Source organism: Acidimicrobiales bacterium (assembly GCA_040219085.1).
Taxonomy (GTDB): domain Bacteria; phylum Actinomycetota; class Acidimicrobiia; order Acidimicrobiales; family JAVJTC01; genus JAVJTC01.
Genome location: JAVJTC010000014.1, coordinates 1 through 43,058 on the forward strand (window position 1 = coordinate 1; position 43,058 = coordinate 43,058).

The 43,058-nt window shown below is 70.2% G+C and carries 47 protein-coding genes; 21 read left to right on the plus strand and 26 right to left on the minus strand.

The genetic code is table 11. From position 1 onward, the window contains the following. Positions 1-200 (plus strand): oxidoreductase (locus tag RIE08_06115; GenBank protein MEQ8717167.1); only part of this gene is annotated, 200 nt, incomplete at its 5' end. Between the two features lie 36 nt (positions 201-236). Here RIE08_06115 and RIE08_06120 read toward each other — a convergent pair. After that, positions 237-632, minus strand: coding sequence for a hypothetical protein (locus RIE08_06120; GenBank protein MEQ8717168.1), 396 nt, complete (start codon positions 630-632; stop codon positions 237-239). A gap of 59 nt (positions 633-691) precedes the next feature. Further along, entirely contained in the window at positions 692-1,363 is a 672-nt protein-coding gene (locus tag RIE08_06125; protein MEQ8717169.1) for a uracil-DNA glycosylase, read from the minus strand. A 27-nt stretch (positions 1,364-1,390) separates the two neighbouring features. On the opposite strand from RIE08_06125, the gene RIE08_06130 reads away from it, so the two are divergent. The 4 genes from RIE08_06130 to RIE08_06145 are packed head-to-tail and all read left to right on the plus strand — an operon-like array spanning position 1,391 to position 4,284. Further along, positions 1,391-2,047 (plus strand): MSMEG_4193 family putative phosphomutase, encoded by a 657-nt coding sequence (locus RIE08_06130; protein ID MEQ8717170.1) that lies wholly within the window; start codon positions 1,391-1,393, stop codon positions 2,045-2,047. Positions 2,048-2,081: 34 nt separating this feature from the next. Beyond that, a complete protein-coding gene (locus RIE08_06135) occupies positions 2,082-2,561 on the plus strand; it encodes a DUF3090 family protein (protein MEQ8717171.1) in 480 nt (159 codons plus the stop codon). 8 nt (positions 2,562-2,569) lie between these two features. After that, positions 2,570-3,307, plus strand: a complete 738-nt coding sequence (locus RIE08_06140) for an SCO1664 family protein (GenBank protein MEQ8717172.1) — start codon at positions 2,570-2,572, stop codon at positions 3,305-3,307. Continuing rightward, entirely contained in the window at positions 3,304-4,284 is a 981-nt protein-coding gene (locus tag RIE08_06145; protein ID MEQ8717173.1) for a hypothetical protein, read from the plus strand. The genes RIE08_06140 and RIE08_06145 overlap by 4 nt, the downstream gene beginning before the upstream one ends. A gap of 41 nt (positions 4,285-4,325) precedes the next feature. Here RIE08_06145 and RIE08_06150 read toward each other — a convergent pair whose 3' ends face one another. The 3 genes from RIE08_06150 to RIE08_06160 all read right to left on the minus strand — a co-directional run bounded on the left by RIE08_06150 (position 4,326) and on the right by RIE08_06160 (position 6,422). Continuing rightward, the gene (locus RIE08_06150; protein MEQ8717174.1) at positions 4,326-4,595 is read right to left on the minus strand and encodes a hypothetical protein; all 270 of its coding nucleotides are present in this window, start codon (positions 4,593-4,595) and stop codon (positions 4,326-4,328) included. Between the two features lie 73 nt (positions 4,596-4,668). Continuing rightward, positions 4,669-5,634, minus strand: coding sequence for an electron transfer flavoprotein subunit alpha/FixB family protein (locus RIE08_06155; GenBank protein MEQ8717175.1), 966 nt, complete (start codon positions 5,632-5,634; stop codon positions 4,669-4,671). Positions 5,635-5,642: 8 nt separating this feature from the next. Continuing rightward, the gene (locus RIE08_06160; protein MEQ8717176.1) at positions 5,643-6,422 is read right to left on the minus strand and encodes an electron transfer flavoprotein subunit beta/FixA family protein; all 780 of its coding nucleotides are present in this window, start codon (positions 6,420-6,422) and stop codon (positions 5,643-5,645) included. 63 nt (positions 6,423-6,485) lie between these two features. Between RIE08_06160 and RIE08_06165 the strand changes: the two genes are divergently transcribed. Next, positions 6,486-7,436 (plus strand): diacylglycerol kinase family protein, encoded by a 951-nt coding sequence (locus tag RIE08_06165; GenBank protein ID MEQ8717177.1) that lies wholly within the window; start codon positions 6,486-6,488, stop codon positions 7,434-7,436. A gap of 21 nt (positions 7,437-7,457) precedes the next feature. Here RIE08_06165 and RIE08_06170 read toward each other — a convergent pair whose 3' ends face one another. Continuing rightward, positions 7,458-8,147, minus strand: coding sequence for a glycerophosphodiester phosphodiesterase (locus tag RIE08_06170; protein MEQ8717178.1), 690 nt, complete (start codon positions 8,145-8,147; stop codon positions 7,458-7,460). A gap of 182 nt (positions 8,148-8,329) precedes the next feature. Between RIE08_06170 and RIE08_06175 the strand changes: the two genes are divergently transcribed. Beyond that, the gene (locus RIE08_06175) at positions 8,330-8,620 is read left to right on the plus strand and encodes a WhiB family transcriptional regulator (GenBank protein MEQ8717179.1); all 291 of its coding nucleotides are present in this window, start codon (positions 8,330-8,332) and stop codon (positions 8,618-8,620) included. 19 nt (positions 8,621-8,639) lie between these two features. Here the strand turns inward: RIE08_06175 and RIE08_06180 are convergent, their stop codons facing one another. From RIE08_06180 to RIE08_06195, 4 genes are read right to left on the minus strand one after another with little or no spacing between them, the layout of a single operon-like run. After that, positions 8,640-9,806 (minus strand): ArsA-related P-loop ATPase, encoded by a 1,167-nt coding sequence (locus tag RIE08_06180; protein ID MEQ8717180.1) that lies wholly within the window; start codon positions 9,804-9,806, stop codon positions 8,640-8,642. A gap of 25 nt (positions 9,807-9,831) precedes the next feature. Continuing rightward, positions 9,832-10,782 carry an ArsA-related P-loop ATPase gene (locus RIE08_06185; protein ID MEQ8717181.1) on the minus strand — a complete coding sequence of 317 codons (951 nt, stop codon included), beginning with the start codon at positions 10,780-10,782 and terminating at the stop codon, positions 9,832-9,834. A 42-nt stretch (positions 10,783-10,824) separates the two neighbouring features. Then, on the minus strand, positions 10,825-11,061 hold the full coding sequence (locus RIE08_06190) for a DUF3107 domain-containing protein (GenBank protein MEQ8717182.1): 237 nt from the start codon (positions 11,059-11,061) through the stop codon (positions 10,825-10,827). Positions 11,062-11,081: 20 nt separating this feature from the next. Further along, on the minus strand, positions 11,082-12,224 hold the full coding sequence (locus tag RIE08_06195) for an Mrp/NBP35 family ATP-binding protein (protein ID MEQ8717183.1): 1,143 nt from the start codon (positions 12,222-12,224) through the stop codon (positions 11,082-11,084). 49 nt (positions 12,225-12,273) lie between these two features. Here RIE08_06195 and RIE08_06200 point away from each other — a divergent pair, with 49 nt between their 5' ends. The 3 genes from RIE08_06200 to RIE08_06210 all read left to right on the plus strand — a co-directional run bounded on the left by RIE08_06200 (position 12,274) and on the right by RIE08_06210 (position 14,658). Then, positions 12,274-12,987: a helix-turn-helix domain-containing protein gene (locus RIE08_06200; protein MEQ8717184.1), complete on the plus strand. Its 714-nt coding sequence runs from the start codon at positions 12,274-12,276 to the stop codon at positions 12,985-12,987. Between the two features lie 6 nt (positions 12,988-12,993). Further along, positions 12,994-14,112: a cysteine desulfurase family protein gene (locus tag RIE08_06205; GenBank protein ID MEQ8717185.1), complete on the plus strand. Its 1,119-nt coding sequence runs from the start codon at positions 12,994-12,996 to the stop codon at positions 14,110-14,112. Between the two features lie 63 nt (positions 14,113-14,175). Further along, positions 14,176-14,658, plus strand: coding sequence for a phosphoglycerate mutase family protein (locus tag RIE08_06210; GenBank protein ID MEQ8717186.1), 483 nt, complete (start codon positions 14,176-14,178; stop codon positions 14,656-14,658). A gap of 10 nt (positions 14,659-14,668) precedes the next feature. Here RIE08_06210 and RIE08_06215 read toward each other — a convergent pair whose 3' ends face one another. The 9 genes from RIE08_06215 to ccmA are packed head-to-tail and all read right to left on the minus strand — an operon-like array spanning position 14,669 to position 21,987. Next, entirely contained in the window at positions 14,669-15,832 is a 1,164-nt protein-coding gene (locus tag RIE08_06215; GenBank protein MEQ8717187.1) for a tetratricopeptide repeat protein, read from the minus strand. Beyond that, positions 15,819-16,316, minus strand: coding sequence for a cytochrome c-type biogenesis protein CcmH (locus tag RIE08_06220; protein MEQ8717188.1), 498 nt, complete (start codon positions 16,314-16,316; stop codon positions 15,819-15,821). The genes RIE08_06215 and RIE08_06220 overlap by 14 nt, the downstream gene beginning before the upstream one ends. Continuing rightward, a complete protein-coding gene (locus tag RIE08_06225) occupies positions 16,313-16,867 on the minus strand; it encodes a TlpA disulfide reductase family protein (protein ID MEQ8717189.1) in 555 nt (184 codons plus the stop codon). Before RIE08_06225 ends, RIE08_06220 begins: the two co-directional genes overlap by 4 nt. 54 nt (positions 16,868-16,921) lie before the next feature. Further along, positions 16,922-18,979 carry a heme lyase CcmF/NrfE family subunit gene (locus RIE08_06230; protein MEQ8717190.1) on the minus strand — a complete coding sequence of 686 codons (2,058 nt, stop codon included), beginning with the start codon at positions 18,977-18,979 and terminating at the stop codon, positions 16,922-16,924. Beyond that, complete coding sequence (locus tag RIE08_06235) at positions 18,976-19,566, minus strand: cytochrome c maturation protein CcmE (protein ID MEQ8717191.1); 591 nt, start codon at positions 19,564-19,566, stop codon at positions 18,976-18,978. Before RIE08_06235 ends, RIE08_06230 begins: the two co-directional genes overlap by 4 nt. A 22-nt stretch (positions 19,567-19,588) precedes the next feature. Continuing rightward, positions 19,589-19,759, minus strand: a complete 171-nt coding sequence (locus RIE08_06240) for a hypothetical protein (protein ID MEQ8717192.1) — start codon at positions 19,757-19,759, stop codon at positions 19,589-19,591. Next, positions 19,756-20,592 carry a cytochrome c biogenesis protein CcsA gene (ccsA, locus tag RIE08_06245; GenBank protein ID MEQ8717193.1) on the minus strand — a complete coding sequence of 279 codons (837 nt, stop codon included), beginning with the start codon at positions 20,590-20,592 and terminating at the stop codon, positions 19,756-19,758. Before ccsA ends, RIE08_06240 begins: the two co-directional genes overlap by 4 nt. Beyond that, a complete protein-coding gene (locus RIE08_06250; protein ID MEQ8717194.1) occupies positions 20,589-21,254 on the minus strand; it encodes a heme exporter protein CcmB in 666 nt (221 codons plus the stop codon). Before RIE08_06250 ends, ccsA begins: the two co-directional genes overlap by 4 nt. After that, entirely contained in the window at positions 21,247-21,987 is a 741-nt protein-coding gene (gene ccmA, locus RIE08_06255) for a heme ABC exporter ATP-binding protein CcmA (protein MEQ8717195.1), read from the minus strand. The genes RIE08_06250 and ccmA overlap by 8 nt, the downstream gene beginning before the upstream one ends. Before the next feature lie 95 nt (positions 21,988-22,082). Here ccmA and RIE08_06260 point away from each other — a divergent pair, with 95 nt between their 5' ends. Next, on the plus strand, positions 22,083-23,342 hold the full coding sequence (locus RIE08_06260) for a sortase (GenBank protein MEQ8717196.1): 1,260 nt from the start codon (positions 22,083-22,085) through the stop codon (positions 23,340-23,342). Positions 23,343-23,393: 51 nt separating this feature from the next. Beyond that, a complete protein-coding gene (locus tag RIE08_06265) occupies positions 23,394-24,014 on the plus strand; it encodes a septum formation family protein (GenBank protein MEQ8717197.1) in 621 nt (206 codons plus the stop codon). Positions 24,015-24,018: 4 nt separating this feature from the next. On the opposite strand, the gene RIE08_06270 is transcribed toward RIE08_06265, so the two are convergent. Next, positions 24,019-25,185 (minus strand): hypothetical protein, encoded by a 1,167-nt coding sequence (locus RIE08_06270; GenBank protein MEQ8717198.1) that lies wholly within the window; start codon positions 25,183-25,185, stop codon positions 24,019-24,021. Between the two features lie 15 nt (positions 25,186-25,200). Here RIE08_06270 and RIE08_06275 point away from each other — a divergent pair, with 15 nt between their 5' ends. From RIE08_06275 to RIE08_06285, 3 genes are read left to right on the plus strand one after another with little or no spacing between them, the layout of a single operon-like run. Next, positions 25,201-26,229, plus strand: a complete 1,029-nt coding sequence (locus tag RIE08_06275; protein ID MEQ8717199.1) for a glycosyltransferase family 4 protein — start codon at positions 25,201-25,203, stop codon at positions 26,227-26,229. Beyond that, positions 26,226-26,555 carry a hypothetical protein gene (locus tag RIE08_06280; GenBank protein ID MEQ8717200.1) on the plus strand — a complete coding sequence of 110 codons (330 nt, stop codon included), beginning with the start codon at positions 26,226-26,228 and terminating at the stop codon, positions 26,553-26,555. Before RIE08_06275 ends, RIE08_06280 begins: the two co-directional genes overlap by 4 nt. Further along, positions 26,552-27,139 (plus strand): TetR/AcrR family transcriptional regulator, encoded by a 588-nt coding sequence (locus tag RIE08_06285; protein MEQ8717201.1) that lies wholly within the window; start codon positions 26,552-26,554, stop codon positions 27,137-27,139. The genes RIE08_06280 and RIE08_06285 overlap by 4 nt, the downstream gene beginning before the upstream one ends. Positions 27,140-27,142: 3 nt before the next feature. On the opposite strand, the gene RIE08_06290 is transcribed toward RIE08_06285, so the two are convergent. The 4 genes from RIE08_06290 to pgi all read right to left on the minus strand — a co-directional run bounded on the left by RIE08_06290 (position 27,143) and on the right by pgi (position 34,277). Next, positions 27,143-27,691, minus strand: a complete 549-nt coding sequence (locus tag RIE08_06290) for an NUDIX domain-containing protein (GenBank protein MEQ8717202.1) — start codon at positions 27,689-27,691, stop codon at positions 27,143-27,145. Between the two features lie 999 nt (positions 27,692-28,690). Further along, positions 28,691-31,213: a glycoside hydrolase family 3 C-terminal domain-containing protein gene (locus RIE08_06295; protein MEQ8717203.1), complete on the minus strand. Its 2,523-nt coding sequence runs from the start codon at positions 31,211-31,213 to the stop codon at positions 28,691-28,693. Between the two features lie 47 nt (positions 31,214-31,260). Then, entirely contained in the window at positions 31,261-32,670 is a 1,410-nt protein-coding gene (locus tag RIE08_06300) for a class I adenylate-forming enzyme family protein (protein ID MEQ8717204.1), read from the minus strand. Continuing rightward, positions 32,667-34,277, minus strand: coding sequence for a glucose-6-phosphate isomerase (pgi, locus tag RIE08_06305; GenBank protein ID MEQ8717205.1), 1,611 nt, complete (start codon positions 34,275-34,277; stop codon positions 32,667-32,669). Before pgi ends, RIE08_06300 begins: the two co-directional genes overlap by 4 nt. 152 nt (positions 34,278-34,429) lie before the next feature. Here pgi and gnd point away from each other — a divergent pair, with 152 nt between their 5' ends. The 4 genes from gnd to pgl are packed head-to-tail and all read left to right on the plus strand — an operon-like array spanning position 34,430 to position 38,473. Next, positions 34,430-35,461, plus strand: a complete 1,032-nt coding sequence (gene gnd, locus RIE08_06310) for a decarboxylating 6-phosphogluconate dehydrogenase (GenBank protein MEQ8717206.1) — start codon at positions 34,430-34,432, stop codon at positions 35,459-35,461. Beyond that, complete coding sequence (gene zwf, locus RIE08_06315; GenBank protein MEQ8717207.1) at positions 35,458-36,846, plus strand: glucose-6-phosphate dehydrogenase; 1,389 nt, start codon at positions 35,458-35,460, stop codon at positions 36,844-36,846. Before gnd ends, zwf begins: the two co-directional genes overlap by 4 nt. Further along, positions 36,837-37,742: an ROK family protein gene (locus tag RIE08_06320; protein MEQ8717208.1), complete on the plus strand. Its 906-nt coding sequence runs from the start codon at positions 36,837-36,839 to the stop codon at positions 37,740-37,742. The genes zwf and RIE08_06320 overlap by 10 nt, the downstream gene beginning before the upstream one ends. After that, on the plus strand, positions 37,739-38,473 hold the full coding sequence (gene pgl / locus RIE08_06325) for a 6-phosphogluconolactonase (protein ID MEQ8717209.1): 735 nt from the start codon (positions 37,739-37,741) through the stop codon (positions 38,471-38,473). Before RIE08_06320 ends, pgl begins: the two co-directional genes overlap by 4 nt. Here the strand turns inward: pgl and RIE08_06330 are convergent, their stop codons facing one another. After that, on the minus strand, positions 38,474-39,121 hold the full coding sequence (locus tag RIE08_06330; GenBank protein ID MEQ8717210.1) for a DUF1684 domain-containing protein: 648 nt from the start codon (positions 39,119-39,121) through the stop codon (positions 38,474-38,476). Positions 39,122-39,210: 89 nt separating this feature from the next. On the opposite strand from RIE08_06330, the gene RIE08_06335 reads away from it, so the two are divergent. After that, positions 39,211-40,398, plus strand: coding sequence for an AI-2E family transporter (locus RIE08_06335; GenBank protein MEQ8717211.1), 1,188 nt, complete (start codon positions 39,211-39,213; stop codon positions 40,396-40,398). Positions 40,399-40,418: 20 nt separating this feature from the next. On the opposite strand, the gene RIE08_06340 is transcribed toward RIE08_06335, so the two are convergent. Next, positions 40,419-41,087: a metal-dependent transcriptional regulator gene (locus RIE08_06340; GenBank protein MEQ8717212.1), complete on the minus strand. Its 669-nt coding sequence runs from the start codon at positions 41,085-41,087 to the stop codon at positions 40,419-40,421. Between the two features lie 72 nt (positions 41,088-41,159). Between RIE08_06340 and valS the strand changes: the two genes are divergently transcribed. Continuing rightward, the coding region (gene valS / locus RIE08_06345) for a valine--tRNA ligase (protein MEQ8717213.1) at positions 41,160-43,058 on the plus strand (1,899 nt) is incomplete at its 3' end.

Below are 43,058 nucleotides of genomic sequence, written 5' to 3' on the forward strand. Positions count from 1 at the left end.
CCCTCACCATCGTGAGGACCGAGCTGGGTCGCCAGATCATCATCGCCATGCTCGAAGAGGGCGTGATCGAGGGCAAGCCCGGGGACTCCGATCCCGGCGCCATCGCTCTCATGCAGCGCCTCGCGAAGAAGAGCCGCGAGCGTTGGCCCACGTGGGCCTCACCCGAGGCGCGCATCGGCCTTCCGACGAAGAAGAAGTAGGGACCGGCCCGGCTGGGCCACCACCGGGTGGGCGGTCTAACTCGAGGCGACCTGCTGGATACAGGTCCGCACGGCCGTCTGGACGATCTCACCTGTGCGGGACCCGTCGAGGCTGTTGATGTCCTCGCGGAGCTCGTCGTCGAGCTGCTCGAACTCCTCGAAGGTGATGGTCTCGGCCGCGGGCACGTCCGGGTCGGCGCCGGTGAAGCGGTCGTAGGCACACTCACAGACGGCGTTGGCGGCGGCCGCGATGACCTCGTCGTCGGCATCGGCCAGTTCCACCTTGCAGCCGTCGACGAAGTTGCGCTCGGCGAGGCTCTGACCGTCCTCGACCTGGTCGTCGAAGGACTTGGGGTCGCCGCTCGAGCCGCACGCGGCGGCGACGATCACGATGACCAACAGGGCGGGGAGAAGGCGAATCATCTTGCTCATGGCGCCGCCAACGCTATCGGGCCACGGCGCCGGCGGTGGACCATCCGCACCGGAGAACCTCAGGCGGCGAGCTCGCGTGCCCGGGTGAACACGGCGTCGAGCATCTCGGAGGTGAGGCGACCGGTGAAGGTGTTCTGCTGACTGACGTGGTACGAGCCGATCACCGTCCGGGCGACCCCGTCGTCGTCCACGTCGAACTCCGCCCCGTGGCCGAACTTCGGTCGGGGGCTCACCGCGAAGTGGCGGGCCAACTCGTCGAACGCGAGCTTGCCGAGTGCCACGAGTACGCGCGCCGTCTCGAGAACGGCCAGTTCGCGACGCAGGAACGGTCGGCAGGCGTCACGCTCGGCCGCGGTCGGCTTGTTGGCAGGCGGCGCACACTTGACCGGCGACGTGATGAAGACCCCGTCGAGTTCGAGTCCGTCGTCACGGTCCACCGACTCGGGCTGGTTCGCGTAGCCCGCCCGCCACAACGCCCGGTACAGCCAGTCCCCGGATCGGTCACCGGTGAACATGCGCCCCGTGCGGTTCGCGCCGTGCGCGGCCGGTGCCAGTCCGACGACGACCACACGCGCCCTACGATCCCCGAAGCCCGGGACCGGCCGACCCCAGTACGTCTGGTCCGCGTAGGCGGCACGGCGCGTCACAGCCACCTCCTCACGCCATTCGACGAGGCGGGGGCAGAGCCGACAGTCGACGACTTCGGCGGCGATACGGTCCAGTGAATCCACGGCACCAACGCTAGGTTGACCTCCGCCATGGCCTCCAAGCGAAACTCCCCGCCGAAGCCCACGACGGTCCTGTGGGTCCGTCACGGCAAGACCCCCACCACCGGTGCCGTGCTGCCCGGCCGGGCGAAGGGTCTGCACCTCGCGCCCGAAGGCGTCGCACAGGCCGAACGGGCCGGTCGACGCATCGCCGGGATCGGCGAGAAGAAGATCACCGCCGTCTACGCGTCGCCGATGGAACGCACCCGGGAAACGGCCAAGCCGATCGCACGGGCCCTGGGACTCAGGGTCCGGACCGCAAAGGGCCTCATCGAATGTGACTTCGGCGAGTGGACCGGCGCCAAGCTGTCCGACCTGCGCAAGCTGAAGGAGTGGTCCCAGGTCCAGCAGTACCCCAGCGGGTTCCGCTTCCCCGGTGGCGAGTCGTTCAGCGAGATGCAGGGCCGAGTCGTCGACCAGGCCGCCCGTCTCGTCGCGGCCCACCCGGGCGAGACGATCGTCGCCGTCTCGCACGCCGACACGATCAAGGCGGCCGTCGCGCACGCCAACGGTACCCACCTCGACCTGTTCCAGCGCACCGTCGTGTCGCCGTGCTCGATCACCGCGATCACCTACACCTTCGACGGACCGTACGTCCTCACCGTCAACTCGACCGGCGACGACCTGTCGACGCTGTCACTGTCATGACCGGTCCTCGGAACGCCACCGGAGTCCGGAACCCGTGAACGAGTTCGACCATCTCGACGCCTTCACGACCGGGACCGAGGGCCCACCCGGACAGAGGATCTTCTACCTGCAGGCCCGGATCGGCGAGTCGTTGTTGTCGCTGCGGCTCGAGAAACAGCAGGTGGCCGCGCTGGCCGACTACATCGACGACATGCTGTCGAAGTTGACGGCGGCGACGACGGTGATGCCCGACGACCACGAACTCGAGATCGTCGCGCCCGTGATGCCGGCGTGGATCGTGGGCTCACTCGGTGTCGTCTACTCCGAGAGCGACGACCGCGTCGTGATGTGGGCGGAGGAACTCGCCGACGAGGAGGACGAACGCTCTCCCGAGACCGCCCGCTTCCGCCTCACACGGGGGCAGGCGACGGCTTTCGTCCAGAGGGCCCGGGCGGTCGTCGAAGCCGGCCGTCCACCGTGCCCGTACTGCGGGCGCCCCCTCGACGATGCCGATTTCTGCCCCTGTTACAACTGAGCGATCCGGTGTCCGACACCCCTATCCGCGACCGGCCGCCCATCTCCGCCGACGACGCCCTGCCCGTTCTGCGGGAGGCACCGATGGAGGTCCTCGGGCGGATGCCGTGGAGTTCGAACGCCACGTTCCTCGTGGACCTCGACGACGCCGACCACGACCTGCAGGCCGTCTACAAGCCCGTGCAGGGCGAGCGGCCGCTGTGGGACTTCCCCACCGGCCTGGCGCGGCGCGAGGTCGCGGCCTTCGAACTCTCGCACCACCTGGGTTGGGACCTCGTCCCGCCGACGGTCCTGCGGACCGAGGGTCCCCTCGGCGTCGGGTCGCTGCAACTCTTCGTTCCGGCGGACTTCGAGCAGCACTACTTCACGATCCGTGACGACCCGGCCCACGAGCCCACACTGCAGCGTCTGTGCGCCTTCGACATCATCGCCAACTCGACGGACCGCAAGGGCGGCCACTGCCTGTTCGACTCCAACGGGGAGATCTGGGCGATCGACAACGGTCTGTCGTTCCACACCGACTTCAAGCTCCGGACCGTCATCTGGGACTACGCGGGCGAGACGATCCCCGCGGACATCGTGGCTGAGGTGGCCTCGTTCATCGAGGGCGGGCCGCCAGAGTCGTTCGCGGACCTGCTCGACGACGACGAGGTGGACGCCGCCATGCGACGGGCCTCCGCCCTGATAACCGACGGCTGCTTCCCGGTGGATCACACCGGCCGTCGCTGGCCCTGGCCGATGGTGTGAACGACAACTCCCGTCTGGTCGACGGAGGCGACCTCGACGCCCTCGTTCGCCGCGTGGACGATCTGTGCGCCACACGAGACTGGGACGCTCTGGCCGACCTGCATCGCCGGTGCCGTGCCGCCCTCGACACCGGACGCCAACTGTGGCCGGTCGCGGTCCTCGCTGCGCACAGACTCGCGCTGGGCGCTCCGCCGGCCATCGCGGTGCAGGCCCTCGAGGATCCCGGCACGTTCGGGATCGGACCGTTGACCGAGGTGTTGGCCTCCCGGGCCACATGGGCCGAACTCGAGCCCCACCTGCCGCCCGGAGCGGCGCGGGCGCTCGTGGCGCACGAACGAGTCGCCCGGGGCGAGGACCTCACCGGTGCCGACATCGGCCACGACCCGCTCGACGGCCTGGCGCTACGGCCCCACCCGTGGGAGCCCGGCTGGCCCGTGGCGACCTACACCGACGATGCGGTGACCGTCCCCGAACCGGCGCCGGTCGCCGGAACCCCGCTCGACCTGCCGGAAGCGGAATCCGACCTCGGACCCGACGCGACCACCGCCGCTCTGCGCGGATGTGTCGAGCACTGGGCGTCGGCGTCCAACGGCCGGGTGGAGGTCGTGGCGGTGCGCGGGACGGCCCGCACCGCGATCGCGTCACTCGGGGTGCGCACTGCCGCCGGGTCCGACATCGACACGGCCGACGCGCTCGGTCGACTCGCGTGGGCGTCGGCGTCCGGGGCGGCCCACGCCCGCCGGCGCGGCGCCGCCCGCGGGCGTTTCGACGCCTGGTGGTTCGCCGCATGCGCCCTGGGCCTCGACGACGACTGGCCGCTGGATCCCGACGAACTGGCTCCCGGTGTGGGCGAACTGCGCGCCGTGGCCTGGCGGCCCCGCACCCCCCCGTCGGGCTGGGAACTCCACCTCGCGGTCGAGGATCCCGTCGAGGGCGTCGCCTGGGCGATCAGCGCGACCGACGAACGCCTCACCTGAGAGGCTTCACGCCCCGACTGCGGCGACGAGACCGGTCCCGCTCAGAAGAACGCCGGGTCGACGCCGGTCCCCTCACATCGCTCGCAGGGCCGCAGTTCGCCGCGGCCCACGGATGCGCCCACGCCGTCACAACGGCGGCAAGGGGCCTCACTGTCACGGTCGTGGTCACGATCGTGCGCGGCCACGTCGACGGTGCCGTCGGGGGCGTGCGGTCCGCTCCGGCGGTGGAACCAGCCCGAGAACCAGACCATCCCCACCCAGACGAACGCGATCACCAGCACGAGGGCGAGGAGGTTCACGGCGAGAGCCATCGGTACGAGCCTAGTCAGCGCGCGCCACCCGCCTCACGGCGAGCGGCAGGTTCACCCGCCGATCACAGTGGACTCAGCGCGCTTCGAGCGCCTCGATGAGCTTGGGCAGGACCTTGTGGACGTCGCCGACGATGCCGAGGTCGGCGACCGCGAAGATCGGCGCCTCCTCGTCCTTGTTGATGGCGATGATCGTCTTCGAGCCCTTCATGCCGACGAGGTGCTGGGTGGCACCCGAGATGGCGGCAGCGATGTAGACGTCGGGCTTGACGACCTTGCCGGTCTGACCGACCTGGTAGCTGTAGGGCACCCACCCGGCGTCGACGATCGCCCGAGACGCTCCGGGTGCGCCCTTGAGCTGCTTGGCCAGCTTCTCGATCATCTCGAAGTTGGCGGCCTCACCGAGACCGCGCCCGCCGGCGACGACGACAGCCGCCTCGTCGAGCTTGGGACCGTCGGACTCCTCGACGAAACGGTCCGTGACCCGGGCCGTTCCGGTCGCCCCGAGATCCGGTACTGCGAGGGGCTTGACCTCGGCGGAACCGCCGCCGGACGCTTCGGCCATGAAGGACTTGGGACGCACGAGGAAGATCTGCGTACCGGTGCCGGTGAACGTGGTCTTGACGTTGGTCGTGCCACCGAACACGGGCTCGGTGCCCACCACCGAGCCGCCGTCGTCGGCGAGGTCCACCACGTTGGTGATGACGCCGACACCGAGCTTGGCGGACAGACGCCCGGCGACGTCACGGCCGTCGTAGGTGGTGCCACACAGCACCACGTCGGGGCCGGTACCAGCCTCCACCGCCGCCGCGACGGCAGCAGCGACGGCCGGGCCCGCGAGCCCACCACCGAGGTCACCGGTCGCATGGACAGCGGTCGCGCCGTGCGCACCCAGCGTCTCGGCGAGACCGTCTCCGTCGACGCCACAGAAGGCCTCGACCGTGTCACCCAGCTCGCGCGCCTTGGCGAGCATCTCCAAGGTGATGCTCGCGACAGCGCCGTTGGACTCCTCGGCGAACACCCAGATCGTTCCGACACCCATGACGCCTCCTAGAGGACCTTCAACTCGTCGAGGAAGGCCACGATTCGCTCGTGGGCGTCTCCCTCGTCGACGACGATCTCGCCGGCCTCACGCGTGGGCGCAGGCGAGATGTCCACGATCTGTTGACCACCGCCGGCCCAGCCGACGTCGTCGGCGGTGAGGCCGAGATCGGCGACGCCGAGCACGTCCAGTGGCTTGTTCTTCGCCGCCATGATGCCCTTGAACGACGGGTAGCGGGGTTCGACGACACCAGCGGTGACCGATACGAGCGCCGGCAGCGGAACCTGGACCTCGTCGTAGCCGGACTCGGTCTGGCGTCGGATCGTCGCGGAGCCGCCGTCGATCTCGATGGCCTTGGCGAACGTCACCGACGGGAGCCCGAGGAGTTCGGCCAACTGCTCGGGAACGGTGCCCGTGTAGCCGTCGCTCGACTCCGTCGCCGCCATCACCAGATCGGGCTGCGTGCGCCCGATGGCGGCGGCGAGCACCTTCGCCGTGCCGAGCGCATCGGTGCCGGCCAGCGCGTCGTCGGTGATGAGGATCGCCGAGTCCGCGCCCATCGCGAGAGCGGTACGAAGGCCGTTCGTCTCCTCGTGGGGAGCCATCGAGACGAGGATGACATCGCCCTCGCCCGCATCGTCACGCAACTGGAGCGCCATCTCGACACCGTACGAGTCGGACTCGTCGAGAATCAGCTTCATGTCACGCTTCAGCGTCTTGGTTTCGGGATCGAGCACACCCGGATCGGCTGGATCCGGGATCTGCTTCACACAGACGACGACGTTCATGAAGATGAATGATGGGTCACGGAGGCCGGTGCGGCAAAATCACCCCGGCACCGATCTCACCGAATGATCGCAGGTGACGCCGTGAAGGTCCTTCTCATCGTGAACCCGATGGCCTCCTCGGTCACCCCGCGCGCCGAGGTCGTCATCCGACGGATCCTCGCGAGTGACCACGATGTGGATCTCGCCCACACGGTCCGCCGGGGCCACGCCACCCGACTCGCCGCCACCTCCATCGCGAAGGGGACCGAGGTGGTCGTCGTCTTCGGCGGCGACGGGACCGTGAACGAGGTCGCGAACGGCCTCGTCGACTCCGACACCGCGCTGGCGTGCCTACCGGGGGGCTCGACGAACGTCTTCTCCCGGACGCTCGGCATCCCCGACGATCCCGTCGACGGCGCCGAGGTCCTGTTGAACGCGATCCACGGGAACCGGATACCCCGCATCGGGGTCGGCGACGTGAACGGACGCGTCTTCCTGTTCCACGTGGGCGTGGGTTTCGATGCCGCCGTGGTCGAGCAGGTCGAACGGCGGGGCGAACTCAAGCGCTGGCTGAGTCACCCCCTGTTCGCGCTGGCCGCCGTCGACACGTGGTTCCGTGGTTCGCAGCGGTGGCGACACTCGTTCACCGTCGACTTCGACGTGGGCGACCCGGTGGTCGACGGACGATTCGCCGTCGTGTTGAACTCGAACCCCTACACGTACCTCGGCTCGCGCCCCTTCGACATCGCGCCGGAGGCGACCCTCGACAGGGCCCTCGTCGCGGTCACCGTGACCGACATGCACGCCCGGGCGATCGTCGGCATGGCCGCCACCGCGCTGCGGGGCCGCACGAGCCTCGCCGACCACCCGGCCGTCGACTACCGCACCGACCTCGACGGCCTCACGATCACCGCCGACGTCGGCCTACCCCACCAGGTGGACGGGGACTTCCTCGGCCGGGTGACCGAACTGCGGTTCCGTCACCGACCGGCGGCCCTGCGTCTCGTCCACCCCGGCGCCGCTCCCGTCATCTGAAGTCTCACCGGCGCCACAGCTTCAGCGGGCCTCGTCGACGACACGACGCGCGATGTCGGGATGGTCGGTGATGAGCGCGTCGACCCCCAGCGCGACGAGTTCGGCCATGGTCGCCTCGTCGTTGACCGTCCATGCGCCGACAGTCAGCCCGGCGGCGTGCGCGGTGGAAACCAGACCCGGCCCCACGAGCCCGAAGTACGGGTAGATCCCGCTGTGTCCGAGGCCTGCGGCGCGTGCGACCCACTGGGGGGCCGAGACCGGGTCGTAGAAGAGCACGACAGTGGCCAGACGGTCGTCGATCGCCCGGATCCGGTTCAGGGTCTCCACGTTGAACGACGACACGAGCGCCTCGTCGTAGGGGCGGTAGGCCGCGATGAGGCCGGCGACCGCCACCGAGATCTGGTGCTTCTCGTCGTAGTCGGGGTCGGCCGGGTCGTTCTTGATCTCGACGTTGACCCCCATCCCGGCGGCCGCCTCGAAGGCCTCGGCGAGCGTCGGGACGTCGTCACCGAGTTCAGCCGCCGGTGTCCGGGCGACGATCCGCCCGTCGGCGGTATGGGCATCGTGGTGGACCACCAACACGTCATCCGCGCTGCGGCGAACGTCGAGCTCGACCCAGTCGGCGCCGAGTTTCCCCGCCAGCGAAAAGGCCTCGAGCGTGTTCTCCGGGGCCGCGCCGGAGGCACCCCTGTGTGCGACGACGATCGTCATGGCCTCCCCCACCCCTGTGTGGACATCATCTCTGATCACCCTTGCGACGAGCCCGAACCCGCTGTAGTGTCGCCGTGCTCCGGTTCCGCCTCAGGGCACAGCAACGACCGGACATGTGAATTCGATCACAAAAGAACGACGGGCGGCAAACCCCTGCACCCCTATCCGCCCCTGGAGGTTCCGTGGCACTGACGATCGTTCCGCCGGCGCATGTCGATGCCGACTGGAGGGCAGGCGCGGCGTGTCGAGACACCGACCCCGCGTTGTTCTTCCCGGTCGGCACCACCGGACCGGCACTGGACCAGATCGCCGCCGCGAAAGCCGTATGTCTCGCCTGCGAGGCCCGCGAGAACTGCCTCGAGTTCGCCCTCAGTACCAACCAGGACTCCGGTGTCTGGGGCGGTGCATCCGAAGAGGAGCGCCGTGCCATGCGGCGCCGTCGCCAGGCCGCGGCGCGCGCGGCCCGCGCCTGAGCCTCCCCGCAGCGACGGCTCACCACAGGAAGCCACCGATCCGCACCAGTCCGGAGATGTCGGCGACCTCGCCGGCCAGGATCGGCACCGCCACCTGGATCGCAGGATCCACGCGTAGCTCGCTGCGCAACTCCGCCTCACGGCTCGCGGGCACGCGGTAGGCGAGAAAGCTCTCCGCCAGTTCGCACAGCACGCGACTCACGTCGTCGGCGGAATGCGTCGACCGGACCTCGACGCCGATCTCGGTGGCACGTTCGGCGAGCTGACGGGCCGAGGCCTCGGCCGCCGGATCACGTAGACCGTCGGGGAGGACCCGGTTAAGCACCACCCCGCCCAGGTGAAGTCTGCGCTGCGCGAGAGCGTCGACGAACCAGGAGATCTCCGACACCGCCGACGATTCGAGAGTGGAGACGACCACGAAGCTCGTCCGACGGGTGCGGATCGTGCGCTGCACCGCCTCGGCCCGTTCCACGAAACCGGGATACATCGAACGGAAGAGAAGAAAGAACTCGGCGATGTCGCCGAGGAACTGGGTCCCGAGCGTGCGCTCGGCCACGACGCCGAACGACCGTGACGCCGCCCCGACCAGGCGGGATCGCGCGGGGATCGTGAGCCACCGCAACAGGCGGCTGTCGAAGAACTCGGCCATCCGTTCCGGCGCCTCCAGGAAATCGAGCGCATGGCGCGATGGTGGCGTGTCCACGACGATCAGGTCGTACTCGCCGGACTGGTGCAGTTCGTGGAGCCGTTCCATCGCGATGTAGTCGTGGCTGTGGACGAACTTCGCCGTGATGTTCGTGTAGAGCGGGTTGGACAGGATCGCGTCCCGGGTCCTGTCGTCGGGAGAATGGCGCGACACCAGCCGGTCCCACGACGCCTTGGTGTCGAGCATGGCCACCCACAGCTCGCCCCGTGGCTCCGATCCGGTGGCCGCGGCGAGGGCCCCGGGATCCACACGGCGGGGCTCGTCGCCGAACCCGTCGATGCCGAGGGACTGGGCCAGTCGCCGTGCCGGGTCCACCGTGACGACGAGCACGCGGCCGCCGAGGCGCGTCGCCGCCATCAGCGCGGCCGTGGCCGCGGTGGTCGTCTTGCCGACCCCACCCGCGCCGCAGACGATCACGATCTCACGCGATGCCAGGAGCCGCTCGAGCACGGACGCCCCCGCGCCGGCCGCCGGCGTCACGACCGGGACCGACCCACGGCGGCGTTCACAGCAACTCCTCGCCCAGGGCCTCGGCGAGTTGGTTGGTGGTGCGACGACCGTGGACCCGCATGAAGAGCTCGGGCAGGTACACGACGCCGACCCCGGGCTGCAGACCCTCACGCAGCGTCACGAGGTGGCGGGCCCGGCTGCGCCGGAGAGCGACGGCGAGAGCAGCCGCGTCCAGAACGGAGGTGACCCCCTCCCCCACCGACCCGACGAGAAGCCTGGTGGCGGCCGGTTCGCGCAACTCCTCGAAGATCTCCTCCTCGCCCCGCCCGAATAGCTCGGGCAGGACACGGTTGACCACAACGGCTGCGAGGTCCACCTCGGTCTCGTCGTCGAGGCGCTCGGCGAGCTCGAGCGTCTCGGTGACCGGCATCTCCTCGGGTGTCGCCACGATCACCGTGCCGGTGACAGCCGGGTCCGTGAGCAGCTCGAGCATCCAGTCGGTCTGCTCGCGGACCATGCCGAAACGCACCAGCTCCCGAATCGCCGCCGGCGCGGAGAGTTGGCCGACGACGTGTCCGGTCGCGGGAGCGTCGACGACCACGAGGTCGTAGTTGTTCTCGCGGACCTCGTACGCGAGCTTTCCCATCGTCAGAACCTCGCGCACGCCGGGCGCCGCGGTCGCGACGAAGTCGAAGACCCGGGCCAATGGTCCGATGCGGGTGAGCAGCGGTATGCGCACGAAGATGCGTAGGTACTCCTCGAGCGACTTCTCGGTGTCCATCGCCATCGCGAACAGGCCCGGTTGCACCCGGCGCGGTTCGAAGACGAGCTCACCGACCTCGAGGTAGCTGGCGAGATCGCCCCGGCCGTCGACATCGCACACGAGGGTTCGCCTGCCCTCGGATGCGGCGAGGGTCGCCAAGGCTGCAGCAACGCTGGTCTTTCCGACGCCACCCTTTCCGGTGACCACGAGAAGGCGCCGGTCCAACAGCGGCGTCGGGCTCACCTCAGGCTGAACCGGAATGACGGGTCGGCGGTTCCACCGGGCTCAGGCTGCGCCGAATCCGATCTTCGATGCTCCGTCGTCGATGCGGATCTCGACCCAGCCCACACGTGCCACGGGTACCCCGACCTGACGGCCGCGGCGATCCGTCATCCAGATGAGACCCTCCGGGGACGCGAGCGCCTCGTCGAGTTGGGCGCGAACGTCGTCGGCCTTCGCCTCGTCGGGCATCTCGATGATCAGTTCTTTGCCGGTGTCGGCGGCACCGATACGGACCTCCACGGCGTGACCTCCCAGGTCGTTCAGTTGAGAATCTTGAGTTCGGGGTGATCGCGCCGGGTGGGCGCCAGTTCCTCGTCCACACGCCGGGCGATCTCGGCGAAGATCCCGCCCGCCTCCCCCGAGGGGTCGGTGGCGACGAGCGGGTTTCCGGTGTCGCTCCCCTCACGCAGGGCGGGAACGAGCGGGATCTTGCCCACGAGGGGGACTCCGAGCCGCTCTGCGAGCGTCTGGCCGCCTCCCGCGCCGAAGAGTTCGTAGCGGGTGCCGTCGTCGCCGGTGAACCAGGACATGTTCTCGATCACGCCACGGACCTCGAGGCGCACCTTCTCGGCCATCAGACCCGCCCGCTGCGCCACGCGCTGCGCGGCGGGCTGGGGGGTCGTCACGACGTACACCTCGGCACGGGGAAGGAACTGCGACAGCGACAGTGAAATGTCACCGGTCCCCGGCGGCAGGTCCACGAGCAGGAAGTCCGGATCGTCCCAGTAGACGTCGGTGAGGAACTGCTCGAGCGCCTTGTGAAGCATGGGGCCCCGCCAGATGACCGGCTGGTCGTCGTCGGCGAAGAAACCCATGGAGATGCAGCGCACACCGTGCACCTCGGGCGGCACCAGCATCTCGTCGATCACGACGGGGGGCCGGTCGATCCCGAGCATCCGGGGGATCGAGAATCCCCACACGTCGGCGTCGACGATGGCCACGCTCTTTCCGCGGGCGGCGAGAGCGACGGCGAGGTTCGTCGTGACCGAGGACTTGCCGACACCGCCCTTGCCCGAGGCGATGAGAAGAACCCGCGTGCGGCTCGACGGATCAGCGAAGGGGATCTCACGGCCTTCGGCATGACCGTGGGCATGGCCCGAGCCGGCCGTGGCAGACGGGTCGCCGATGAGCTTCTCGCGCAACTCGGCCCGCTCGGCGTCGGTCATCACCGTGTAGTCCACCGAGACGTTCGTCACGTCGGCGAGACCCGCGACGGCGCCCGAAACCCGGTTGTCGATCTCAGCGCGCATCGGGCAGCCCTCGATGGTGAGAGCGACGCGGATAGCGACGTCGCCGCCGGTGATCTCGATCGAGCGCACCATGCCGAGTTCGACGATCGATCGGTGCAGCTCCGGGTCTTCGACTCCTGCCAGCACGTCGAGTACATCGGCTTCGGTGGGCATGGTCCTCCTCAGCGGGTCCGGGTGGGGGCGCGGTCGGTAGGCTACCTACGTGGATCGGGCGCCGCTCACCCCAACGGAGTTCTCCTCCGCGGTCACTGCGATCACCTCCGCGTTCGGAGATCCGACCCGACGCGACATCTACCTGTTCGCCCACGAGCACCCCGAGGGTGTCACCGCGGGCGCCACGGCCAGCCAGTTCGAACTCCACCCCAACGTGGCCCGCCACCACCTCGACAAGCTCGCCGCCGGCGGGTACCTGGAGGTCGCGATCGAGCGGGCCGGCGCGGCCGGGCGGCCGTCGAAGCACTATCGCGCCGCAGAGGCCGGCATCGCTCTGGAGCTGCCGGTCCGCCACCACGACATCCTCATCTCGCTGCTCGGACGGGCCCTTCAGCTGCTGTCACCGACCCAGGCCGAGGAGCTCGCCGAGGAGGTCGGACGCGAGTACGGCCGGGCGATGGCTGCCACCATCGGACCGGACCAGACGGGCCAGCAGTCGTTCCGCTCGGCCCTGCACACCGTGGCCGAGGCCCTGACCGCCCACGGATTCGCCGCCCATGCAGAGAACTCGGCGGGAGAACTGCGGATCGTCTCTGAGCACTGTCCCTTCGGCGGCGCCGCCGTCGAACACCCGGTCATCTGCGCGGTGGACCGGGGCATGGTCCAGGGGATGCTGGGAGCCCTCTACGGCGAGGCCTCGGCCGAACAGCGCGTCACCCTCCCCAAGGGCGACGACCACTGCGTCACCACCGTCTCGAACTGAGGGGCGGTGACCCGCCACTATCTGGACCACGCGTCCACGTCCCCGCTACGGCCCGAGGTGAAGGCCGCGATGGCGGCCTCACTCGACGAACCCTGGGGTGACCCCGGTCGCGTCCACACGGAGGGAATGGGCGTGCGGGCCCGACTCGAGGAAGCCCGCGAAACCGTGGCCGCCTTCCTCGGCGCCCGCTCGCGCGAGGTCGTGTTCTGTTCCGGGGCCACCGAAGCCATCGCCGCAGCAACGTGGGGTGCCCGCGAGCGGGGGCCCGGCGACCACGTGGTCGCCGCCGCCGTCGAACACTCGGCTGTGCGTGCCGCCACGGAATCGGGCCCCCACACGATCGTCGGCGTGGACCGTGTCGGTCGGGTGGATCCCGCCGACGTCGACGCGGCCATCCGCGACAGCACCGCCCTGGTCCACATCCAGTGGGGCAACCACGAGGTCGGGACGTTGCAGCCCATGGCCCAGATCGTCGAGATCTGCCGGAGCCGCGGGGTCCTGGTGCACGTCGACGCGGCTGCCGCCGCCGGGCGGGCGCCGCTCGACTTCGACGGACTCGGCGCCGACCTGATGTCGATCAGCGGCCACAAGTTCGGCGGCCCGCCGGGGGCGGGCGTGCTCCTGGTGCGGCGGGGTCTGCGTCTCGGGCCGCTGCTGGGGGGAGGCGACCAGGAACGCGCCCGACGCGCGGGACTCGAGAACGTCCCGGCCATCGCCGGGCTGGCTGCTGCATGCGGGGCCCTCGCCGGAGAACGTCTCGGTCGCGAAGCCGCACGCGCCCGTGACCTGACCGACCGCATCGTCGACGCGGTCGGCGACATCGACGGCGTACGTTCCTATGGCGACACCACTGGGCGCCTACCCCACATCGTGTGTTTCGGGATCGACGACGTCGAACCCCAGGCTGTCGTCCTCGGACTCGACCGCCGCGGCGTCGCGGTGCACTCGGGCTCGGCATGTTCGTCGGAGTCGCTCGAGCCCTCCGTCGTGCTCGAGGCCATGGGGGTCGATGCCCACCGTTCACTGAGGGTCAGCGCCGGATGGACCACGACCGACGACGACGCCTACGCGTTCATCGACGCGTTCGGCGCCGTCCTCGCCGAGCTCCGCGCACTCAGGTCGTGAGACCCGGGTCGAAGGTCCCGGTGGTGGTGACCCTCGAGGCCGCGCCAGTACGCTGAATGCTTCATGGCTCTGTTCGTCATCCGCCACGCGTCGGCCGGTGCCCGGAACCCAGCGGCTCCCGACGACCATCTCCGAGCGCTCGACGCCGCCGGCCACGAACGCGCGGCCACGATCGCCGCCCACCTGGCCGACCGCCGGGTGCAACGGGTACTCACGAGCCCCGCTGTGCGTTGCCGCCAGACCGTGGAGCCGCTCGCCGCGATGGTGGGGGCCGAGGTGGAGGAGCATCAAGCGCTCGCCGAAGGAACCGCGCTGGTCGACGCCCTTGCGCTCGTAGCCGGACTCGCCAAAGAAGGCCCCACCGCCGCGTTGTGCACCCACGGTGACCTCATCCCCGAGATCATCCGCACGCTCCAGCGGACCGGCACGACCGTGAACGGCCGCACGGGCTGGGCGAAGGGGTCGATCTGGACACTCGAGGTACGCGACGGCGAGATCGCCTCAGCCAGCTACGAGTCCTTCTCCGGTGCCGGCCTCCTGAGCTGACGCGCCCCGCTCAGCCGGCCCCGATCGCGTCGATACGGGCTTCGAGAGCCAACCGGGAGGCGAGGTCGGCGAGTTCCGCGGAGGGTTGGTTCGCGAGGAACGTCTCGTAGGCCGTAGTGGCGCCCGGACCGTCCTCCACGAGCGTCAGGGCCAGCGCAAACCAGAACCACGGCTCGGCGTCGTCGGGCGCCACCTGCGTGGCCCGCTCGAGCAGTGCGATCCCGCGTTCGATGATGTCGGGCGTGTCGACGAAGTCGGGTGTGGCCAGGATGGACCCGAGCGAGATCAGCGCACCGACGTTGTCAGGTTCCGTGTCGAGGACGGCGTCGAGGATCCGCACGGCGATCTCGAAGTCACCGTTGTCGCGGATCAGCCGGGCGGCGCCCACGACCCGCTCGATCGGCGCGTCGACGGCGGCGATGTCGACAGGTGTGCCGACCGGGCCGTACTCCTCGACGAGTTCGACGGCCAGCAGATCGGTCCGGATCCCCGCCGACTCGACGAGCTGGTTCATCATCGGCGGCGGATCGAGGGCGTCGAATGCCGCCAACTCGGCGGAGGCCTCCGAGAACCGGCCGAGGCGGGTCAGCGCTATGGCGTGGAACACCCGTGCGTCGGGATAGGCCGGATCCGCGGCGGTCGCGGCGGCGAGCAGCTGCTCCCCGCCGACGAGGTCGTTGTCCAACACTGTCACCCAGCCCTTGTAGGCGAGGGCCTCGGCGTTCGACGGGTCCTGTTCGAGTACCTCGTCGTACACCTCCACGGCTGCGTCCCGCTCACCCTGACCCAGCAGCTCCTGGGCTTCGAAGAGCAGGCCCCGCGTCGTCTGGCGGACATCGCCCGTGAGAGAGTCACCCGACGAACGGAAACCCAACGCCGACGCCAGGAGGACCCCGGCGACCGCAGCGAGGATCACCACGCCTCCCAGGGCGACGATCCAACGGGACCTGGACCGAGCGGGCGCTTCGGCGAATGCCGCCCGGCGTTCCTCGACGGCCCGCAGGACCTCGGCGGCGCGTCGCGTGTAGTCGTCGCGCAGTTCGAGGTAGTCGTCCTCGTCGATGTCGCCCGCGTCGTGCTCGCGCTCGAGGTCCTCGAGGGAGCGCAGGAGGAAGTCCCGCTGCTCTTCGAGCTCGGCGAGCCGGTCGGGATCGATCAGCTCAGTCGTGGCCACGACCACCTGCCAGGGCCTCCGCCACGAGACGCCGGTCGTCCTCGGACGCCGCCACGGCATCGCCGAGGCGACGCCAACGCCAGAAGGCGAACCCGAGCACGCCGGCGGCCGCGGCACCACCGACGACGGGGATCACCCAGACCAGCGACGAGAAGCCCGAGCCGGGCGGGGTCAGCAGGATCGACTGGTTGTAGAGGTCGACGTAGGCGGTCCTGATCTCGTCGTCGGTCTGCCCTGCGTCGACCCGGCGCGAGATGTCCGCGCGGATCTCCCGCGCGATCGCCACGTTGGATTCGGCCACCGACTCGCCGAGGCACTGGGGGCAGCGGATCTCACGGGCGAGCTCGCCCGCCCGCTCGGAGTCGGTGCGGGGCCCACCGTCGTCGACGGCGCCGATGGCCAGAGCCGTCGTCGCGATGATCGCCATGAGCACCCAGGGAACCCAGCCGAGCGGCCTCGCCCGCGACGGTGCGCGTGCACTCATCGGGGTTGCTCGAAGCGGGCGATGGTCGCGTCGAGCTGGTCGGCCGTCACGCCGGAGGCGCCCACGAGCTTGTCGACCACCCGGCCGTTGGGGGCGACGAGGTAGGTCTCGGGCAGGGCCGTGACGCCGTAGGTCGGGCCGACGATGCCGACGTCGCTCGCGAGGACCGGCCAGTCACCACCGCGTTCGGCGAAGAACCGCTCGACATTGCTCACGCTGTCGTCGAAGGCTATCGAGACGACGACGGCGTCGCCGGCCGCCGCGTGGCGCTGTGAGAACTCGACGAGTTCGGGGTGCTCCTGGATGCACCCGACGCACCAGCTCGCGAAGAAGTTGACCACGACCCAACGACCCCGCTGGTCGTCGAGGTCGAAGATCTCACCGGTGAGGGTCTCCCCCGAGAACTCCGGCGCCTGCTCCCCGATGATTCCGCTGCCGATGATCACCCCTGGCGAGGTGCCCCGGGTTGCGAGAAGGATCACGAACGCACCCAGAACGACGAACACGGTGACACAGACCGACACGACGAGACGACCCGAACGACGCGACATCACGCGGGGCACGTCCGGGCCGGGGCCCGAAGTGGAAACCTCTCCCCCCACGACTCAGCCCGCCGGCGCCGGTGTACCGGCGTCGTCGGTTCGGCTGATGGCACCGACGGGTTCACGCGGCGCGTCCGCTCCGGGCACGGGGGCCGCCGCGGCTTGAGCCGTACCGCCGTCAGCGGTGGCCCACGAGACGGGGTCGGTCGGATTACGACGGTTCCGGCCGGGGAACAGCGCCAGTGCAGTTCCGAGGGCCATCACCGCTCCACCGGTCCACAACCACAGGATCAGCGGCTGCTCGGTGACGCGGAACACGAGGTTGCCGCCCGTCTCGGAGGGGAGCCGCGAGATCGCCACCTGGATGTCGCGGGTGAACGAGGTGTCCGTGTCGGGGTCACCGATGGCCCGCCCGGTCAGCACGTACTGGTTGACCGCAGGCGTGAGGACATTCCCGTCGAGATCCAGAAGTGCGGCCTGCTCGATGCGCTCGTCGAAGGTCGTGGTGCGTATCCCCTCGAAGGTGATGTCGTGGCCGGCGAAGCGCACGGACTCCCCTTCGGCCAGCGAGAACTCGGCCTGTTGCAGATAGGCGTTCGACGAGGCGAGCGCGACGGCGATCATGATGACGCCCAGGTGCACGATCATTCCGCCGTTCGCCCGGCCGAACAGCCCGCGCGGGCCGTGGCGCCGCGTCGCGAGCACCAGTTGGCGCAGCGCCGCGCCCGCGGCGAAGCCGCCGAGGCCGAACGCGACGAGGGGGGCGACACCGCGCGCGCCGATCGCCACCGAGAAGACGAGCGCTGCGGTTCCGAGCCACGCGGGCCACACCAGGCGGCGGCTCAAGAGTTCCCCGGAGGCCTTCCGCCACGGCAGCACGGGGGCGATCGCCATCAGGAACAGCAGCAGGAGCCCGACGGGCATCGTCATGCGTTCGAAGTACGGCGCACCGACCGACAGGCGGTCGCCGTTGACGGCTTCGGCGATCAGCGGGAAGACCGTGCCGAGCAGGACGATGAACGCGAACGCGGCGAGAACGAGGTTGTTCGCGAGGAACGACCCCTCGCGGCTCAGAGGAGAGTCGATCAGTCCGGGGGAGCGGAGCCGGTCCCCACGCCAGGCGATGAGTCCGACCGTCACGACGACGACGGCGCCGAAGAACCCGATCAGCAGCGGACCGACGGATCCCTCCGAGAACGCATGGACGGACTCGATGACGCCGGACCGGGTGAGGAACGTGCCGAGGATGGTCAGAGCGAACGTGGAGCACACCAGTGACAGGTTCCAGACCCGCAACATCCCGCGCCGTTCCTGGACCATCACCGAGTGCAGGTAGGCCGTCGAGGTGAGCCACGGCAGGAACGAGGCGTTCTCGACGGGGTCCCAGCCCCAGTAGCCGCCCCAGCCGAGCGTGTCGTAGGCCCACCATGCTCCGAGCACGATGCCGGCGGTCAGGAAGCCCCAGGCGAACAGGCTCCACCGTCGGATCTCGACAAGCCAGCCTTCGCCGAGGCGCCCGGTGACGAGCGCGGCGATCGCGAAGGCGAACGGCACGGTGAACCCGACGTAGCCGAGGTACAGCATCGGCGGGTGGAAGGCGACGAGCGGGTTGCCCTGCAGGAGCGGGTTGGGGCCGGGGCCGTCGAAGCCCACCGGAGCGTCGAAGGGGACGAACGGATCCGTCGGCCCGAGCATCAGCCCGTAGAAGAAGGCGTTCACGACGAACATCGTGAGCAGCGCCCATCCGAACATCGGGTCGCCGTCGCGGGCGCGGAACTTCCAGGCCATCGCGACGGTGAACCCGCCCAGAACCAGCGCCCACAGCACGATCGAGCCGTCGAGTGCGGACCAGGCGGCCGCGAAGTTGTACAGCGCCGGGGTCGTAGAGCTTCCCTGTTCGGCAACGTAGGCGACGCCGAAGTCCCGGGTGATCAGCGCCCTCTCGAGCGCGATGAACGCGAGAAGGCCGCCTCCGGCGACCACCCACGCGAGCCGGCGCGTGAGTCTCAGCAGGGCCTGGTCGCGGCGGGCGAGTCCGAAACCCGCGACACCGATCGCGACGACCGATGCGGAGAACCCTGCGACGACACCGAGATCGCCGAGAACGACGTTGCTGCTCACGGCTGGAGTGGTACCGCCCCGCCCTCGTCGGCCTCCGCGAGTCGCTCGGCGTTGTCGGTGCGGTACTCGTTGTCATGCTTCACGAGCATCCGACTCGACAAGAAATACCAACCGTCGTTGATACCGCCGTCGAATGCGTCGATCCCGGTCGGCACGCCCTGGACCCACCGTCCCTCGAGCACGACGGGCACGCCGGGCTGGAACAGGTCCGGCGGGCTGCCGACGTGGACCACATCGGCGACGACACCGTCGAAGTGGATGGAGAAGGCGACGGCCTGTTCGAACTCGACCTCCAACTCGGTGGTCTCGGCACCCGGCGTCCCCTGGATCCGAAATCGCTCCCCGGCGAGATCGTCGCGCTGTTCGATCGCCTCGTCGACGTTCAGGAAGAACAACGACGCGTCGGACAGCAGGCGGAACGTGATCACGCCGATCACCGCGAAGATGGCGAGAACCAGACCGCCCGTCAGCAGGGTGCGTGGGCGTTTGCGGCCGGTCGCAACCCGGCGGGGCGACAGGTCGAGCGCGTCCCCGGCGTCGACCGTCTGCTCGGACGGGTCCACGGGACCGTCGTCGATGGTGCTCATCGGCTTCGCTCCGCTGCGCTACTCATCGGGGGCTCTCCGTGGCGGGTTCGTCGTCGGCCGTCATCCAGCGGCGCCGGTGCTCGGGGACACGCCGGGCAAGTGAGCGGCCCCGCACCAGAACCGAGTAGGCATAGGCGCCCAGGGTCCCCAACCCGATGGACCAGCCGGCGAGGATGTAGCCGAGGTGGGTCATCGCTGGTCCCCTCCACCGATGCGCACGGCCGCGTCCACGTCGGCGTCGGCCTCCGCGCGCCGCTCGACCAGTGCCTCGGACAGACCGTGACGTTCGACCTCGCCCTGGAGCCAGGCCGTACGGAAGCGGTGGACGAGCAGCCAGGCGAACAACAGTCCGAACACCGCGAAGCCGAGCACCAACGTGAACAGCGTCAGGTCCTCGATCTTCAGATCGGTCAGCGTCGACTGCTGGTGCAGCGTGCGATTCTCCCACCACTCGACGGAGCGGTTCACGATCGGGATGTCGATGGCGGCCACGAGCGCGACGATCGCCGCGCGCCGGGCCTGGACGTCGGGATCCGCCGGCACGGATCGCAGCGCGAGATAGCCGAGGTACATCAGGAACAGGATCAGTGTCGTGACGAGGCGCACGTCGCCCCACTCCCACCAGGTGTTCCACGTGGGGCGTCCCCAGATCGAGCCCGTGACCAGCGTCAGTCCACAGAACACGACGCCGATCTCCGCCGACGCATGGGCGACGTGGTCCCACCAGCGGGACCGCTTCCACAGGACCATGACGCTGCCGACGGCGGTTATCGAGAAAGCCACGTAGGCGATGATCGCCGACGGCACATGGATGTACATCAGCCGTACGGCGTCGGACTGGCCGATCACCGAACCGGGGTCGACGGGGCTCACGCGGGCGTCCTCGGGGCTCAGCACGAACGCGAACAACAGGAGGACTCCGACCCCGACGAGGGTCATCCATCCGAGGACGCGGGTGGCCCGCGATCCCGTGTGCACCGGTGCGGTGTCGCTCCGGTCCGGTCGGCTTCCGAACAGCGCTGTCACGAATCCTCCAGGAGCGCACCGAAGGCCAGTGCGCCGAACATCACGTATACGACCGCGAAGGCGACCAGCAACCCGAGCCAGGCCCATCCGTCCACCGCGGCCGAACCGAGCGCGTCGTCGAACGCGCGGGTGGCCGCGATCAGCACCGGGGCGAGGACCGGGAGCAACAACACGGGCAGGATCGTCTCCCGCACGCGCAGGCCCGCAGCCAGCACGCCGTAGAGGGTACCGGCGGCGGCCACGCCGGTGGCCGCGGCCAGCGCGGCCACCACGAACAGGGCGGGGTCCTCGATCTCGGCGTCGAACAGGACGATCACACCCCCCGTGAGCAGCAGCTCGAGGGCGAGAAGTTGCAACAGGATGGCGAGGGCCTTGCCGGCGAATATCGCCGCCGGGTCGACCCCGGAAAGGCGGAGCCCCTCGATGGCACGGTCGTCGTATTCGAGAGCGAAGGCCCGTTGGACCGCCAGCAGGGCCACCAGCAGCACGGCCACCCAGTACAGGCCCGACGTGAACGAACGCAGCGTGACGGTGTCGGCGGACAGGGCGAAGCCGAACAGCACGAGGATGATCAGGGCGAAGGGCGCGACCTGGTTGACAAGGACCCGTGAGCGGGCCTCGACCCGCAGGTCCTTGGCGGTGACGAGCCACAGCTCACGCATCGGCGACGGCCCCCGTCCCCGCGACTCCGGCGGTGTCGCCCGAACGCTCCGACTCCGCGGCCGCGGCTCTGTCCCCGTATGAGCGCCGTTCGTCGCGGTGCACCACACCGCCGGCGATCGTCACGGTCCGCGACACGAGCGAGCGGACCCGCTCGAGTTCGTGGGAGGCCATGAGCACGGTGGCCCCCGCCGAGACGGCATCGGCCACGAGGCGGTCGACAACGTCCCGACCGGCCTGGTCCAGACCGGCATGGGGTTCGTCGAGGAGCCACAACTCGGGACGACGGACGATCATGGCCGCGATGGCGGTCCTGCGCCGTTGACCGGCCGAGAGGTGCCGCACGGCCAGGTCGGCGAGACGCTCGATGCCGAGCCGGGCGAGAATCGCGGGAACGTCGACCGAGTCGACCCCGGCCATGTCCGCCCAGAAGGTGACGTTGTCGGCCACGGACAGATCGTCGTAGAGCATCGTCGCGTGACCGACGAGACCGACCCGACGGCGTAGTCCCCGGCGATCGGTCGTGAGGTCGTGCCCGAGGACGGTGCCTCCGCCGCTCTCGAGACGCAGGAGCCCCGCACACAGGCGCAGGAGCGTGGACTTCCCGGCGCCGTTGGGGCCCTGGAGGAGAACGACCTCTCCCGGGTCGACGACGAGGTCGACACCGGCGAGCGCAGGGAACCGGCCGAGTAGGCAGACGGCTTCGCGCAGAGAGACGACAGGTGCGGTGGCCACAGCGAGGACCAGATCCTACCGGCCACGCCCGCCCGGGGCCCTGTCGAGCGCGTCCCGACGGAGACGGAGTTCGGTACCCCGGTACTCTCTGACCCATGTTCGTCAGGGTTCTCGGTGGCATCGGACGCACGCTCATCGCGGCCGGCGTGATCATCCTCCTGTTCACCGGCTACCAGCTGTGGGGAACCGGAATTCAGCACGCCCGGGCCCAGAGCGCCCTCGACGCCGACTTCTTCGAGGCGCTCGAACAGGCCAACACGACGCTGGCGACGCCTGCGCCGACGGCGGAACCGACATCTGCACCGTCCGGAGAGCCGAACGGGGAACCCGAGCCCGAACCCGACCCCTTCGAGCTGACCCTGAGCACCCTGCAGTCGGACTTCGACGCGGCGGGCATCGGTTTCGAGTCGATGTCACCGGAGCTCGTCGAACTCCTGTCGCTGCTGTACCCCGACGCCGGCGAGGCACTCCTGCGGATCACGATCCCGGCGATCGGCGTCGACGAGACGGTCGTCGAAGGGGTGGGGGTCGAAGACCTGCGGAAGGGTCCCGGCCACTATTCGACGACACCACTGCCCGGCCAGGACGGCAACGCTGCGATCGCCGGCCACCGGACAACCTACGGGGCGCCGTTCCACGACATCGACCAGCTCGAGCCGGGCGACGAGATCGTCGTCCAGACCATCCAGGGAACCTTCACCTACGAAGTGATGGCTCAGGAATCAGCCGACGGCACCCAGAAGGGTCATCTGATCGTGCCGCCGTCGGCCACGGAGGTGCTGCGGGACTTCGGCGACGACCGGCTGACCCTCACCGCGTGTCACCCCAAGTACAGCGCCCGCCAGCGCATCATCGTCCATGCCGAACTGGTCGGCGAACCCGTGGTGACGTTCCCGCGTCCGGGCCAGGTCACGGTGGCCGACCAGACCGAGCCACCCGAGATCGCGTCCGAGTTCGACGACGGCGGGGACGACGACGGGTCGGCGACGGCCGGTGCAGACGCGGACAGCACCACAGGCGACCCCGCGGCGCCCGACGGGCCCGCCGGAGACGGGTCCGCCTCGTCGGCTGGAGACCCGGGCGACGGCGAAACCGGCGATGCCGGGGACGACACCTTCGTGATCTCACAGACGCCGGTCTCCTCGGAGGGCTTCGGATCCGGACTCGGCGGCGACCTCGGTGCGATCCCGCCGGCCGCGTCCTGGGCCGTCGCGGCGGGCTCCATCTGGTTGGCGGCGTGGTTCGTCGGGCGACGGTGGCGGCGCTGGCCGTCCTACGCGCTCGGGATCGTGCCCTTCCTCGTCGTCTTGTTCTTCTCTTTCGAGCAGGTCGACCGGGCCCTACCGGCGTACTGAGCGTCGCCTGCCGCCCGCTGGCGGCCCCGGCGCGCCTACCCTCCCGATTCGATGTCCCGCCCGGCCCTCTTCGCCATCATCGTGCTCTGCGTCGTCGCTGTGACGGCGTGTTCGGGCTCGTCGGGTGATGACGCGTCCGGCGACGGCGGCGCCACCGACGAACCCCGGCTCGTCTCCCAGACCCCCGACGTCGCGACGACGATCCCCGGATCCGCCGACAACGGCGTCGACGGTCCCGCTCTCGACGCCCATGCGGAACCGGTCCTCGAAGGCCGCGTGACCAACCGCTACGACCTGGCTGTCGGCGAGTGCTTCAACGAGTACGTCCTGGACTTCACCGACGGGGGCTCCGAGGACATCACCACCGTCGTCGACTGCCGGGGTGTGCACGACGCGGAGGTCTACCACCAGTTCACCGTGGCGGGCGACCAGGGTGCCGCGTACCCCGGCGAGGACGAACTGGACGCTCTCGCCGAGTCGGAGTGCTATCAGCGTTTCGGGGAGTTCGTGGGGGTCCCCTACGAGGTGTCCGAACTCGGGCTCGGCTACCTGCGGCCCACCGTGGAGACATGGACGGGGGCGGGCGTGCACCGTGAGGTCACGTGCTACGTGGAACCCTACGACTCGAGTCTGCGCCTCGAGGGCGGCTCGGTGGCCGGCCGCGGCCTCTGAGGGCCTACCCGTCCACGAACAACGCGGCGAGCGCCGACCACGACTGCGGGATCGCCCCGAGTCCACCGCCGGTGTCGGGATCCCAGTACTCAGCGAAACCCGAAGCCGTGGCCCCCGCCACCACGCCCTGCGCCACCACCGCGGCCTCGGCGGAGCGGCCGAGCCGTTCGAGCGCCAGCCAGGCCAGGTAGCCCAACTGGGGCCACACCGGTCCGCGCCAGTAGGTCACCGGGTCGAAGGAGGACTCGGCCCGGTGGACACCGCTCGGCCCCCACGGCGACCCGAAGGCGTCGGGTTCGACGAGGTCGCGGGCTGCGGAACCGACGCGCCCGGGGGTGTCGTCCACGAGCAGGGCCAGCACGGCGTCGAGGGTGCGCACCCGGCCAGATCCGGTCTCGGTCTCTCCCGCGTCGACCCAAGTGGCCGCGCCGGGGTCCCAGCGCCCGCAGATCGACGACGCAAGTTGGTCGGCCAGACCGGCGAGCTCGGCGTCGGGCGCGACGGTGCACAACTCGCGGGCGCAGAAGGCCACGAGAGCGTTGAAACCGACCGGGGCGACGTCGAAGTGGGGGTTGCGGAGCGGCGCACCGCCGGCGCCGCGCACGATCTCCGCGACGAGTTCGCTCTTGCGGACGCGCCACGCGTCCCGGGACCAGTCACCCTGGAGCGTGTCGTCCCACCGGGGACTGTCGTCGCAGCCTGATTCCCACGGGTGCACGAGCGGAATCAGGCCGCTGTCGTGGCGGGGACGGTGGGCGAGAAGGTGCACGAGCCCCGCCCGGGCGGCGGCGACCAGGTCCCCGGGCACCTCGGTCCCCGTGCGGTGCAGCTCCGCGAGCGTGTGACCGTAGATCGGCGGCTGGGTGATCGACGACGTGTGGGGCCGCCCCCAGAAGTCCGTGTCGGGGCCGACACCCTCGTAGATCATGTGCGGCACGAAACCCGTCGGGTCGGCTGCGCCCAGCGCCCGGCGCGTCTCGGCGATGGCGCGGTCCGGTCGACCGAGGCGATTCCAGACGAGGGCGTGGAAGCAGGAGTCCCACAGCCATTGCCACGGGTACACGGCCTCGTTCGGCACGGTGTAGCCTGCGGCCCTCCAGTGGCGATCGAGCAGAGCCCGTGACCGGGCGACGAGGTCGGCCCCGTCACCTGCGGGTGCCTCGAGGTTCATCGCGCTGATCCGACCATGTCCACCTGTGCCCTCGTCTCCTTCCGGCTGTGCCTCACCGACGGGGTCTCCGTCGTCGCCCGACGTTGGGCCGACATCCTCGGAGATCTCGGCTTCGAAACGCTAACCGTGGCCGGCGAGGGACCCGTGGACCGCACGGTTCGGGGCCTCGCCCTCGACGCGACGGACGGCCCGGACGAGGACGAACTCACATCGGCCCTCGCCGACGCCGACCTCGTGGTGGTCGAGAACCTCGCCACGATCCCCCTGAACCTCCCTGCGAGCCGCTCGATCGGCCGCATCCTCGCCGGGCGACCCGCGATCATGCACCACCACGACCCTCCGTGGCAGCGGCCCCGCTTCGCCCACGTCACCGAACTCCCCCTCGACGATCCGGCATGGCGCCACGTGACGATCAACGAGCTGACCCGGCGTCAGATGGCGGCGCGGGGCATCACCGCGACGACGATCTACAACCCCTTCGACCCGGACCCGACCCCGGGTGACCGGGAGCGCTGTCGGGCACGTCACGGACTGGCGCCCGACGAACTCGTGGCGCTGCACCCGGTCCGGGCCATCGAACGCAAGAACATCGCCGGCGCCGTGGCGGCAGCGGAGGCCCTCGGGGCGACCTACTGGTTGCCCGGGGAGGCCGAGGAGGGCTACGACGACGAACTCGCCGCGATCCTCGCAAGCGCGCGGTGCAGGGTCGTCCGCGACAACGACGGGTCGATGGCCGATGCCTACGCGGCATCGGACGTCGTGGTCTTCCCGTCACGCTGGGAGGGTTTCGGGAATCCCCCCGTCGAGGCCGCGACCCACCGTCGGCCCGCGATGGTCGGCGACTACCCCGTAGCCCATGAGTTGCGTCGGCTCGGGTTCCGGTGGTTCTCACCGGCCGACACCGCCGCACTGGCCGCCTTCCTCGCCGACCCCGACGATGCGCTCCACGACCACAACCAGGCCGTCGTGCGTGAGCACCTCTCGCCCGACGTCATCGCGGCACAGGTGAAGTCGCTGCTCGACACGGCAGGCTGGCTCCCGTGAACGCGCAGGCACCGACCCCCGGGGAGACACCGGCCGACCCGGTCCTCGCGGGCAGAGCACGCGCCCTGCACATCGCGAAGCGTCTCCAGCGCGTCGGCTACATCGGCTTCGCCGCGGCGCTGGTGGTCTTCTTCATCGGCATCGTCATCGGCCTCGACGACGCGACCGCGACGATCATCGTCGTCTTCCTGGGCGTGGGATCGCTGTTCCTGCTCCCGGGGATCCTCCTCGCATACTCGGTCAAGGGCGCCGCCCGCCACGAGGAGGACGAGGCGGCGGTGCGCCGGCCGACCCGCGGCGACCGGGGCCCGGGTCCGCGCTCATGACCCGCCTGCCCGCCTCCGAACGGCGCCGACAACTGCTCGACGTCGCCCTCACCGAGTTCGGCAGGCACGGGTACCACACGACCGCGATGACCGAGATCGCCGGCGCCGCCGGCGTCACCAAGCCGGTGCTCTACCAGCACTTCGAGTCCAAGCGGGACCTGTACCTGGAGGTCCTCGCCGACGTCGGCAGCCGTCTGCGCGAGGCGGTCATCGGGGCCGCGGCGGCGGTGGAAGACCCGCGCGAGCAGGTCGAGACGGGTTTTCGCGCCTTCTTCGAGTTCTTCGAGGCGAGCCCGGCGTCGTTCGGGGTCCTCTACGGCGACTCGAGCCGGGTGGACGCCGACTTCGCCGCCGAGGTGGCCGCAACCGAGAGCGCCATCGCCGAACGCATCGCCGACCTCATCGCGATCGGGGAACTGTCCACCGACGTACGACGACTCCTCGGACACGCGATAGCCGGAATGGCCGAGGCCGCCGTCCGACACTGGTACGGGGAGGGTTCGGCGATCTCGACCCGCGAGCTCACCGACGCGATCGCCACCCTCGCCTGGGCGGGCCTGCGCGGGCGCGGCGCCGAGGGCTGACCCTCAGCCGTCGTCGACGGATGCGTCGAGCGGAGGGCTGATGTCGATGGGCTCGGTGGGCAGGTCACCGGCGACCACCGGCGCCAGGAACTCCCGCAGGCGCACCGGCAGAACCGGCTCATCCGACGCCATCAGATCGTCGAGTCCCCACCAACGCGCACCACTGAACGCCTGCGCCTCGAGCGATTCGAGATGGCGGGGCGCCCACTCCCCCCCGTCGCACCACGCCACGTGGATCCGCTCGTCCGAACAGAAGTGGAGCCCACCGAAGTCGAACTCGACGTACTGGGTCCAGATGCACGGACCGATCTCGACGTCGCTGAAGCCGGCCTCCTCATGGAGCTCACGGCGTGCGGCGGAGGCGCTGTCCTCACCACGTGCCATGCCGCCACCGGGGATCTCCCACCACGCTGGCTTGGTCGCGTCCGCCGGGTCGCTCGCGCTGATCAGGAAGACCGCACCGGATCGATCGAGGAGAACCACCCGGGCGGCGGGGCGACGCAGGGTCCAGACCACGGCGTCGACGGTATTGCCCGGGACGGTGGCCTGCACCCGCCGGTCCGAGCGCCGACCGGCGTGGAGGTGGAGCGTGACGTCGGGGACTGGGTACCGATCGTGCCGTGGGACCACGGCCGACGTGACGGACGCCTGAGGCCTCCTACCTGGCCATCCACGAACGGATGACCGCGGCCGAGCGGGCCGAGGTCGTGTCGGCGGCGCTGCCCCGGGTCGCGGCCGCTTCCTGAGCAGGGGCCGGCACGGGCGAGCGGGCTGAGCCGGTTCGGTTTGGCGGCCAGGCGCAGTGCCATAGCGAATTCGTCGTGGGTCGGCTCGGAGCCCGGGGGTGCGGCTGGCGCAGTGTCGTAGCGAATTCGACGTGGCTCGGCTCGGAGCCCGGGGGTGCGGCCAGGCGCAGTGTCATAGCGAATTCGACGGAGGACATCCCGCCATACCCCGGGCCCGGACACGATTCGCTATGACGTTGGCGCGGGTGGAGCACCGGCTCGCGCTGCCTATTCGCTACGACGTTGGCGCGGCGGATGGAGCGCCGGCTCGGGATGCGATTCGCTACGACGTTGGCGCGGCGGATGGAGCGCCGGCTCGCGCTGCCTATTCGCTACGACGTTGGCGCGACGGGCGGGTTCGGACGCGAACGGGCGCCCCTTCGAAGGGGCGCCCGATCGTGTCGTCTCGTTCGTAACCCGCAGCGTCGAGTGCTGCTCACGGACGGCGACTCGTCTTTGTTCCTCTTGGGCCCGCAATGGGCGCTCGGTCGGAAGAAACTGGCGGGTACGGTCCGCGTGCCTCTCGGCGTCTCCGGATCAGGGGCACGGAAGGCAGGTGGTGCATCGCCTTCCTCACCGACAGCTGCGCCCCCTTCCACGAGACAACTCCGCTGGCGCCGGGGAGACCCCCGTCGACCCGACGCCGGCGGAAAATGTGGTGCGCCGTACGGCTCCTGTCCATCACGGAGGTGATGGGTGAAGGTCACCGTTCGACGTCTTCCATTGTCCATGGGTTCACCCGCGCGTCAACCCATTAAGAAAACATTCACAAGCCGACGGGCTCGATGACGACCGGTCCGGACCCTGCGATGTCCACCGGGAGCACGTGGTGGACGACGACTGCCGACTCGGCCACGAGCACGTCGTAGCGACCGGGGTCGACGACCCAGCCGGGTCCGGAGCGCTCGTGGCCACGACCCGCCGGGACGGGTAGCCCCTCGACGAGCGCGGCGAAGTCCCGGTCGCCGGGGTCGTAGTGGGCGAAGGCCCGCGGACCGAGGTCGATCGTGACCTCGCGCGACTCGCCGGCCGCGAGGTCGACCTTCGCGAAGCCCTTCAGTTCGGTGGGCGGACGAGCGAGGCGTGGGGCCGACGGCGCCACGTAGCACTGCACGACGTGGTGACCGCGACGCTTTCCGGTGTTGGTCACCACGACGCGTACCGTGAGCCCCTCACCCGGCTCGACCGACGACGCCGACAGCGTCGCCGACGTCGTGAAGGTCGTGTAGGACAACCCGTGCCCGAATGCGAAGAGCACCGGAAGCGCACGGGCGTCGCTGAAGCGGTGTCCCACGAACATCCGCTCCGCGTAGGCGGTCACCGAGTTCTCACCGGGATAGGCGAGGTGGGCGGGGGTCCACTCGTCACGCAGGGGGAACGTGGTCGGCAGTCGTCCCCCCGGGTCGGAGTCGCCGACGAGAACGTCGACGAGGGCCTCGGCCATCTCCTGGCCACCGAACCAGACGTCGAGCACGGCCGCGACGTCACCGACCCAGTCCATGGCCACCGGCGCGCCGGCGTTGACGACCACGATGCAGCGCCCGTTGACGGCGGCGACACGCCGGATCAGTTCGTTCTGGTCTCCGGGAAGCTGCGTGGTGGTGCGATCACGGCCCTCGGTCTCCCACTCGTCGTTCGTCCCGACCACGACGATCACCGCGTCCGCCCCGGCCGCGGCCGCCTCCGCCGCGGCGATCGGATCGGCCCCGGCCGGACGACCGAGGCCGACCTTCGCGCCGAACACGACCTGGGTGTCGCGGTTCGCGTACTCGACGGTCAGCGCCACGGGGACCCCTTCGACGAGGTCCACGTCGGCCGTCAGCGGTTCACGGGCGAAGCCGAACAGGTCGTCGCCCGCCACGAGGTCGGTGTCCCATCCGTCGCAGACGAGGCGGTCGTCGAGCCACAGCCTCGCGCGTCCCGCCTGCACGAGCGACACGGTGTGGACCCCGGTGTCGACGGGCACGAAACTCGCGCTGGCACGCACGGACCATTCGTCCGCGTCGAGACCTCCGGGGGGATCGGACCAGACGAGACGACCGTTCGCCATCCGCACCGAATCAACCGGTTCACCCGCCGGTTCGTGGCCTGCGAACACGTCGACGTCGAATGCGATGTCGAGTGCCGGCACGAAGCGCTCGTTGTCGCAGCCCCGTGCGTGAACCACCTCGACATCGTCGCCGAGTCTGGCGACGAGCGCGTCGAGCGGCGACGTGCGGTGCAGCGGATTGATGTTCGCCGAGCCGCCGCCCATGATGCGCGCGACGGAAGCGTTGGGTCCCACCACGGCCAGGCGGCGCAGCGCAGCGACGTCGAGCGGGAGAATCCCGTCGTTGACCAACAGGACCGTGGCCTCGGCCGCCGCACGCCGGGCGACGGCTACACGCTCAGGTACCTCTTCCACCCGCTCGGTCGTGTCCAGGGGGCCGGCGAGCGCACCCACCCGCTCGCGCAGCCGCAGGAGCCTGTCGACCGCGGCGTCGACGTCGGCTTCGGCGGCCTCGCCCGCACGCACCGCCGCCGCCAGCCGACCCTCGCCCCAGTGCAGCGCCGGTCCCGGCATCTCGAGGTGCAGGCCGGCCTCGAGCGACGCGGTGAGTGAGCGCACCGCGAACCAGTCCGACACGACGACCCCGTCGAAGCCCCACTCCCCCATGAGGACATCACGGACGAGCCAACGGTTCTCGCAACAGAACGTCCCGTTGAGTCGGTTGTACGACGACATCACACCCCAGGCACCGCCTCTTCGCACCGCCATCTCGAAGGGCAGGAGGTAGACCTCGCGCAACGTGCGCTCGTCGATCACCGAGTCGGTCGTGTTGCGCTCGAACTCCGCGTCGTTCGCGACGAGATGCTTCGGCGTCGTCGCGACACCGCGGGACTGAACTCCACGGATGTAGGCCGCCGCGAGCTCGCCGGTCAGCACCGGATCCTCGCTGAAGCACTCGAAGTTGCGCCCGCCCGTCGGTGTGCGGTGCAGGTTGATCGTCGGCGCGAGGAGCATCCGCGCGCCCTTGGACAGTGCCTCGTCCCCCAGCACCTCCCCGACGCGTTCCACGAGGTCGACGTTCCAGGTGGCACCCAGAGCCGAGCCGCACGGCACGCACAGTGCCGGCAGTCCCGAACCCAACAGACCGTTGCCGCGCGCGCCGTTGGGGCCGTCGGTGCACTTCACGTCGGCCACGCCGAGGCGATCGACGCCGGGCAGGGTCCAGGTGTCGGCCCCGCTCATCATGGCGGTCTTCTCGTCGAGGGTCATCGCCGCGCGCAGCGCTCGGAGATCGGGCATCTCGCGATCATCGCATCCGGATCGCCGGCCCGGGACGGGGAGGTCGCTCAGCCCCCGATGAGAGCGCGCCGCAGGACCTTGCCGGTCTGGTTGCGGGGGATCTCGGTGACCACGACCCAACGGGTGGGGACCTTGTAGCCGGCCAGGACATCGCGGGCGTGGCGGACCAGAGAGGCCTCGTCGAGACGGCCACCGGGATCGGTCGGGACGACGAATGCGACGACGCTCTCGGACTCGTGCTCGTCGGCGACGCCGACGACCGCGACATCGGCCACCGTCGGGTGTGCCGCGAGCACGGCCTCCACCTCGGAGGGATCGACGTTCTCGCCGCCGCGGACGATGCGGTCGGCGAGACGACCGCGCAGGAACAGGTAGCCGTCGTCGTCGATCACGCCGAGATCGCCGGTGTGGAGCCAGCCGTCGGCGCCGGGCGAGAAGAGGTGCCCGGCCCGTGCGAGCAACTCACCCACCCCGGCATGGTCGGGGTCGGCAATGGCCGCGGTGACACCGGCGACGGCACGGCCGACACTTCCGGTGAGGCGGTGGTCACCAGCTGCGATCGCCACGTGGTCGGCGGCGTCCAGGTGGAAGAGCGGGCTGCCCTCCGTCTGGCCGTAGATCTGGTGCACCGCAACCCCGGGAACCGCCTCCACGAGCCGTTCCATGAGCGGCGGCGGCATCGGGGCCCCGCCGTAGACGAACGTCGACGCGGCCGTGTCGGCCCCGAGCCCATCGGCGTCGAGCAGACGGTCGATCATCGTCGGGACGACGACGACGTGGGTCGCCCGTCCCGCCACCCGAGCCGCGTACGCCTCGACGGTGAACCGGTCGACGCCGATCCACGTCGCACCCACCCCCAGGGTGACGAAGGCCATTCCGAGCGCCGTCGTGTGGTGGAACGGCGACGTGGTCGCCAGCACCGAATCGGGGCCGACCCCGAGGATGGACCGGTACAGCTCGGTGCGGGCCACGAGGCGGTCCTGGCGGACCCGGACCGGCCGGGGCGGACCGGTCGTTCCCGAGGTGTGCAGGACCGCCGCGAGCCCGGACCCCGACGGGGAGCCCATCTGGCTCGGCAACCGGGCCGCCCGCGGCCTGCCGGGGATCACACGGGACCCGTCGATCACGTCGGCGGAGGCCGGGTCGGCCACCACCAGTGACGGGTCGACTGCCGCGCACACCGCCGCCAACTCCGTCGCGGTGTGACGCGGGTTGAGCGGAGCGACCGGACGACCGGTGGCGGCGCCCGCCACGACGAGTGCGAGCGCCGTGGCCGACGAGTCGACGACGGCGCCGACCGGCCGACCCGCCGGTGCTCCCAGGTCGTCGAGCCAGCCGGCGAGCGCCGCCGCACGCTCCCGGAGCTCGCCGTAGGTGACGGGGCCGTCTGATCCGAGGACCGCGATGCGGTCGGCTGGGACCGCGGCGACCCGTCCGGACCACGACGTCGGGTTCAACTCCGCCGGCCCGCTCTGATCCGTCGCAGCAGCGCGGCGGTCGACGCGTCGTGATCCGAGAAGTCCGGTTCGCTTTCGGCGGTGAGCTCATCGGCGATCGTGGTGGCGAGGACCTTGCCCAGTTCCACGCCCCACTGGTCGAAGCTGTCGATCTGCCAGATCACCCCCTGGACGAAGACCTTGTGCTCGTAGAGAGCGATGAGCTGACCCAGAACCCCCGGCGTCAGCATCGGCGCGAGGATCACGTTGGTGGGGCGATTGCCTTCGAAGTCGCGGTGCGGCTCCGCCTCGTTGCGCCGACCGAACGCGAGCGCCTCGGCCTGCGCGACCAGGTTGGCGAGCAGCAGGTCGTGGTGCCCCGCCACCTCGTGATTCGGGTGGATGAACCCGATCAGGTCCGCCGGCACGAGCTTCGTGCCCTGGTGGAGGAGCTGATAGAAGGCGTGCTGGCCGTTGGTTCCGGGCTGACCCCACACGATCGGTCCGGTCTGCCAGCCGACACGCTCGCCGGCGAGCGTCGTCGACTTGCCGTTCGACTCCATGTCCAGTTGCTGGAGATAGGCGGTCAGCCGGGCGAGGTGGTGGTCGTAGGGCAGCACGGCATGACTGTCGGCACCCCAGAAGTTGCCGTACCAGACGCCCAACAGGCCGAGCAGCACCGGAAGGTTCTGCGCCAGCGGCGCTGTGCGGAAGTGCTCGTCGACCGAACGGAAGCCCGCCAGCATCTCCGAGAACGCCGGCGGACCGATCGCGATCATCAACGAAAGGCCGATGGCCGAGTCCAGTGAGTACCGTCCCCCGACCCAGTCCCAGAAGCCGAACATGTTCGCGGTGTCGATGCCGAACTCGCGCACCCGCTGCGCGCTGGTCGACACCGCGACGAAATGCCGCGCGACCGCGGCCTCGCCGAGCCGGTCGGTCAGCCATGCACGCGCCGAGCGGGCGTTGGTCAGCGTCTCGACCGTGCCGAACGACTTGGACGACACGATGAACAGCGTCTCGGCCGGATCCAGATCGTGCAGCGCCCACCACACGTCGTTCCCGTCGACGTTGGAGACGAACCGGACGTCGAGGCCACCGTGGCCGAACGAGGCGAGAGCCTGGGCCGCCATCTCAGGGCCCAGATGCGACCCGCCGATGCCGATGTTCACCACCGTGCGGATCCGACGACCGGTCGCGCCCGTCCAGTGCCCGTCACGCACGCCGTTCGCGAAATCGGCCATCGCGTCGAGGACCTCGTGGACCTGTTCGGCCACGTCCACTCCGTCGACCATCCACGGCTCGCCCCGGGGTGCCCGCAGCGCCGTGTGCAGCACGGCCCGGTTCTCGGTCGTGTTGATCGCCTCGCCCGCGAACATCGCCTCGATCCGCTCCGGAACACCCGCTGTGCGCGCCAACTCGACGAGCAGGCCCACCGTCTCCGCGGTCACGAGGTTCTTCGACCAGTCGACGTGCAGGTCACCGACGTCGCTGCTCATGGCCCCGACGCGGTCGGGGTCCGCGTCGAAGAGATCGCGCAGGTGCGTGCCCTTCAGCGTCTTCGCGTGTTCCACGAGCGCGGCCCACTGGCGGGTGCGGTCGATGGGCGTCGTCGGCGGTTCGAACATCGGGTCTCCGAAGTCTGGTGGTCCGGGCCGGTCGTGCACCCCAACGCTAGGAGGTCCCCACCGTGGCGCGTGCCGCCCGGCCCGACTGGTGCGACAGCGGCTGCGTCGACGACATGAGGCACCATGGAGACAACCCCGCGGAGAGGACGACAATGGAACTCGGAATGGTCGGGTTGGGTCGGATGGGCGCCAACATCGTGCACCGGCTCACCCGGAACGGACACACATGCGTGGTCCATGACGTGAACCCCGAGGCCGTGGCGGCCCTCGCCGACGTGCCCGGCGTCACGGCCACATCGTCGCTCGAGGAGTTCGCCGCCGCCCTCACGCCACCGCGTAGCGCCTGGATCATGGTTCCGGCAGCGGCCACCGCACAGGTCGTGGACGACGTCGCGGCGCACCTCGACGCCGGTGACGTCGTGATCGACGGCGGGAACTCGTTCTACCGCGACGCCATGGACCACGGCGTCCGCCTCGCCGAACGGGGCATCGACTTCTGCGACATCGGGACGAGCGGGGGCGTGTTCGGTCTCGAGCGTGGCTACTGCCTGATGATCGGTGGCGAGACAGCCGTCGTGGAACGGCTCGAACCGATCTTCGACGCGCTCGCCCCGGGGGTCGAGGCCGCGCCCCGCACCCCGGGCCGCGCGGGCGACCCCTCCCCCGCGGAACGGGGCTGGCTGCACTGCGGCCCGGTCGGCGCGGGCCATCTCGTGAAGATGGTCCACAACGGCATCGAGTACGGGATGATGGCCGCCTACGCCGAGGGGCTGGCGATCCTCGAGCGAGCTGACCTCGGCAGCGCCGGGCGAACTGCCGACGCGGAGACCGCCCCCCTGGCCGACGCCGGGTACTACCGCTTCGACATCGACATACCGCAGGTGGCGGAGGTGTGGCGACGCGGCGCCGTGATCGGCTCGTGGCTGCTCGACCTCACCGCGGCGGCGCTCGTGGACGACCCGGCACTCGACGGCTTCGAGGGTCGTGTCTCGGACTCGGGCGAGGGCCGCTGGACAGCCCAGACCGCCATCGACCTCGGCGTGCCGGCCCACGTGATCACCGCGGCGCTCTACTCCCGTTTCGCCTCACGCGGCAACGACGTGTACGGCGCCAAGGTTCTCTCGGCGATGCGCAACGCATTCGGCGGCCACCTCGAGAAGTCCGCCGACGAGGGCGACCGATGACGCCGACCCCGTCCGACGGCGCCGACGCCGATGCGCTGGTTCTCTTCGGCATCACCGGCGACCTCGCCCGCAAGAAGTTGTTCACCGCCCTCTACTCGTTGACGCGCCGTGGGCGCCTCGACATGCCCGTGATCGGCGTCGCGTCCTCGGACTGGTCCGTCGACCAGCTCCACGACCGGGCGCGGACCTCGCTGGTCGAGCAGGGCGTCACGATCGACGACGACGTGTTCGACCGTCTCGCGGCGAACCTCCACTACGTCTCGGGCGACTACCGGGAGGAGGCGACCTACAGCCGCCTCGCGGAGCTGACCGACGGCGCCGCCTGCCCGGTGTGTTACCTCGCGATTCCGCCGTCGCTGTTCGACGACGTCGTGGAGGGGCTGGCATCTGTGGACGCCAACCGGGGCCGGGTCGTCGTGGAGAAACCCTTCGGGCGCGACCTCGCGTCTGCCCGGGAACTCAACGACGTGATCGCCCGCCACTACCCGGAGTCCGACATCTTCCGGATCGACCACTTCCTCGGAAAGGAGGAGATGCAGAACCTGATGGTGTTCCGGTTCGCGAACTCGATCCTCGAGCCGGTGTGGAACCGCCACTACGTCGACCACGTGCAGATCACGATGGCCGAGGACTTCGGCATCGGCTCGCGTGGCCGGTTCTACGAGGGTGTCGGCGCACTGCGCGACGTCCTGCAGAACCATCTGTTGCAGATGGTCGCGCTCCTCGGGATGGAACCGCCCGTGTCCGAATCCCCCGAGGCCCTCCGCGACGAACGCGTCAAGGTCCTCCAGGCCGTCCGGGCGCTCGAAGAGGAGACCATCGTGCGCGGACAGTACGACGGCTACCGCGGCGAGGACCACGTCGACCCCTACTCCGACACCGAGACGTTCGTCGCGGCGCGCCTCGAGATCGACTCGTGGCGCTGGGCGGGGGTCCCCTGGTACATCCGCACGGGCAAGGCGCTACCGGTGACGGTCACCGAGGCCACCGTCGTGTTCCAGGCACCACCCCGTCCGCTCTTCGCCGATGCGATGTGCCAACCGGAACCGAACCGACTGCGCTTCCGGATGAAGCCGGACGGCTCCATCTCGCTGTCGATGCAGTCCAAGAAGCCCGGCGACGCTCTCGTCAGCCACACCGTCGACCTCGACGTCGACCCCGGTGAGTCCGCGGCCGGAACCCCCGCCTACGAACGCCTCCTCGACGACGCGCTGACCGGCGATCCGCGCCATTTCGCCCGCCAGGACGGTGTGGAGGAGGCCTGGCGCATCGTGGACCGCGTCCTCGACCACGCCCGCCCGGTCGAGCCGTACGAGCAGGGCTCGTGGGGGCCCACCGGGGCGGACAGCCTCACCGCGGGGAGAGCGTGGATCCCATGCCATTGACCGGACGAACCGAGTCGGTCGTCGCCGTCGACCTCGGTGGGACGAACATGCGCTGTGCGATCGTCGACGCCGACGGCGACCTGCACGCGCGTATCCAACGGCCGACCCCGCACGACGAGCCCTGCACGGTCGCCCTCGTCGACCTCGTCGGCCGGGTACGCGACAGCGTCGACGATCCACCCGGGATCATCGTGATGGGTGTCCCCGGACGCGTGGACTACGAGACCCGCTCACTCGTCTCGGGGCCGAACCTCCCCGCCGGCTGGGTCGACGAACTCGCGGCGGCGCCACTCGCCGACCAACTCGGCGCCGAGGTCCACCTGGCCAACGACGCGGACCTGGCAGCGGTGGGCGAGGTGGCCTTCGGCGCCGCACAGGGGCACCGCAACGTCGCCTACGTCACGATCTCGACCGGAGTCGGCGGTGGTGTCGTCCTCGACGGGAAGCTCGCCCGCAGCCGGTGGTCCCTGGCGGAGGTCGGTCACACGGTCGTGAGCCTCGAACGCTGGCGCGCTGGCCTGGACCCGACGGTGGAGGGGATCGGAGCGGGCCCGGCCATCGCGCTCGCGGCGGCCGAGGCCGGACTGCCCGGGGACGCGAAACGGATCTCGGAGATGGTCCGGGCCGGTGACCCCGCCGCCACCGCGGTGTGGGATGACGCCCTGCGCGCATCGGGGGCCGGGATCGTGAACGTGGTTCACCTGTTCGGCCCCGACGTCGTCGTCGTCGGAGGTGGAGTCGGCCTCAACGACGACATCGTGCTCGACCGGCTCGGCCGGATCCTCGACGAGATCGGCCCGGCCGAGATCATCGGCCGGGTGGCCCTCGTGCGGGCCGCCCTCGGCGACGACGCCGCTCTCAGTGGTGGAGCCGCCTGGCGGGCGGCCTTCGGATGACCGGAGCCGACCACCCGCCGGACAGCGACAGGACCTTCGGCCGGGTGCTCGTCGGCGACGACCCTGCGGTGACGGCTGCCGCGCTCGTGGCCGAACGCGGGCGCACGGCCCTCGCCGAACGCGGCCGGTTCGTCCTCGCGCTCAGCGGTGGGTCGACTCCTCGCCCCCTCTTCGAGGCCCTCGCCTCGCAACGACTCGACTGGGACCGGGTCCACCTCGTCCAGGTCGACGAGCGCGTCGTCGGTCGCGACTCACCCGAGCGCAACCTCGTGGACATCGAACGTCTGCTCCGCGCGCCGCTCGCCGACGCCGGTACCGCGCCGACCCTCCACCCGATGCCGGTCGACGGCGACGCGGATGCCGGTGCCCTGCGATACGCCGACGAACTCGCCGCCGTCGCCGGCGAACCACCTGTCATCGATGTCGTCCACCTCGGACTCGGCGCCGACGGGCACACGGCCTCGCTGGTGCCCGGGGACGCGGGACTGCTCGTCGTCGACCGCGACGTCACGGTCACGGCCCCGTACCAGGGAAGACCCCGGATGACCCTCACCTTCCCTGCGATCGCGCGGTCCCGCCTCGTCGTGTGGTTCGTGACGGGCGCCGGGAAGGCACCGGTGACGCGCCGCCTCGTCGACGGCGACACCTCGATCCCGGCGGCGAGGATCGCGACCCCCGAACAGATCCTGGTGTGTGACCGAGCCGCCGGCGCCGACCTCGTCGACCGCTGATCAGCCGACCGGGTCCATCTCCCCCACCGCAACCTCCACCTCGAGGTGGTTCGCGCCCGGAGCGAGCGGACACGACCACCGTGGATCCCACGCGCACGACGGGTGGTAGGCGAAGTTGAAGTCCAGCCACAACAGATCGGCCCCGTCGGGAGCGACCCCGGCCCCGCCCAGGTCGGCGCCCTTGGCGGTGTCGAGCAGGTATCGGCCGCCGCCATAGGTCTGCACGCCACACGTGGCGTCTCGGAAGGGGACGAAGAGCCCACCGGAGTACTCCTCGATCCACCACACGCCGAGGCGCATCTCGACACCGGCCCGCTCGAACACCGCGTCACCCACGCGGCTGTAGGGCGTCGTCCCCGCGCCGCTGTGACTCAACGGGGTCACGCCGTCCCCGTCGACCGCCGCACCGGTCGTCGTGTCCAGCTTCGCGACGAGACACCACGTCGGGTCGTACGCGAAGAACGGCGCACCGTCGAAGCCGGGCCGGTTCGCGGGGACGACGGGGGACATCGGATGGTCGGCGAAGAGCCGGTCGCGATCGGCCCGCCACGCCGACCACGACCCCTGCGAGCATCCGGCGGCCCTCACCTCCGAATAGATCTCCGCCACGCGACTCCGATACGAGGTGAGGGAGATGGCGTCACGCACCGCGCCCACCGTAGGCGCGGCTCCTCACGGTGTGGGCCGCGAGTGCGTACTCTCGCGGTGGCGACACCGACCGCCACGGGGGATCCACGGTGACCGAGCGCGAGGACGACACCGAACCGGACGACGGGACTGAACCGGCGGCGCCGACGGGACGACTACGACCCGGGTCCGAGATCCCCGCGTGGCTCGACCGGGCCGCCGGCTGGTCGTGGCGCATCCTGTTGATCGCGGCACTCGCAGGTCTCGCGGGATGGCTCTTCCTACGGATGCGGATCGTCGTGCTTCCCGTCTTCGTCGCCCTGCTCGGCACCGCTGTCCTCTACCCACCCGTCGCGTGGCTGAAGCGACGGGGAATCCCCGCCGCCATCGCGGCGCTGCTCGTGTCGCTTCTCGCGGTGCTGGCCACAGCGGGCGCGGTCTCCGTCGTGTCGGTGGCACTCGTCGACGAACTCGGCGACAACGAGCAGTGGAACGAGGTGCTCGACGACGTCCGGGACTGGCTGCAGACCGGCCCCCTGGACCTCGACGAGACCCAGGTCGACGACCTCGAGAACCGGGTCCGTGACGGCCTCTCCGACGGCCTGATCGGTAACGGCGTCGACCGTGTCCGCCTGGTGGCCGAACTCGCCACCGGCGTCTTTCTCGCAGGCATCCTGACGTTCTTCTTCCTCAAGGACGGCGACCGCATCTGGACCTGGCTCGTCAGCCGGATCGCGCCGAACAGGGCGCCACACGTCGACCGGGCCGGACAGGCGGCGTTCACATCCCTGAGCCGCTACATGACCGCCGTGGCGATCACCGGCGTGATCGACGCGGTCGCCATCTCGCTGGGGCTCGTGCTGATCGGCGTCCCGCTCGTGGTCCCCCTCGCGATCATCACGTTCTTCGGCGCGTTCTTCCCGATCGTCGGAGCGACGACGGCCGGTGCGATCGCGACGATCGTCGCGCTGGTGGCCAACGGTCCGGTCGACGCGGTCCTCGTCGCAGGTGTCGCACTCGCCGTCCAGCAACTCGAAGGCGACGTGCTCATGCCGATTCTCATGCGTAGGGCCGTGGAGCTGCATCCGGTGGCGGTGCTGGTCGCGCTCGGCGCCGGTGGAGCCCTCGCCGGCCTGCTCGGCGCATTCGTCGCCGTACCGCTCGCGGCGATGGGACTAGCGGCGATGTCGACGTGGCCCCGACCCGAGGCGCTTCAGACCGGCGGAGCGCAACCCCGCGAGCTGCACTTCGACGAGATCGACGAGACCGGGACCGGGACCGCAGGCGACGACGACTGACGAGCGGCGCCGAGAACCGATCAGGAACCGGAGACGAGGATCCTCTCCGACGCGAAGGAGCCGACCCCGACCGTGCTGCCGTCGATCTCCACGGTGGTCGTCCCGTCGGGCGACATCGCGGTCACTACACCGATCCGCCCCGGGACGACCGCCGAGTCCTCGAGGAAGTCCAGCAGTCCCGGGCGGAACTCGAGCTCCTCGGGGATCCGCTCGACGGTGAAGCGCGCCCCCACCCTCAGGCTCGACAGCTCGACGAGTTCGGGCGGCCGCTCATAGGACGAACCGGGAATCGGGTTGCCGTGCGGACAGGTCGTCGGATCGTCGAGCACCCGGATCATCGCCGACTCGACCACAGGGGAGATGACGTGTTCCCACTTCCCGGCCTCATGGTGGGCCTCGGTCCAGCTCAACCCGAGCACGTCGGTCAGGAAGCGCTCGGCGATCCGGTGACGACGAACCACCTGGCGGGCCAGCACCTCGCCATCCGCACTGAGCGCGATCGAGCCACCGTCGAGGACCACCAGCCCGTCCTTCTCGAGTTTGCGCACCATCTCCGACACGGCCGGCCGGGACACCTCCAGTCGTTCCGCGATCCGCGCCTGGATGACATCCACGCCGTCTTCGGCCAACTCGAAGATCGTCTCGCAGTACTCCTCGAAGGCGGGGTGGTACTCGGGCGCCTCGTACATGGGCCCATTGTAGGAGTGTCGGCGGCGTCGACGCCGTGGCGTACGGGATGGGACCGGTACCGTGTTGCGACGATGAGCGCCGACGAGACGACCGCCGACTTCACCCCCCGCGGGGTACCCGACAAACCCGGGATCGAAGGACTCGAGGACCGATGGAGTGACGCCTGGGAACGCGCCGGCGTCTACGCCTTCGACCGGACCCGGACCCGCGACGAGATCTACTCGATCGACACGCCGCCGCCGACCGTCTCGGGGTCCCTGCACGTCGGACACTGCTTCTCCTACACCCACACCGACGTCATCGCCCGGTTCCAACGGATGCGCGGACGCGAGGTCTTCTACCCGATGGGCTGGGACGACAACGGCCTGCCCACCGAGCGGCGCGTGCAGAACTACTACGGCGTGCGCTGCGACCCGACCCTCCCCCACGATCCCGACTTCGTCCCGCCCGAAGACCCGGACCCGAAGAACCAGGTCGCAATCAGCAGGCCGAACTTCATCGCCCTGTGCAACGAGTTGACCACCGAGGACGAGAAGGTCTTCGAACAGCTGTGGCGCCACCTCGGGCTGTCGGTCGACTGGTCACTCACGTACGCGACGATCGACGACCGGTGTCGGGAGATATCCCAGCGGGCCTTCCTGGGGAACCTCGCGCGCGGGGAGGCCTACCAGGCCGAGGCGCCCTCGTTGTGGGACATCACCTTCCGCACCGCCGTCGCCCAGGCGGAGCTGGAGGACCGCGAACGCCCGGGCGCGTACCACCGCATCTCGTTCCTGCGACCCGACGGGGAACCCGTGTGGATCGAGACCACCCGCCCCGAACTGCTCGCCGCCTGCGTCGCCCTCGTCGCCCATCCCGACGACGAGCGGTATGCGCCGCTGTTCGGTACCACGGTGCGCACACCCGTCTTCGACGTCGAGGTCCCGGACGTCGCCCACGAGCTCGCCGACCCCGAGAAGGGCTCGGGTATCGCGATGATCTGCACGTTCGGCGACACCACCGACGTGACCTGGTGGCGCGAGCTGGACCTCGACGTGCGTCCGATCGTCGGACGGGACGGGCGCATTCTGGCCGACCCGCCCCAGGGGCTCACCGAAGGGCCCGCCCGCGAGGCCTACGGACACATCGCCACCAAGACGCTGTTCTCGGCCCGTGAGCGCACCGTGGAGCTGCTCGCGGAGGCCGAACGGCTCGACGGGGAGCCCCGCCCCATCACCCATGCCGTGAAGTTCTACGAGAAGGGCGACCGCCCCCTCGAGATCGTGACCACCCGGCAGTGGTACATCCGCAATGGCGGACGTGACGCCGAGCTCCGTGGCGAACTGCTCGAGCGGGGCCGCTCCCTCGAGTGGGTCCCCCCGTACATGCAGGCGCGCTACGAGTCATGGGTCGAGGGCCTCAACGGCGACTGGCTCGTCAGCCGCCAACGCTTCTTCGGCGTCCCCATCCCCATCTGGTACCCGCTCGACGCCGACGGGGAGCCGGTCTACGACTCCCCGATAATCCCCGCCGACGACACCCTCCCCGTCGACCCCGCCGCAGAGGTGCCACCGGGCTACCAGCCTTCCCAGCGCGGCGAACCGGGTGGTTTCGTGGCCGACCCCGACGTCATGGACACCTGGGCGACGTCATCTCTGACGCCCCAGATCGCGTGCGGGTGGTCCGTCGACGACGACCTGTTCGCCCGGACGTTCCCCATGGACCTGCGGCCGCAGGCCCACGAGATCATCCGGACGTGGCTGTTCTCGACCACGGTGCGCGCCCACCTCGAACACCAGAGCCTCCCGTGGGCCAACGCCGCCATCTCGGGATGGGTGCTCGACCCGGACCGCAAGAAGATGTCGAAGTCGAAGGGCAACGTCGTCACCCCGATGGGACTGCTCGAACAGTACGGCTCCGACGCGGTGCGGTACTGGGCGGCCAGTGGCCGACCGGGAACCGACACCGCCTTCGACGAGGGCCAGATGAAG

Bases quoted from the DNA above. Each gene is read 5' to 3' on its own strand.
- RIE08_06120 (MEQ8717168.1), bottom strand. From the start codon at position 632: ATGAGCAAGATGATTCGCCTTCTCCCCGCCCTGTTGGTCATCGTGATC.
- RIE08_06130 (MEQ8717170.1), top strand. From the start codon at position 1,391: ATGGCCTCCAAGCGAAACTCCCCGCCGAAGCCCACGACGGTCCTGTGG.
- RIE08_06150 (MEQ8717174.1), bottom strand. From the start codon at position 4,595: ATGGCTCTCGCCGTGAACCTCCTCGCCCTCGTGCTGGTGATCGCGTTC.
- RIE08_06155 (MEQ8717175.1), bottom strand. From the start codon at position 5,634: ATGGGTGTCGGAACGATCTGGGTGTTCGCCGAGGAGTCCAACGGCGCT.
- RIE08_06160 (MEQ8717176.1), bottom strand. From the start codon at position 6,422: ATGAACGTCGTCGTCTGTGTGAAGCAGATCCCGGATCCAGCCGATCCG.
- RIE08_06165 (MEQ8717177.1), top strand. From the start codon at position 6,486: ATGATCGCAGGTGACGCCGTGAAGGTCCTTCTCATCGTGAACCCGATG.
- RIE08_06170 (MEQ8717178.1), bottom strand. From the start codon at position 8,147: ATGACGATCGTCGTCGCACACAGGGGTGCCTCCGGCGCGGCCCCGGAG.
- RIE08_06195 (MEQ8717183.1), bottom strand. From the start codon at position 12,224: ATGCCCACCGAAGCCGATGTACTCGACGTGCTGGCAGGAGTCGAAGAC.
- RIE08_06210 (MEQ8717186.1), top strand. From the start codon at position 14,176: ATGGCTCTGTTCGTCATCCGCCACGCGTCGGCCGGTGCCCGGAACCCA.
- RIE08_06220 (MEQ8717188.1), bottom strand. From the start codon at position 16,316: ATGAGTGCACGCGCACCGTCGCGGGCGAGGCCGCTCGGCTGGGTTCCC.
- RIE08_06225 (MEQ8717189.1), bottom strand. From the start codon at position 16,867: ATGTCGCGTCGTTCGGGTCGTCTCGTCGTGTCGGTCTGTGTCACCGTG.
- RIE08_06235 (MEQ8717191.1), bottom strand. From the start codon at position 19,566: ATGAGCACCATCGACGACGGTCCCGTGGACCCGTCCGAGCAGACGGTC.
- RIE08_06240 (MEQ8717192.1), bottom strand. From the start codon at position 19,759: ATGACCCACCTCGGCTACATCCTCGCCGGCTGGTCCATCGGGTTGGGG.
- RIE08_06250 (MEQ8717194.1), bottom strand. From the start codon at position 21,254: ATGCGTGAGCTGTGGCTCGTCACCGCCAAGGACCTGCGGGTCGAGGCC.
- RIE08_06260 (MEQ8717196.1), top strand. From the start codon at position 22,083: ATGTTCGTCAGGGTTCTCGGTGGCATCGGACGCACGCTCATCGCGGCC.
- RIE08_06265 (MEQ8717197.1), top strand. From the start codon at position 23,394: ATGTCCCGCCCGGCCCTCTTCGCCATCATCGTGCTCTGCGTCGTCGCT.
- RIE08_06270 (MEQ8717198.1), bottom strand. From the start codon at position 25,185: ATGAACCTCGAGGCACCCGCAGGTGACGGGGCCGACCTCGTCGCCCGG.
- RIE08_06275 (MEQ8717199.1), top strand. From the start codon at position 25,201: ATGTCCACCTGTGCCCTCGTCTCCTTCCGGCTGTGCCTCACCGACGGG.
- RIE08_06285 (MEQ8717201.1), top strand. From the start codon at position 26,552: ATGACCCGCCTGCCCGCCTCCGAACGGCGCCGACAACTGCTCGACGTC.
- RIE08_06295 (MEQ8717203.1), bottom strand. From the start codon at position 31,213: ATGCCCGATCTCCGAGCGCTGCGCGCGGCGATGACCCTCGACGAGAAG.
- pgi (MEQ8717205.1), bottom strand. From the start codon at position 34,277: ATGTTCGAACCGCCGACGACGCCCATCGACCGCACCCGCCAGTGGGCC.
- gnd (MEQ8717206.1), top strand. From the start codon at position 34,430: ATGGAACTCGGAATGGTCGGGTTGGGTCGGATGGGCGCCAACATCGTG.
- zwf (MEQ8717207.1), top strand. From the start codon at position 35,458: ATGACGCCGACCCCGTCCGACGGCGCCGACGCCGATGCGCTGGTTCTC.
- RIE08_06320 (MEQ8717208.1), top strand. From the start codon at position 36,837: ATGCCATTGACCGGACGAACCGAGTCGGTCGTCGCCGTCGACCTCGGT.
- pgl (MEQ8717209.1), top strand. From the start codon at position 37,739: ATGACCGGAGCCGACCACCCGCCGGACAGCGACAGGACCTTCGGCCGG.
- RIE08_06340 (MEQ8717212.1), bottom strand. From the start codon at position 41,087: ATGTACGAGGCGCCCGAGTACCACCCCGCCTTCGAGGAGTACTGCGAG.